The organism is Fictibacillus barbaricus (assembly GCF_031457135.1).
Classification (GTDB): domain Bacteria; phylum Bacillota; class Bacilli; order Bacillales; family Fictibacillaceae; genus Fictibacillus; species Fictibacillus barbaricus_A.
Map to the genome: position 1 here is coordinate 173,015 of NZ_JAVDWA010000005.1, position 57,671 is coordinate 230,685.

Genomic DNA, 57,671 nt, shown 5'->3' on the forward strand with positions numbered 1-57,671 from the left:
TAAAGCATTAGCTGATAGACAGCTGATGCTTTTTTTGTGTTTTTATCCTAGACCATTCATTTCTATTTAATAAAAATCATAAGTTAATACAATGTATACAGCATTTCTCTTTATTTGATTTTGTTGAAAGGAGTTGAATCCATGAGTAATCAAAATAATGACCACTATTATAGAAATATCCCGCAGCCAATCAGGCATGATGGGGCAGGCGCGACAGATTTAGGACCGCGTGACATTATGAGAGACATGGAGAATCCTGATATGCTTGTCCCCCCTGTAACCGATGCAGGAACGATTCCTAATTTAAGGTTCTCCTATTCAGATACACACATGCAGTTAAATCATGGCGGCTGGTCGAGAGAAATTACAGTAAGAGAGCTCCCCATCGCTACAACATTAGCAGGAGTAAATATGCGTCTTACCCCAGGAGGTGTCCGTGAACTGCACTGGCATCAGGAAGCGGAATGGGCGTACATGATCTTAGGACGCGCACGCGTTACTTCCGTCGATCAGAACGGACGTAATTTTATTGCCGACGTTAGTGCCGGAGATTTATGGTACTTCCCACCAGGCATCCCCCATTCTATTCAAGGGCTTGAAGAAGGCTGCGAGTTTCTTCTAGTCTTTGATGATGGCAACTTTTCTGATTTAAATACGTTTTCGATTTCCGATTGGTTTGCCCATACACCAAAAGATATTTTAGCAGCCAATTTTGGAATTCCTAAGCAGGCATTTGCCGATATTCCGGATAAGCAGCGATACATTTTTCAGGCTAATGTCCCTGGACCAATCGATACACAGATCGTTCAGGATCCCTATGGAACAGTTCCCTTAAGCTTTACACACCGGTTATTGGCACAGAAACCAATTGTCACCCCTGGTGGAACAGTTAGAATTGTGGATTCATCTAACTTCCCCGTTTCAAAGAACATAGCTGCTGCCCTCGTTGAAATAAAACCGGGCGGCATGCGGGAAATGCATTGGCATCCAAATAACGATGAGTGGCAATACTATCTGACCGGAACAGGAAGGATGACCGCATTCGCAGGCAATAGAACCGCAAGAACCTTTAACGTACGTGCTGGCGATGTCGGATATGTCCCTTTTGCTTTTGGCCATTACGTCCAGAACACTGGTAATCAAAGTTTATGGTTTTTGGAAATGTTTAAAAGTGACCGGTTTGCCGATGTATCATTGAATCAATGGATGGCCCTTACTCCAAAAGAACTCGTACAGGAAAACCTGAATGCCAGCCCTGAACTCATGAATTCTTTGCGTAAAGAGAAGTGGCCAGTTGTGAAATATTAAATGCTCAATTAGTGGCTCAATAAAGACATTTTGATAGGACCCTTTTTCACAGGAGGGTTCTTTTTTGCATCTAATTTTCTTATGTTCTTCACACACCTCAAAAACATGTCCAGTAATAATCGTTACATTTACTTTTTATCAACAGTAGTTTTTGAATCTTTTTCCGTTTTTCGAATGTTTCATGTGGAACAATTTCTTTTTTACTATTTTATGGATGTTGAAATAAGATACAATAAATTGATAATTATGTAAAAATTTTATGTATAATTTTATCTATCCCAACATTTTTTTGGAGTCGATACTATGGATAACCACTTACCCAATCATGTTCTGCATGCAAAAAGCAAACAATTTTATTGGCATGGTGACGGACAGCTTTCAATAAAAACATTCTCAAACGGCAAAGCGCACTACAAAACAAATAAAGGGTTTTACGCATGAAGGCACTTATACGATATCAATCGATGAAACTAGTGAAGTGGAATCATTTTGCCTCTTCTTTAAAAAGAGCTTTGCTGAAGAAGTACTGCGGACACAGAATAGTTCGCCTGACAATCTGCTATCTGATCCTTATAAAGACATTCCTTCAATTGGTTTTTATGAAAAGACTTATGATAAAAATGTCAAACTAACCTCTCTTCTTCAAACATTTAAGCAAAACTTGGATTCACTAAAAGAAGAGCCGCTATGGCTTGAGGAACAATTTCATAAGGTGATGCAAGAGATACTTATCGAACATCAAAATACGATAAAAGAAGTAGAATCACTTCATGCATTGCGTGCTTCTACACGAGAAGAAATCTATAAACGAATCAGTACAGCACACGACTACATAAGGGCTTTTTATAATCAGGTGATTACGCTGGATGATATAGCAAAGATCGCTTGTCTATCCCCTAATCACTTATTGAGAAACTACAATAAGATCTATGGAAGAACACCCTACCAACACATATCGGAACTCAGAATCATTAAAGCAAAAGAGTTATTGTCAGAATCCTCACTGAACATGACGGGCATTACATTTGAACTTGGCTTTAGCAATCCAGTTTCTTTCAGTAAAATGTTTAAACAGCATACCGGCATATCCCCTCTTCAATTCAGAAAAAAAGTGATTTTAGATAAGAAATAAATCTTAACATCTCTTACACTAAAAATATAAAAAGGGAGGATTCAAACATGAAATCAATCATTCAAAATGTTGGACAAATCGGAATACCTGTAAAAGACTTAAATCGTGGAATAAAATTTTATAAAGAAACATTAAATCTGCCTCTACTATTCAACACTGACAATTTAGCTTTCTTTGATTGTAATGGCATTCGCCTGTTATTAAGCCTTCCTGAAACAGAAGAGTTTGCAAACGCCAGTTCAGTTCTTTATTTTCAAGTAGAAGACATACACTCCTCCTACAAAAATTTAAAAGAAAAAGATGTACGCTTCATCGACGAGCCGCACATCGTAGGGAAAATGGGGCAAACAGAAGTATGGATGGCTTTTTACAAAGACACAGAAGATAATACTCATGCACTAATGAGTGAAATGACCGTCAACTAAAACAAAGCCCCTTGGCAGGTAATTGCCAGGGGGTTTAAATCTATAACCAGTCCCCTATTCAGTACATAAGTAGAAAATATCCAAGTTTTGCTATACACTTTATTTAACAATAAAAGTAACGGTGTGGTGATTTGCGTTGTTTAAAATATTATTGATTGAAGATGATACGACCTTATTTAATGAGATTAAAGAACGCTTGTCTCATTGGTCTTATAACGTTTATGGTATTTCAGATTTCAGCAGGGTTATGAATGAATTCACATCCATTAAACCCGATCTAGTGATTATTGATATCCAACTTCCCAAATTTGATGGGTTTCATTGGTGCCGATCGATACGTGGACACTCCAATGTTCCCATTATCTTTTTATCTTCACGTGATCACCCTAGTGATATGGTAATGTCCATGCAATTAGGAGCAGATGATTTTGTACAGAAGCCCTTTCATTTTGATGTATTAATCGCCAAGATTCATGCCATCCTCAGGAGGGTGTATAACTACAATACGGAAGCGGTTCATTTAAAAACTTGGTGCGGTGCAACGATCGATTACGAAAAGAACATAGTTGCGAATGAAAGAGGCTCTATCGAACTAACGAAAAATGAAGTATTCATCTTAAAGCTTTTAGTCGAACAAAAAAATAGGATTGTTTCACGTGATGATCTGATCAGCCGTTTATGGGACGATAAACGATTTATTAGTGACAATACTTTGACCGTTAATGTGAATCGGCTGAGAAAACGATTAGAAGAAATCGAATTGGGACGTTTTATTGAAACAAAGGTGGGGCAAGGCTACATAGCAGTCGAAGAGGTTCCCGTATGATTTTTCGCTATCTTGTGGAAAGAAGGAGCTGGATTGCGTTATTTCTTATCCAACAGCTCATCTTGGCGCTTATAGCCTATCTCGATCCCGCAATCCCTCTAACGTCTATTGGATATATTATTTTTATTTCCGTTATTGTGTTTATTGTATTTCTTCATTTTCGGTATCAAAAAGAAAGCTCTTTCTACAATCAGCTCGAAGAATGGGAAAAAGACTTTGATACCTCTCGTCTAACAATTCCAAGTTCGCCTTTTGAAAGGATTGTTGAAAATAGTATCATCGAGCAAACTGAACACCTAAAACGAACCTCTTTCCATAACCGAGTAGAATTAGAACAGGAGAAAGATGAGTTGCTTGCGTGGATCCATGAGGTGAAAACACCATTAACTGCTATGCATCTCATGATTCAGCGTATGGATAACCATCCGCTAAAGCCCGGACTTACATATGAATGGCTACGGATCCACTTGCTATTGGATCAGCAGCTCCATCAAAAACGCATCCCCTCTATAGAGAACGATTTATTTATGGAAACTACCGATTTAGAAACCTTGCTCTTTTCAGAATTAAAAACGCTGCAATCCTGGTGTATTCAAAAGGGAATAGGCTTTGATCTTGATTTGCAAGCTGCTCAAGTTCTCAGCGATGCTAAGTGGCTGGCATTCATTATCCGCCAGATCCTCACGAATGCCGTTAAATACAGTAAAGATACCGATATCCTTATAAAAAGCTATCAGCAAGACGAAAGTGCCGTTCTGGAGATTGAAGATTACGGACGCGGGATTGATTCTCGAGATCTTACTCGTATATTTGATAAAGGATTTACATCAACCACGGAGCATCACGATCAAGCATCGACCGGTATGGGACTGTACTTAGCAAAGAAAGCATCAGACTCGTTACATATACGTATCAATGTCAAATCTACACTTGGAAGAGGTACTGCTTTTACTCTTGTATTTCCTGCAAAGAATGAATTTGACCAAATAACAGGCATGTGACAAAAGTGTCACATGCCTTCTCTTTTTGTTCGGCCAATGGAAGGAAGAAAGATAGATTCCTTTCTATAATGAAAATATCAGAAAGGAGTTAGACAGATGAAAATTTTACAAGCCACCAAATTATACAAGAGTTACGGAAATAAATTAAACAAACAACAAGTATTAAAAGGAATTGACTTATCGATTGATAAAGGAGAGTTTGTGAGTATTATGGGTGCGTCAGGATCTGGAAAGACGACGCTGCTCAACGTACTTTCTTCAATCGACCGTGTCAGTGAAGGGACGATCCACATTAACCAGATAGAAATGACCGCTATGAAAGAAAAACAGCTTGCGGAGTTTCGCAAAAACCATCTAGGGTTTATTTTTCAAGATTATAATCTGTTAGATACCTTAACAGTGAAAGAGAATATTCTGCTTCCTCTATCCATAACAAAAACACCCAAAAAAGAAGCTGAGAGCAGATTTGAAGATGTCGCAAAAGAGCTTGGAATCTATGAAGCAAAAGATAAGTATCCAAATGAAATCTCTGGAGGCCAGAAACAAAGAACTTCTGCAGCAAGGGCATTCATTCATGAGCCAAGTATTATTTTCGCTGATGAACCGACAGGGGCACTGGATTCGAAATCAGCATCCGATCTCCTAAATAAATTGAGTACGCTAAACGAAAATAGAAAATCTACCATCCTCATGGTTACGCATGATTCAGTCGCTGCAAGTTATTGCAGCCGTGTCGTTTTTATTAAAGATGGCAGTATCTATACCCAGCTGACGAAAGGAGATCAGGATCGTCAAAGTTTCTTCAAAGATATCATGAAAACACAAGGTGTATTAGGCGGTGTTCCTCATGAATATTAATCTGCTCATCCTTCGTAACATTAAGAAAAATCTAAAGAACTATTACCTTTATGTATTTGCTTTAGTCTTTAGCGCAGCCCTTTACTTTGCATTTGTTACTCTACAATATGATCCCTCTATGGACTCCATAGAAGGTTCTATAAAAGGAGAAGCAGCTATCCGTGCCGCATCCATCTTGCTAGTGGTAATTGTCTCTATTTTTCTTTTGTACGCCAACACCCTTTTTATTAAAAAACGGTCAAAGGAAATCGGTTTATTTCAACTAATCGGTATAACAAAAAATCAAATTTTCCGGATGCTGTCAGTAGAAAATTTGATCATATACTTTGGCTCACTTGGCATCGGTATATTTGCTGGTTTTTCATTTTCAAAAATGATTATCATGGCTTTATTTAAAACAACTGGTGTAGATGCTATCGCTTCCTTACATTTCTCGCCGCAAGCACTGGTGCAGACGCTGATCATTTTTACAATCATCTATCTATTCATCATGGTTGTGAATTACATCTATATAAAGAAGCACAGTATCATCAATCTTTTTCGCGTGATTTCTTCTACCGAAGGAAAAATAAAGAAGCTGTCCATGGTGGAAATGATGATGGGAATCTTAGGGATCCTCCTTATCGCCACAGGCTACTATATATCATCTAAGTTGTTCGGCGGTGACTTTACAACCATGGCCGAGTTGTTTACAGCAATGATCGTTATTTTAGCTTCCGTCATTATCGGCACTTATTTATTTTATAAAGGTTCCGTCAGCTATCTACTCAATCTGCTTCGAAAACAACGAGACGGTTACCTATCTATTAAAGAAGTGATGTCGCTGGCATCTGTTATGTTTCGAATGAAATCCAATGCATTGCTGCTAACGATTATCACAACAGTTTCTGCACTTTCTATCGCGTTGTTAACCTTAACGTATATTTCTTTTTATTCTGCAGAAAAAACGGCAAAAGATCATATTCCGCACCATTTTTCTGTAATCGATAGAGAATCTGCTAATACGTTTGAAAGCGCATTAGATAAAAATGAAATTGATTATGCAGAAAAGACGATAGAAGTCATACAAGCCAGTGTAAATGCTGAACAGATTGTTGATCGCTCACTAAAAGAATTAGCGATTAATCCAAAAGCAATGTCGCTTCCTCTAATAAGCGATAAATCGATTGATTGGGCAGATCCCTCATCAAAAGAAGTGATATTTACAGGATATAACGATCTTTTGCAAAAATTCATGCCGTTAAAAGACTCTGGAACAGTTCAATTAAAAGGAAAACAAGAGGTCATCTCACAAAGATTTAAAGGTTTATGGCAAAAACACCCTGTATCCTGGTATTTTACAGGTGGCGGAGTGCCGGTCGCAGTAGTAGATGATTCGGTGTTTACCCGAATTAAAGAGGACTTAAATCCTAAAGTACAAAAAGAATCTACCCTATACATCGGAATTGATATTAAAAACGATAAAGAACTTGAAAAAGCTAACTTTCTTTTTAAATCAACGGGTACTTATAAAAAGTTATACAATGAGTCTCGGTTGGAGATCAGTACTACTCAAAAGAAGAACATGGGATTAATGATGTTTATCGTTGGCTTCTTAGGATTAACCTTCCTAATTACTTCAGGGTGCATACTCTATTTTAAACAAATGGATGAAGGCGAAAGCGAAAAACCGAATTATACCATTCTGCGTAAATTAGGTTATACACAAAATGACCTTTTAAAAGGAATTCAATATAAGCAGCTGTTTAATTTCGGTATTCCTTTGTTCATCGGTTTGCTTCATGGCTATTTTGCCGTCCAATCCGGGTGGTTCTTATTTGGTACAGAAGTTTGGACACCAACGATTATCGTCATGGTGATCTACACTGTCCTCTACTCCATTTTTGGAATGTTATCTATCCTATATTATAAGAATGTTATTAGAGAAGCACTATAAATAACAAAAAATACTCCGGCAGATTATAAGCTGCCGGAGTATTTTTGTGTGATGATTATCGATTATTGAGCCGTATAACCGCCATCGATTACGATTGCTTGTCCTGTTACACTCTTCGCTTTATCGCTTGATAAGAACATTGCGTAATCTGCAATCTCACTTACGTCCAATAAACGTTTTTGTGGAACTAATGGGTAAATCACTTCTTCAAGTACGCTTTCTAAAGAAACGTTTCTAGTTTTCGCTAGGTCTTCCATTTGACCGCGAACAAGCGGTGTATCTACGTATCCTGGGCAAAGTGCATTCACAGTTACACCTTCAGCAGCTGATTCTAATGCTGCTACTTTTGTAAGACCGATCACACCGTGTTTGGCGCTATTGTATGCCGCTTTACCAGCAAAACCGATTAAACCGTTGATGGAAGAAACATTGATGATACGTCCGAAAGCTTGCTTCTTCATGATTGGAAGTACATGCTTTGTTGCAATGAAAGGAGCAGTAAGCATGATTTTGATCATCAATTCAAATTTCGCTGTAGGAAATTCTTCGATTGGAGATACATGCTGAAGACCAGCATTGTTGATTAAAACGTCAATACGGCCGTATTTTTCATGTGCTGTCTCAATCATATTTTTGATATCTTCTTCACTCGTTACATCTGCTTTAAGTCCAATTGCTTCAAAGCCTAGTGTTCTAAGTCCTTCAGCTGCTTTTTCAACGCCTTCAGCATTTAAATCTGTAAGAACAACTTTGCTGCCGTTTTCAGCAAACGTTTTTCCGATTTCAAACCCAATACCACTTGCAGAACCTGTAATAACCACTACTTTATTTTCAACCATTTCAAAACACTCCTTCTGTTTTTAGATAATCCCTATACTAGCCATAATAATTCCAACAATGACTGCAATTGTCGGAATAACAAGACCAACCATAAATACATCCTTGTAACAGTCCTTGTGAGTGACTTTCGTTACTGCAAGGAGAGTCAACAATGCTCCATTGTGCGGAAGTATAGATGCACCTGAAGCGACAGAAGCCATACGGTGGAAGGCTTCTGGACTAATGCCAGTTGATTGTGCTAGATCATAATACGTGCCGCCAAGGGCTTGTAAAGCTATACCCATTCCGCCAGAAGCCGAACCAGTAATCATCGCTAAAATCTGAACAACCAATGACTCTGAAATGAGCGGGTTGCTAGAAATGCCAAGCAGCATATCTGTAATATGACCAAACTCTGGAACACTTGTAACTACAGCACCGAATCCAACTGCGGCACTCGTATTAATAATGGCCATAACAGAGCCTTTAGTTCCTTCATTAATGGATCCAATAAACTTCTTATATTGTTTCGCGTTAATGATTAAAATAGCCAAAATACCAGCTAGCAGCGACGGTATTGGTGCAATTTTAAAGAAATTCAGCAAAATAACGACGATCAATAGCGGAGCAAGAGAAAGAATCCAGTTCGGTAATTTCTCGTCATCCTTTTTACTAACTTCCTCAGCTTCTTCAACTTCTTTAAAATGATGACCCGCAGCTGACATTTTCTTCTCTCTAAACGAAAGCCAGAAATAACCGCCAACCGCCATTACCAAAGTAGCTGCGATTCCAATAAAAGAACCAGCCATCGGTGTGGTTTTGAACGTATTCATGGGAATCAGGTTTTGAATCTGAGGTGTCCCAGGTACGGCTGTCATCGTAAAAGTAAATGCCCCTAACACGATTGTCGGAGCAATCAAATTCCTTGAGATGTCCGCTTTCTTAAACAAAGCTACTGCGATCGGATAGATGGCAAAAACAACGACGAACAAGCTAACACCGCCATATGTTAAAACAGCTGATGCGACTAATACGCCTAAGATTGCACGCTTTTCTCCGATAAACCTCGTGATTTGAAACGCGACTGATTTAGCAGCACCCGTATCCTCCATGAGCTTTCCGAAGACCGCTCCAAGTAAGAAGATAGGGAACCATTGCTTTGCAAAATTCACGAAACCGGTCATATACGTATTTGTATATGCGTCCATGAGATCAAGTCCGCTTAATAACGCAACTATACCAGCAACGATCGGTGCCACCCAAATGATAGACCATCCCAAGTAAGCAAAGAACATAAGAAGTGCTAGACCTATCAAAATACTAACCAATGATGTATCCTCCCTTAAAAAGACGAAGAGTCCGCTTACAACTTTCGTTTTTTCACAAATTCGAAATATATTAACGATAAAAATAGTTTCTTTTTACGAAAAGAAATTTTACTCTTATGTTTTAAATAAGTAAAATGAATTAAAACTATATGTAGTATGCAATAAAGTTATAGGATAAGATGGGAGCTTTTTTATAATGGATATACGTCAACTAACCTATTTTAACGAGGTTGCGAAACACAAAAGTTTTACGAAAGCGTCGAACATGCTTCATTTATCTCAACCGACTCTAAGCAAGATGGTGAAAGGCTTAGAAGATGAATTAGATATAGAACTCATCGACCGTTCTGCAAGGCAGATCGAATTGACTGAAGCAGGCGAGATCGTATACGAACAAGGAAAAATGATCCTAGAGTCATTGGATAACTTGTCTGCCAATTTGTATGACCTCATGAATCTTAAAAAAGGGAAAATCAAGATTGGTATACCGCCATTGATCGGTTTCTTATTTTTCCCCAGGATTATTAAAGAATTTAAGAAGCTGTACCCTAATATCCAGCTGCATCTCATAGAACACGGGGCAAATAAAGTGGAACAAGAAGTAAGTGACGGATTGCTGGATCTTGGAGTGGTTGTTCTGCCGATGGATGAAGGAGAATATGATATTGTTTCTTTTATTTCAGAACAGCTCATGCTCTTTGTCCATGCTGCTCACCCTTTAGCGGAAAACGAAAAAGTGGAAATGAAGGATTTACAAGAAGAGTCCTTTATTCTTTTTAGCGAAGGATACGCACTGCATGATCGAATCATACAAGAGTGTGCGAATGCAGGATTCAATCCTCAGATTGCTTATGAAAGCTCACAATGGGATTTTATTAGTGAAATGATTGCAGAGAATCTAGGCGTCTCCATTTTTCCTGAATCCATTGCAAAAAGAGTAGATAAAACCATCATTAAAGCCATACCGATTGAAAATCCAACCCTTCCATACAAACTTGGAATCATTAAAAAGAAGGTCAAATACGTAACCTATGCTACTCGAGAATTTATAAGAATGCTCCCGCAATTTTCAGAGTGATTAAATATAACTAAAATGCATAGTTTGAATAAAATATATGTATTTTACGCATAATAAAACCTGCGTTATAGTGGTTCCTAAGACGAAATTATTTCATAGGAGGCACTATAATGGAGAAGAATCGATACAAAAACGGATTAGATAAATTGATGGAATACACATTAACGGATAACAATGACATCTCAACACATTTGAAGATTTCAGAGGACCTTGAAGATATCGCGCCAGATGTTGCAAAGTATATTATTGAGTTCGCATACGGCGAAATTTATTCTCGAGAAGGCTTGTCCAATAAACAGCGTGCGTTAGTTACAATCTCTTCCCTAGTCACACAAGGCACAGAGCCGCAGCTGGAACTGCACATCAATACTGGGCTTACAGCAGGTCTTACAAAAGAAGAAATCGTTGAAAGCATCACTCACTTAATTCCTTACACAGGCTTTCCGCGTGTATTGAATGCCTTAACAGTAGCAAAGAAAGTGTTTGCGATGAGAAAAGAAGAAGAAGAGGTTAAAAATCATTAAAAAAGAAAGAAGTCGTTTTGTATGAGATGGCTTCTTTTTGATTTGAGAATCCATCATTTCGTCCTCAATCTTGCACTTATAGTATGAAAAAAATTATTAAATAGCTGTTTTCGTAAACTTCGCTGCTATTGAGAGGCTGATTTCCGCTTCAGGTTGTTCAGTTTTCGTGGTCTGTGCAGTAATTTTGCAGGATTTTCGCACCTTATGAGCAATTAATGGAATTCTATGAGGAGAAAGTGAAAGTCTATGAGAAAAAAACGATTTCTATGAGCAAAAACCAGATTTCTATGAGCGAAAAGCACCAATTCTATGAGCACTCGTGTAATAAAATAAAAAAACATATACCGTAAAAGCCAAATCCATCACGATAAGCTAAAATTAGTCTCCTTTAACCAACCATGAACTCTTACCAACCTTCTTATTTGGACATATGATATAATTTTTTAAAAATCTTCGAAGTGTACGGTGATATGTATGGTTTATTTATGTTTACTCGTTGTTCTTTTAGCTTGTCTTACTTGGTTTATTCATTCTCATAAAATATATATTAAGACATCAACAATGGCTGCCGTCATGTCTTTAGGGATTATTGTACAAGGTGTTTTATTTAACTACTTTGGAAACCCGTTTTCTCAAGGTTTTTTTGGCAAATTTCTTAGTATTATTAACCTGTCTTTATGGCTTGCTTTTGTTATATCTGTTTTTATGGCCAGCTTTGGCGGAAAATTTAAAGAGATCCATTATTCCAATCAGATCAATCGTTTTGCAATAGGTACATGGGTTGCAGGCACTTCAATATGTGGCATCTTATTACATGCAGAATTTAATCAATTGGTTTTCATCCCAAGACTTCTAACTGTGATGAATGTTGTGTTGTGGATCATTTACATTGGCATTAGTTTAAAAACATTAATTGAAATTATCCGCACAAAACGATTTAAAAATGTACATGGGATTCTTCTTTTAACTACGGTAAGCACACAATCGATTGTGCTTTTAACGAACGCGGTTTTTAAAGGACTTCCATCAATAATGAACATGACATTTCTAATCGTTGGCTTCTGTTTTTATATAATTTGCGCTTTCTTTATTTTATTTAGATATGTTATGAGTTCTTGGTCCATCGAAAAGGATTGGAACAACACAAACTGTATTTTACATGGTGCCTTATCCATCTCAGGGATTGCATGTATAAAAACAAGTCTTGTGAATGCCGATATGATTACTTTCATATGGGTATCAGCCATAATGATTTTCTTACTCATCGAGTCCGTAGAAATTTTTCGAATGATTAAACGCATCAAACATTACGGATTTCAAAAAGGAATATGGACTTATGATGTGACTCAATGGGGCAGAATTTTTACTTTTGCCATGTTTTATACGTTTACTTTTACAATTAAACAAAATCTTGAACTGCTCGTTTTTATTAAAGAAGAGATTATTCACATTGGGATTTGGATTGTGTTATCCCTTCTGATCATTGAAATCGTTCTCTGTTCGAACTTCATCATTAAAACGTATCTGACATCTCAAAAAGAAATGCATAAAGAAAATGAAGTAACCTTCCCATAATAGTTGGGGAGGTTACTGTTTTTTAAGGCAAGGTACTAATTTGAGGATTACCTAGCTCCAGCTTTTCTATATAAACTCACTTAAAATGTTACTTCAAACGAACAAAAAAAAGACTCAAAGCGATAATTTCACTTTTGAGTCGTTTGTTTTGGCTTATTTTAGTTAAATTATTCTTCAATCGGTACCATTACATCAAAATATTCTTCTTCCCCGTATTTTTGGCGCATTTTTTCTTTATACTCTTCAAAAGTTATTTTCTTTATACTCTTCAAAAGTTAAATGATAGTTTTCTGAAGGATTTCCAAAGAGAATCGTAAAAACACCTTCTTCAAAAGAAACAAAATAACTTTTATCTTGATCAACATTTTCCGCTAAAAGGAGTTTTTTATTATTTTCAATATCCTCAGAACTGATTTTCTTATTAAACAGCAGCATTCTCCGCGTACCGTCTTTTTTTACCATAGAAATAACACCATATCCTTTATGTTCTACTTCTTCAAAATAGTCTTTCTTATTAGCAGAATCATATTTACACGTCTTAGAATAGTGATAACCGCAGCGTCTGCAGCAAATATATTCTTCATCCGTTTTGTAGTAAAAATCTGAAATAGCAGAACGTCCACAATTGGCACATTTTACAGCAGAATAAGTAGAAGCCATTCACATATCTCCTTTTTAACACCTTATTATTTTTAAAAATTGGATTTTAGGTTTTAGAATGAAAACAAAGAGGAAAAATTGGCAGCACAAAATAAGAGGTTTAAAACACTCGTTTTAGTGAAAAGGATTTGAAGTTAAACAGAATATAAATGAGATTTGATGTGTTCAGCTGAATCGGTTTAGAGAAGAAATTACCGCGGGTTTCTATGGTTATAAAACGTGGTTATGATAGAGACATGTCTTCATTTATTTTATCTTATTTCAAAATATTGTCAATGTTTCGAAATGATTTACCATCAAAAAGTGGAGGTGTTTACTTTGAGAATTGCACTTATCGGATTGGGTGATATCGCACAAAAAGCATATCTGCCAATTCTTTCAGAAAAAGAAGGCATTGAATTGGTGCTTTGTACGCGAAATAAAGAAACACTAAACCAAGTATCCTCTAAGTATAGAATTAAGGAAAAGGTTCAGACAGTAGACGAATTGATCTACAAGAATATTGATGCCGCATTCATAAGTACTGCGACAGAAGCCCATTTTGAAATAGCGGAGAAATTGCTTAACAGCGATATTCATGTATACATAGACAAACCGATCTCCCTAGATTTCCATGAAACTGAAAGAATTGAGCAGCTCTCAAAAGAGACGGGTAAAATCGCAATGGTTGGTTTCAACAGGAGGTTTATTCCTCGCGTAAAGGAACTGAAGGCGAACGGGAAAGCCAGCATGATTCTCATGCAAAAAAACAGATTTGCCTCACCCGATTATATTAGAAGATTTGTAGTAGAGGATTTCATACATGTTGTCGATACCCTTAGGTTTTTAATGGATACCCCTGTTAGGGATGTAAAAGTTGAGTACACCAGAAACGATGAAATGCTGGATAACCTCGTTATTCAATTAATCGGAGACGGATGTATTGCCCTAGGTGTCATGAACAGAAATGGCGGCGTCACAGAAGAAATCATTGAATACCACACAGGTCACAATAAGTTTGTTGTGAACAGTCTTGTTGAAACAACTCACTATCATAATAAAGAAACGAGTATCTCTAAATTTGGAGATTGGGAGCATACGCTATACAAAAGAGGCTTTTATCAAATTATCGATCATTTTATGGATTGTGTTGAAAATAACACGATGCCTGATCCATCCATACATGACTCATTGATAACTCATGAAATTTGCGAGAAAATTGTTAGATCCATAGATGCATCTGTTTAAAATAGTAAAGAAGCCAGCATATTTAGTTTACTCTGGCTCCTTTTTACTTTTGTGATTTATATGACACCAGCCTCTTTCCAAGCTCTTAGTTCGTCTTCAGAAGCTTCTAGCAGTTCTCTTAAAACCGATTCGGTATGCTCTCCCTTATCGGGTGGAGGCGGCACTGTTTCTAGCCCTAATGCGCTGTGTACCCGCATCTGGCCATTTGCAAAAACCGTTTCCTTTTCCACAAAATACGGATGCCGGGCTAGTTCACCGGTTTCAAGAACAGGAGCCAGGCAGCAGTCTGTTTCCATGCTAAACTTACTCCACTCCTCCAGGCTTCTGCTTTGGAAGAGTGAGGTAATTTCTTTGTAGACAGGATTCTTTTCAGCTGTACTTGAAAACTGAGATGAAATCCAGTCCGGCCTGCCTGCACTATGGCAAAAATTACGCCAGAACTTTGGTTCCAATGCACCTAAACTGATATAACGCTTGTCGCTTGTTCCATAGATTGCGTATGAGACAATGCTTCCATTTAAAACTTCTATTCCATTTTTATGTCCTGTTTCTTTTTCAACTAAAACATGATTGACCATAAAGGTGGCCATGACTTCTGTTATTGAAATAGAATGATAGCTTCCCTTTCCTTTTAATGCTCGTGATACTAGTCCTGACAAAATACGTTCATTAGCGGCTATACCGCCAATGAAGTCAGCAAACGTATTAGAAGGATGAATTGGACGACCGGTATTGTCTTTGAGCTGAGCGAGCGCCCCGCTTAGCGCCATATAATTAATGTCATGACTTCCAAGATCCGTCATCCTGCCGTCCTGACCGTAGCCTGATATGGAACAATAAATGATTTCTGGGTTTACCTCAGCTATTGCCTCATAACCCAACCCTAGCTTACCCATTACACCTGGCCGGAAGCTTTCAATGAGAACATCCGCTTTTTGTGCTAGACGAAGAGCAATCTCTCTCCCAGACTCCTGCTTCAAGTTTAATGTAAGACTCCTTTTACCACGATTATTGGCTTGAAAGACGATTCCTTTCCCCTCTTTTTTCGGACCTGCCGAACGGGATGGATCACCCGCTGGAGGTTCTACCTTGATGACTTCTGCTCCCATCTCCGCAAGTCTGAGTGTGGCAAAGGGACCAGGTAAGTAGTTACTGAAATCTAAAACCAAAACTCCTTCCAATAGCTTGTTTTGAACCGGTTCCGTTTTTTGCTTTATCATTCTTTTCATTTCCCCGTGCCTGGAATCGATAAATCCTCCAGCTGTTTACGGAGTATGAATTTTTGGATCTTCCCGCTCGCATTCCTTGGAAGTGCCTCACAGAAAATGTATTTGCGCGGTCGTTTATAATTAGCGATTTGATCACTGTTTTTGCACCACTCATCTAGCTCTTCTTCTGTAATGGAAGCATCCTTTTTCACAACAAAAGCTGTCACCGTTTCACCCCAACGGTCATCCGGCTGCCCGACCACTGCTGCATCGAGCACCCTGATATGCGCATGGAGAATATCCTCAACCTCACGGGGATATATATTTTCACCGCCGGAAATGATCATATCATCCACCCGGTCCTTCACCCATAGGTACCCATCTTCGTCCAGATAGCCAATATCTCCTGAATGGTACCAACCTTTGTATAATGTCTTTTCTGTTATCTCTTTTCTTTGGAAGTATCCGGACATCATACAAGGTCCTTTAACGATAATTTCACCCGTTTCTCCTGCAGGCATGACATCGTCAGGTTCTGATGGGCCGTTTTCATTTGGACGTACAATACGGACTTCGTGGTTCAGGCAAGCCTGTCCGGCAGATCCTGCTTTTGTCAGCTGGTCTTTTTCCCCCAGAAAAGTGATGGCTGGTCCCATCTCGGTCATCCCGTAAGCTTGAACGAGTGAAATACCCAATTGATCGTGGCACGCACGAACAAGAGAAGGAGCCATTGGAGCCGCTCCATACAAACCAAGTTTTAAACTTCCAATATCGAATTGCTTCAAATCTTCCTGCAAAAGCATATTCCACATTGTCGGAGCAGCGAAAAGCTTCGTAATTCTTTCTTTTTCAATCAAGCTGAGTACCTTTTTCGGTTCAAACTGGTGGAGAACAACATTGCTTGCTCCAGCATGAATTCTTGGCAAAAAGGCACAATGAAGCTCAGCACAGTGAAACATCGGTGCTGTCACAAGCCCGATATCATAGGAATCAAGCTTGGTGGCACCAATAACGATTAAACTTTGTTCCACGATCTCACGGTGAGAATGAAGCACACCTTTTGGTCTACCAGTCGTCCCGCTCGTATACATGATGGCATATAAGTCATTTTCATCAACAGATACTTCAGGTGATGCGTCTGAGGCGCCCGCTACCTTTTGCTGATAGCTCGAGGCATAGTCAGGAGCATCCTCATCAATATACCAAAATGAAGTTCTGGAAAATCGATCCTTAAGTGCCGCAACCACAGGCTCAAGTGCTTTTTCATAGAGAACAACCTCTGGATCGGCATCCTGCAGGATAAATCCTACCTCTTCTGACATCAGCCGGAAATTAATAGGATTGAAAACAGCTCCGATTTTCGTACAGGCAAAGAATGCCGTTGCAAGTTCTTCTGTATTGAATAAAAAGGTGGATACACGGTCTCCTTTCGTTACTCCTTCGGCTAAGAGCGCGTTGGCGAACTTATTGACCTGCACGCTCCATTCTTTGTATGACAAACGAAGGTTCTTCCTGACATCATAGATTGCCTCTTTGTTAGGATATTTCTGTACGGTCAAATCAAAAATCCTGCCAATCGTTGTCCCCATCAAAATCCCTCCTATAATGATAGATTCCTATATTGATTAATCGAGCCGCTCGATGATCGTGGCATTCGCCATCCCATGACCCTCGCACATCGTCTGCAAGCCGTATCTGCCTCCTGTTCGTTCGAGTTCATGCATGAGAGTGACCATTAAACGGGCACCGCTTCCTCCGAGCGGATGACCGAGCGCTATCGCTCCGCCATTCGGATTTAATTTTTTCGGATCGGCTCCTGTTTCCTTTAGCCAGGCAAGTGCAACGGATGCAAACGCCTCATTCACTTCAAAAATATCAATGTCATCGAGAGAAAGACCTGATTTTTCGAGTGCTTTTTGTGTCGCCGGAATTGGTCCTGTAAGCATAAGCGTAGGGTCGGACCCAACGACAACCCGGGTATGAACTTTGAAACGCGGCTTTAGTCCGAGTTCCTCCGCCTTTTCCCGGCTCATCAAAAGGATTGCTGAAGCCCCATCACTGATCTGGCTTGCGTTTCCAGCATGGATCACACCGTCTTCTGTAAAAGCAGGTTTCAGACTTCCGAGCGCCTCAAGCGACGTTTCCGCACGAGGACCCGAATCCGTATCAAACACGCTTCCATCTGTAAGCTCTACAGGGACAATTTCATGCTTAAAATAACCTTCTTTTTGAGCACGCAATGCTTTTTCATGACTTTCAAGCGAAAAGCGGTCCAGATCGTCTCTCGTAAAACCGAATTTTTCCGCAATCCGCTCTGCTGACAACCCTTGGTGAATGATTTCATAACGTTCTTTTAATGCAGGGTTGAAGCCTGCTCCTTGGTAATTGGAGCCCATTGGTACCCGTGACATACTCTCAACGCCGCCTGCTATCACAACGTCCATATCGCCGGACAAAATGGCTTGTGCTGCGAAATGAACCGCCTGCTGACTCGATCCGCATTGACGGTCAATCGTCGTCCCGGGAACCTCGATGGGCAGGCCGGCAATTAACGCAGATACTCTAGCAATATCCCCCGCCTGTTCGCCCGACTGCGTAACACAGCCTAGAATGACGTCCTCGACCAATTGAGGATCAATTCCTGTCCGCTCAATCAGTTTTTTTAGCACGATTGCCGCCAAATCATCTGGCCTAGTATCCTTTAACGCACCGTTTTTTCTGCCTGTAGCTGTTCTGATCCCATCAACGATTACTGCTTCCCTCATCTATCTGTTCCTCCTGTTCCGTCTGCTACAACCCTAAATTTTTTGCAATAATAACCTTCATGATTTCGTTTGTCCCGGCATATATGCTCGCTACCGGAATGTCCCTGTACCTTCTCGCAATCTCGTATTCTTCCATATAGCCATAGCCCCCGTGCAGCTGCATGCACTCGCCTGCGATCCGTTTCGCCATATCTGTCAGCTTCCATTTCGCCATCGAAACCTTTGTTACAATATTTTCACCCGCTATATGGTCAGTGATAAGTGAATCTAGAAATACTCTGCCCATTTCGATTTCTGTAGCCATCTCTGCCATCTTGAACTGTGTGTTCTGAAATTGGCTTACCGGACGGCCGAACGCTTCCCTGCTCTTTACATAATCGAGCGTAATTCTAAACATTTCCTCTGCTGCCGCTTGTGCCGCAATCGCTACAACAAGCCTTTCCTGCTGCAGTTTTTCCATCAGATAGAGAAAGCCCTTTCCTTCTTCCCCAAGCAGGTTATTCTTATGAACCTTGCAATCTTCAAAAATAAGCTCTGCTGTATCCTGACAATGAAGTCCTACCTTGTCGAGCTTCCTTCCTCTTGAAAAACCGGGAGTATCCCGCTCGACGACTAGCAAACTCACACCTTTATGCTTAGGCTGAGCATTTAGATCGGTTTTGCAAGCAACAATGACAAGATCTGAAAGGATGCCGTTTGTTATAAATGTTTTCTGTCCATTTACTACATAATAATCACCCTCAAGCTTTGCCGTTGTCTTAATGCTGGCAAGATCCGAGCCTGTACCTGGTTCTGTCATCGCGATTGCAGTAATTAATTCTCCTGTTACACAGCGAGGAAGCCAGCGCTCTTTTTGCTCCTCCGTTCCATAAGCCGAGATATACGGTACAACAATATCGCTATGCAGTCCGACTCCAACTAGGCCAGAGCCAACGCGTTCAAGCTCTTCATTTATGACTGCTGAAAAACCCCAATCTACTGCACTTCCACCGTATTTTTCATCGAGATCCGGGCAAAGAAAGCCTTGGCTGCCCATCTTTTTCCAAAAAGAACGCGGAATCATCCGGTCTTTTTCCCATTGCTCGTAAAAAGGATAGGCTTCTTTTTCTAAAAATTTTCTTAATGCTTTCCGGAACATCTCATGCTCTTCATTCAAAAAAGAACGCTTCATATTCCGTCACCTCTTTCCATCGTTGTTGTTTGCGTGCTTTATTTTCCATTCACAAGTTCATTCATTTTTTGACGAAGCTGGTATTTTAAAATTTTTCCCGAAGCATTTCTCGGAAGCTGCTTCTCAATGAAAATACGTCGCGGCACTTTATAGCCTGCAAGCTTTTGGCGGCAGAAGCTGATCAGCTCCTCTTCCTCTATTTGAGCGTCTTCCTTTAAAACGATTACGGCTGAAACTGCCTCTCCCCATACTTCATCCGGCAAACCGATGATTGCCGCATCAAGAATAGCAGGATGCTCGTAAAGAATGACTTCCACCTCTGCTGAATAGACGTTCTCGCCTCCAGAGATGATCATGTCTTTTTTTCGGTCCACAAGCGTGATATACCCTTCCTCGTCAACCGTTGCCAAATCACCTGTATATAGCCAGCCAGATTTTAAAGCAGCCTTCGTCTCTTCAGGCTTTTTATAATATTCCTTCATAATCGTTTCACCCCGGAGGATAAACTCTCCAACTGCACCCGGGCTGATGTTTTCACCATTTTCATAAACGACTCTCGCCTCGGTGAGAAACCCTGCTTTCCCGCTTTTGCCAAGGTGATGCTTGTGCCCCTCAGGATCGAGATATATCCCGCCAGGACCTGCTTCAGTCAAACCGCACAGATTGAAAAACTGATCGGTTTTGAAGGCTGCCATGCTCTTACGGACAAGCTCCGGCGGCATCGGTGCTGCTCCATAACCACATCGCCTGATCGACGACAAATCAAAATCTGTGACATTCGGAACCTGCAGCATGAAATTGTACATCGCAGGAACCGCGAACAAGTGAGTGATTTTGTGTTCCTGTATGGCTTCGAGCGCTTTTACCGGATGAAAATCTCGATGGATGTAATGGCTGCCCCCAAGGATAACGCCTGCAATCATGAACAAGTTCAGCTGTGCCGAGTGAAATAAAGGAGCAAGGTGAAGAAACCGCTCATCCTTTTTCAGCTCCATATTCACAAGCATCGTCAGGCTGACTTTGAAAACACGGTCATGGTCAAATAACGCCCCTTTCGGCCTTCCCGTCGTTCCAGATGTATACAGGATCTCCAGGTCATCCTCTCCGGAGATTTCAATATCTGGTTCATCTTCAATCGAGGAAAGGACGGATTCATAGGAAAGGTTATCTTCTAATACAGCGCTTTTGGTGATTATGATGTTTTGGACGTTCGTTCGATCCTTTGCTTTCGTGACAGTCTCTTCAAATTCGCTGTCGCTTATGACAAGGACCGTATTAGACTGTCTGAAAATATAGTGAACTTCATCTGCAGTAAGCCTGAAATTTACGGGAACTACAACTGCTCCGATCTTTGCTGCAGCAAAAAAGGAAATCATGAAGTAATCGGAATTCTTCATAAAAATCGCTATCTTTTCTCCTTTTTGGATGCCAAGACTGACCAATCCATGAGCAAGCCGGTTGACGGACCGGTTGAATTCTTCATAATTATATGTTCGCCCTTCACATTCCATTGCAAATCTCTCAGGAAAATTACGTGCGTTTTGCGCCAGGAACCCACCAATATGCATTTGTCTTCCCCCTCACCAAAATTCGTTCATCTATATTTAATGCAATTTTTATGCCAACCTGCCAAATAAATGATGAGTGGTCTGCATAGAAATTTTTTTTGAACGTGGTTGATTTCCGTTTCAGGTTGCTCGCTTTCCGCGGGGCAGGGCGGTGAGCCACATTCGGACGTTTCACTCTTAAATGTCTCACCTGCCCGCCTGTCCCGCAGGACAAGGAAGGCTTCGATAGCTTATCATCGCACGAAGAAAATGTGAATTTCATTTTCGAGGAGTCTCGTACCTTCCATTCCAATCAACTTTCAATGAAGTATTTAGCAACCATCTATTAGAGAAATCTTATGATGGATTTGTTTTTTTGCCCGACAGCCAAACAAAAAAGTGTCCCGAATTTGGACACTTTTAAACACATTTAATGAAGCTGGTATTTTTTAATTTTCTCATATAACCCCGAACGGCTGATTCCTAACAATCGTGCCGCCTTCGCTTTGTTTCCCTTCATATCTAAAAGTGCTTTTTTAATTGTTTCCAGTTCCGCATTTTCCACGAGTGAAATGGACAAGTCCGTCTTTTTCTCAGGCAGCGTCTTCAGCATGTAATCCGGAAGATCCTCCAGCTGAATTTTCCCATGCTCGGCAAATGTCATCGCCCGTTCAAGTATATTTTTTAGCTCACGGACATTTCCAGGCCAATTGAACCGCAAAAGAGCTTCTTTCGAGGCAATATCCAAACCGGTTATGGTCGTACCAAGCATCTTGTTCAGTTCCTCCATCAGCTTCTGGATTAGGAAAGGAATATCCTCCCTTCTTTCTCTAAGAGGGGGAACTTGCAGCGAGATCACGTTCAATCGGTAATACAAATCCTCTCTGAATGAACCATCATTCACCATTTCCTCTAAAGGGCGGTTTGTCGCAGCGATAATCCTTACATCAACATGAATCTTCTTTGTCCCGCCAACCCGGTAAAATTCCCGCTCCTGCAGAACTCTTAGAAGCTTTGCCTGAAGCGATACAGACATATCGCCGATTTCATCTAAAAATAGTGTGCCTCCATTTGCGAGGTCAAATTTTCCGATTTTCCCCTTTTGCCTTGCTCCGGTAAACGCACCTTCCTCATAGCCAAAAAACTCCGATTCCAAAAGGTCCTCTGGTATAGCTGCGCAATTGACGATCACAAATTTACCTTTCGATCTGGCACTGCTATTGTGTATCGCATGAGCAAAAAGCTCCTTGCCGGTACCGCTTTCTCCTCTGATCAGCACCGTTGAACGTCCTTTTGCCGCCTTAGCCGCACTCAGTTTAAGCCTCTCCATATACGGATGAATGCTCCAAATATCGTCCCAAATAAACCTAGCAGACTCAGCCTGATTGTACTGCTGATGATAGTAGCTCGCCTTATTTTCGGCACGCTGCAGTCTTTTAAACAATTCATTCACTTCGTTCAGCTGTCTGAACATCACTTTTCCGATGGCTCCAATAACCTGACCGCCTTCCATAATCGGAATGCGGTGGACAATATATTTAATACCGTTAATCTCCATCATATCGCTGACCTCAGCAGATTGCGTTTTATAAACCTTACAAAGATGAAGCTCAGGTAAAACAGTGCGAACAGACCGATGTAACAGTTCAGATTCCTGGAAGTTGAACAAATCCAAAAACGGAGGGCTGACCATTTGAATCCGTTGGTGTTCATCCGTCATAATAATACCGTCATACGCATATTCCAGCGTCGTCTCAAGCGTTTTCTTCAGTGCTTTCACCGTTTGCAGCTCGGCAGCCATCATTTCTATTTCAGACGTATCCCTAAAAAGAATGATGCACCCCTTTTTCAGTTCGCTGCTTTGAAAGGATGAAACCGTTGCTACGGTTTTCATTGATTTTGTTTCACATGGAACAATGGAATCCTTACCTGAGAAAAGGGCTTGCAAGGCAGGGAAAACAGCATCTGCTTCTTGACCTATAAAGTCTTCTTCAGCCATTCCCGTCATGTCAGACAGCTTAGGGTTCATGAAGAAAATATTTCTTTCTTCATCCGTAAGCATGACTCCTAAATTCGAATGCGCCAATATCGTCTCCAGCTGATTTTTCAGTGAGCTTAAAGAACCGAGAAGCGACATGACCATATCAGTTTTCGTCAAAATCCCAGCCACTGTGCCGTCTTTATGTATGACTACGCCTGTCCCTACATTGCTGTGTTTTACTCTCGCCTCGATCTCATCGGCAGGTGTATGAATATCAATCGTTTCAACATGACGCTTTATATATGATTTAATAGGGCCAGATAATGGACATCCTTCCTTTAACATCCGATACAGACAGCTTCTTGTAAAAACACCGACTGGCTCTCTTTTTTCATTCATCACAGGCAGAAGGTTCCACTTTTTTTGGTACATCAGCTCGATCGCTTCCAATAAACTCAGTTCTTCTGTGACCACAAAGTCAATTTCCGTCATGATGTCTCTAAGTTCCACGTCACCCACCTCCATATCACTGCTTCTATTTTACCAAACTTCTCGTTATTTTTAGAATATTCTAACTAAAAGGAGTGGAATATTTGTTAAATGAACAACAATCCATGGCATTTAGGCTAGATAGATACTCCCGAGTTAAAAAAACGACAAACCCATTCCTCTTCTTCACATAAAAAAAGGCATGACTCCTCAATTTAGGATCATGCCTTACATCATTATTATCTTGGCTGCATTCTTATGGCTCCATCAAGCCTGATTGTCTCACCGTTCAGCATCGGGTTCTCCACGATACTTTGTACGAGCTGCGCATATTCTTCAGGAAATCCAAGCCTTGATGGAAAAGGAACCATTTTTCCAAGGGAGACCCTTGCTTCTTCAGGCAGCATTTCAAACATCGGGGTATGGAACAGCCCCGGTGCAATGGTCATCACCCGAACACCGAACCTGGCAAATTCTCGAGCCAAAGGCAGTGTCAACCCTACTACTCCGCCTTTTGAAGCACTGTACGCAGCTTGGCCGATCTGCCCCTCGAATGCCGCGACAGATGCCGTATTAATGATAACTCCTCTTTCGCCATTTTCATTTTCCTCGTTTTGCATCATACTTTCTGCTGCCAGACGGCATACATTAAAGGTCCCGATCAAATTTACGGAAATGACTTTAGAAAAAAGGTCCAGGCTATGCGTTCCTTTCCTTCCAAGTACTTTTTCAGCAATGCCGATTCCCGCACAGTTTGCCACGACATTCACTGAACCCATCTTTTTTACAGCCGCAGAAACAGCGGCCACTACATCCTCTTCACTCGTTACATCGGTTTTAACAAAGGAAACGAATGAACCCAGCTCATTAATGAGTTTATGTGCACGATCCTCTGCTAAGTCTAGAATTACAGCCTGCCCGCCATTTTCAACAATTCTCCTGACCGTTGCCTCACCTAATCCAGAAGCTCCTCCAGTAACCATCGCCTTACACGCTTGAATATTCATCTTAATCCCTCCCGCCAAAGAGAGATGCAAGTTTTATGCCAATAAAGAAAACTTGGCTGACGACGTGAAGTCTTTTTCGTCAGCCTTAGTTGCGCTTATACTTTACACATAAACTTGTTACTACGTTGGTTATCCTCTTGCTAACAAGTTATACTTTCTTAAAGTGTGAAAAAGACAGGGGTGTTCCCTGTCTGAATGTCTAGCGTGTGTACATTTTATTCAAATGCTGACCAAAAAATGAACATGTTTTTCACTGCCGGTACCAACCGTCTATTTCCCAAATCGCTTTCGATAGCCGCACTTCCTGCACAGTTCCTCAACTGCTTCTCTTCGGGAAAACCCATCCACGAGATTTTTCGCGCGATCGCCTTCAATAATATCGGAAAAATGATTCTCATTGATGTTCCCTAAGTTGATAATCCCTTCCCCATCTAAACAGCAAGGGATAACGGTACCATTAGCCAAAATACCAGCTTGATTTCGAAGGCCGTAACAGAAGCCTTTTCCATCATCCTCTTCCTCATGCAGCGCCGGCCACTTAAATTCATAATCTTGATTAATGAAGATACGGTCAGCCAGTTTAATCCCGCTTCCCGGCGTGAGCTTTTCCTCTATTTTATAATCCATATTAAATTCATTCTCAATAATTTCAAGCAGTTGACGGTTGCGCTGTTTCTCCAGGTTCGTTGCATTGTCTTGCGTAAGGTTCCATAATCTTAAAGAAACAATCAATTGAGACGCACTCGTTGCTTCTTGAATAAAAGACAGGATCGTTCTCACGTATTCTTCTTTATCTGTCATACTCGGACCCACATGGCCATCAAAACTATGAAGGGAAAAATTCATTTGTCTGAGTGCAGGCTTATTTAATAGCTTGTGCCAATTTTTTTTAATAAGGGTTCCATTCGTTGTGATATTTACTTTGAACCCTTTTTCATGGGCTAAATCTAATAACTGATCGATTTTAGGGTGAAGCAGCGGCTCTCCTTTTACATGCAAATAGATGAAATCTGTAAAAGGCTTGATCTGGTCTAAACGCTTAGAAAAATCCTCTACAGAAATGAACTGTTTCACCCGCTCGGTTGGCGGACAAAAATGACAGGCAAGATTACAGATGCTCGTGATCTCTATATAAAACTTCTTAAATTTTTTCAAACTGAACTCCTCATTTCGAAAACTACTTCGTGTTCTTTTCCTATTGAAGCATAATTAATAAAAAATAGAAACGTGTTATGAGGAATTTAAGCAGTGGAACGTTGGGAAAACAAGGATTTTCCTATTAAAAATGATTTATGGTATGATAATGAAATTGTCTTTATATTTTCCTGCATCTAGAAAAGAGGTACTTATGCACGACACTGAATTAACGAAGCGCCATTGGCTGCTTATTTTAACCCTTACTTTATTAACATTTGTACTCGGGACAAGCGAGTTTGTAATCGTTGGAATCTTAACGGACATTTCCTCGAGTCTTCATATCACAAATGCAAAAGCAGGTACGCTCGTTTCTGCCTTTGCGATTACATTTGCCATTGCTACACCCATTGTGATGTCAGCAACGAGCCATTTTTCAAAACGAAAATGGATGTTGTTTTTAATTGGATTGTTCATCATTTTAAATGCGCTGTGCATTATTTCATCTAGCTATATCATACTTCTTGTGCTGCGAATGATAACAGCGATTGTTACAGGAGTGCTCATTTCACTGGCGATGATCGTTGGCAGTGAGACGATGCCTGCAGCAAAACGCGGACTTGCCATTTCATTTGTATTCGGCGGGTTTACGATGGCAAACGTGATTGGCGTGCCGATCGGAACATTTATCGCCGAACAGCATAGCTGGAACGCAACCTTCGTGTTAACTACCGTATTTGGTGTCATCGCGTTTTTGGCATCATTCTTTCAATTGCCTGAGATGAAGAATCAAAGTCGAAGTTCAATGCGTGACCAATTTTCTTTGCTGACGCACCCGCGGATTTTAATGGCTTTCTTCATCCCGTCTCTCGGATTTGGAGCGACATACGCTGTTTTCACGTATCTTGTTCCGATTTTAAAAAGTATGGATGCACCAAGCCGCTGGATTAGCTTAATCCTTTTTGGCTATGGGTTTATCTCTATTTTCAGCAACATTCTTGCCGGAAAAATTGCCAGTCACAACCCGATCGGCAGACTTCGATTTGTTTTTCTCGTACAAGCCTTTGTTTTGACCGGCTTATATTGGACAACAAATGATTTTATTTTGGGACTCGTTAATATGGGATTGATGTCATTGATGGCCATCATGCTGACAACGTCAACCCAGCTTTACCTGATTGACCTTGCAGGCATTTATCAGCCAGAAGCGAAAGGACTCGCCGCTTCACTCATGCCAGTGGCAAGCAATGTCGGTATCGCCTTCGGTTCAGCTTTAGGCGGACTCGTTTACCACCAAGGAAACTTAATGAATGTAACGTGGGTCGGCGGATTGGTTGCGATTGGAGCATGTCTCTTAACAGCAATGAGTCACCATTTAGATAAAAAACATATGAAAACAGCATAAATACAAAAAGAACTCCTTCATTCATAGGAGTTCTTTTCTTATGCAAATTACATGCATTGTATTTAGACGCACGTACGGTAACTGGCGCAAATATTACATACCATTTGTATCGGGCTTTTTACTAAACGCAAAGCAAGGATTAGATGGTGTTTATCAATGCCAGAACGATAAACAACATCCCTTTCATCTCAGACTTTGCGGAAAACGAAACACATGAAACGGATCGTACTTCTCGTTCACTCGGTTCAATCTCCGTGCATTGCCTCCAAAATACTCGTGCTCATAGTTTTTCAGATGGCTGATTGGAAAATTCACATACGAGCCTTCTGTAATGCTCTTGATGTATTCAAAGCGCTCGCGAACCCACTCCCTGTTTTCCTCCACAAATGCATCTTCTGTCCATACAGACTGAACACCCATAATATATCTGGCGTCCCTGTAGTAGAAAGCCGTTTCCTCTGGACCGACATTGCTGATAACCCCTCCAAGTGCATAGAAAGAAACAGCCGAATAAACGGAACCATCTGCTGGCTGCTCCACCACTTCTGCCATATTTTCAAGCTCACTAAGTGAATAGCTCCTATAGACAAACCTGCCTGTTGACTTGAATTTTTCAGATGGAGGATACGACGCTTCCACTTTCTTCACCGCTTCAAGAAAGGACGATTCTTCTAACGTCACACGGAACCCTTCCACCTGTGCAAAAGGCTGTAGGATCTTCCGCGCTTCATCTTGTGAGCCATAAAAGAATCCAGTCGCGTAAATACCTAGACCCTCACCTTCCGCATTGTAAAAGCTCGCAACCAAAGTCATACGTTTATCCAAATTGGGCTGCCAATGTTGCCATATATTCATCACATGTGCCTGCTTTGCCTTCGTTGTACCGACATAATAGAACCTGACAATGGTGACAGAACGGTTTGTTGGTTTAGGCAATTGAAAAGTCATGCTCACTACAACGCCAAAGTTACCACCGCCAGCACCGCGGCACGCCCAGAAAAGATCAGAGTTACAGTATTTGTTTGCCATAATGAGCCTTCCCTCGTAATCTACCAGTTCCAACTCAAGCAAGCTGTCACACCCCAATCCGTAAAGACGGCTGGAGAATCCCCAGCCTCCACCGAGTGTAAAACCTGTTACACCAACGGTCGGGCACGTTCCCCCTGGAAAAACAAACCCATGTGAACCGACAAAATCATACACTTCCGTATTCTTTGCTCCCGCTCCGATCGTTAGGATGTTCCGTTTCTTGTCCAATTTCAACGCATTCAATCGACTCACATCAATGACCAATACACAATCACCAGTAGAATATCCTTCATAATGATGTCCGCCAGATCTGATGCGGATGCTGACACAACGCTTACGTGCCCAGCGAATCGCGTTCACCACATCCTGCTTTCTTTCACAATACACGATCACGAGCGGAAACTTATTAATGGCACGATTCCATTCCTGGCGAGCTTCTTCATAAACAGGATCTATCGGTGTCACCACTTCACCCGTCAGTCCATTAAAATACAATGAATCCATCTTAACCTCGGCCACCTTATAAATACTAAACAGTAGTTTTTATACTATTGTATTTTCAGTGTGGGGAATGGTGCGGGTATTAGGGATTGCTAGTTATATAGAATTTGAAAAATTATAAAATGATCAATAGCCCAAGACTGACGATCCACAACATAGGAACTAAGCCGACAATGAGCGCAGTTCGGCTGTTATGCTTAACTATACGCCATGCGAAGATTGAACAAAGAATTACCGCTATTGGATATAAACTTATAAGGATAACAAATGCACTGTTCCAAAGGGCTATACCGTTGTCAAAACTCATAAACGATAATCCCCAAACGGCAAGCCAGGGAATGATACAAAGCAAATAAAGAATTTGGCTTATTATTAAAAACACCTTCATACAACATTCACTCCTTTTCGCTAGCAATACTCAGCCAAAATTTATGGTTTACCAATTTTCAATTTTCCATAAATTTTCATTTATTAATACTATACAAAAAAACATTCATTAATTCTCCCATAGTTATGCCACTTGGAAATAAGGAAGCCCAGGGGACGGTTTTACTGCTCTCTCTAAAGAAAATGAAGATTTTTCTTATAATTACTTTGAAGATGTGATGGCCACATATTATTTACATAATTTTGAATCGTTCTCTCCTACCTCTAATAATAAGTGATAAAATATAGCCAACAGACTTACCAAAGAGGTGACAACTTGATCATTTACGAAGCGACAAAAACGGAATTTATATCTGATGTTACGAACGAGCTCCTCGTAGAACGTCTTTATGAGTCATATCAAAAGAAAATAGGTAGGACTACTAAAAGTGAAATTAATTCGTGGGAAAATTCACTGCACCGTATGTCTAATGTAATGCAAGATAGAGAAATTCCTGATGATACATCAGTCGCAATCGAATTTAAGATTCCGAATACACCGAAACGTGTAGATTTTTTAATAGCAGGCCACGACGGCATTCAGGATCATGTTGTAATTGTGGAATTGAAACAGTGGTCAGAGGTTGAGAAGGTAACGTCTAAGGATGCAGTTGTGTCTACCTATCTTGGGGGAAGTAAGCGAACCGTTACACACCCTTCTTATCAGGCATGGTCATATGCAGCTTTGATTCAAGATTTTAATCAAAATGTACAGGATCAGCATATTGTGTTAAATCCATGTGCCTATCTACATAATTACCGTAAGTCTGAAAACGACCCATTGATGGACTCTCACTACTCAGATCATCTAGCTAAAGCACCTGTATTTGCAAAAGGTGAAATTCAGAAATTGAGAGATTTTATAAAAAAATACGTGCGCTATGGCGACCGTAACCAATTGATTTATCAGATTGAGCACGGGAAAATTCGGCCTTCTAAGTCCTTACAAGATTCACTTGCTAGTCTGCTAAAGGGTAATCAGGAGTTCGTGCTGATTGATGAACAGAAAGTGTTTTATGAAGATGCCTATCATTTAGCACTAAAGAGTATTAAAAATAATCAGAAGAGCGTAATGGTAATTGAGGGTGGACCCGGAACTGGAAAATCTGTGATGGCTGTGAACCTTCTTGTGAATCTTATTAATCAGGGTTTAACGGCACTATATGTATCAAAAAACTCTGCCCCGCGTAATGTTTATGCTTCTAAACTGAAAGGGACGATTAAGAAAACACAGATTGATAATCTCTTTAAAGGATCTGGCAGCTTTTATGAATCTGAAAAAAATGAATTTGATGTGCTCATCATTGATGAAGCACACCGCTTAAATGAAAAGTCAGGACTATTCAGTAATTTAGGCGAAAATCAAATAAAAGAAGTGATCCATTCATCTAAATTTACGATTTTCTTTATTGATGAAAATCAAAAGGTCACATTAAAAGACATCGGAAGCATTGACTTAATTAAAAAGTATGCCGAAGAGTTAGATGCGGAACTGATTCAGGGGAAACTCGTTTCACAATTTCGCTGTGACGGTTCTGATGCTTATATTGCCTGGCTGGATGACGTTCTTGAAATCAGGGAAACTGCAAACGCAAACGACCGCGGCGTGGATTATGACTTCAGGGTATTTGATGACCCGAATGATATGCTGAAGGAAATTGAAGAGTTAAATAAGAAAAACAAAAAATCTCGTATGCTCGCAGGGTACTGCTGGGAATGGCCGAAAAATGGCAGGACAAATACCTTCCATAAAGACATCGATATACCCGAGCATAATTTTAACATCAGCTGGAACCTCTCAGACAGCATTTGGGCTATCGAACAGGACTCTGTCTCTGAAGCTGGCTGCATTCATACATCTCAAGGACTTGAATTTGATTACGTCGGTGTTATCATTGGACCTGACCTTAGTTTTAAGGATGACCAGGTGATTACAGACTATACGAAACGTGTTAAAACCGATCAATCTCTTAAAGGGCTTAAAAAAATGGCAAAAGAAAATCCGGCAAAAGCACATGCTCTGGCGGACCAAATTATAAGGAATACATATCGAACGCTTATGACTAGAGGGCAAAAGGGCTGCTTTATCTTCTGTACAGATCCAGAATTAAATGAGTATTTCAGAGAGCGATTGAACAAATCTGTTGTTTATGAGGACTTGTCACCTAATCAGGCAGTGGTTGCTGCGGAGGATCGAAGCAAGTATTAAAAGAAGGCTTCGAGATTCTTATTTTAGAAAATAACAACAATACAAAGGGTGAGCAACATGAATGAAATTAAGCAACTAATAAAATCAATCAATGAATTTCGCGATGCAAGAGGATGGGGACAACATCATAACCCAAAAGACCTTGCCATTTCTCTTTCTATTGAAGCTGCTGAACTCCTGGAAGACTTCCAATGGAAAAGCAGTGAAGAAGCTGTGGAACAAAACATTGAAAATATCAAAGACGAAATCGCCGATGTATTTATTTACGGATTGATGCTCTGCAGTGAATTAGATTTGGATGTAGAGACCATCATTAAAGATAAGATTAAAAAGAATGGATTGAAGTATCCTGTTTCTGTAAATCTTGCAAAAAAAGGTAAATAAAATGCTTTTGTTTCTGATAAAAATAGAAGCACGAGAACCGTCCCGTGCTTCTATTCCTCATTTTCGTGAAGAATGTGATGATGAAATGAAATTGGGAATAGTACTTGTAATCATAAATCTTCCAACACTCGTAAATACTGCGGGTGTGTAATGTACCTCAACATGAATTTAGTTTTTGTTAGTTACAATTTGCTCATATTGTAGGCTAACAAAATTTTTAACTAAGTTTATTGCTTCATTAGTTTTTAACAACTCAAGAGGAACAAAAGCCTCATGCTTCTTTAATTTAAAACTTCTCAACTCACTAATATCAAAATTTAACAATTTTTGAATTTCCTTTTGAATCTCTTTACCTTTCGTAGAATCAGGTTTACCTGGGTCAACGTGTAAAATTAAACACTCGTATCTTTTATCCCCATACAACGTAGCAAATTTACTAGTTTTACCCCATAATGACAGAGGCTTGTACCCTATAGATAAGCTCTTTGGAGCAATAGTACACTTCATTGGACCTAATGAATTTAAAAACTTGTGTAACTCACCAAATATTAATAATTCATTCATGATGATCTTCTCCAGATATATTTTATAATTCAATTTTAAATAAGTTAAACTTCATATTAATCTATAATATTTTAGTTGGTTGACTTTACTTATGATACGGTTCCCCCCGATTAATCCTAAACGCCCGATAAATCTGCTCCACCAACACTAACTTCATCAGCTGATGAGGATACGTAATTTTGCCAAAAGAAATCTTTTCGTTTGCTCTCTTCATTACAGCTTCACTTAATCCCAACGATCCTCCAATAACAAAGGCGACTTTGCTTTTTCCGTATGTAGCCAGTTTGTCTAAGTTATCCGCTAAGTCTTCAGATGATATTGCTTTTCCTTCAATCGCCATTGCAATGACATGAACATCTTGTCCGATTTTGGCTAAAATGCGCTCTCCCTCTGCATCCTTCACCATATTCATCTCTGAATCACTCAACGTTTCGGGTGCTTTTTCATCGGGGACTTCAATCACATCCACTTTTGCATATGGACCAAGTCTTTTTAAATATTCGTCAATTCCTTGTTTTAAGTATTTTTCTTTTAGCTTCCCTACAGAAACAATCGATATATTCACTTGTTGAAAACTCCTTCTTCGACAAAGTTATGCACAAAAGTTATCCACATATACACATTTACGTCTAGATATTGTAGGCGTTCATATGTTCGATACTTTATATGTACCATCCTTCTCGCAATATTCACAAGTTGTTGATAACCCGTCTTCGTCTGTTAATAACTCGACAATTGGCGCCGTTTCGTACTCGTCAACAATCACGTCAATCGCAAGCTCTGCGTGCTCTTTGCAGCAAATGATCACCATTTTACAAATCTCCTTACTTATCCACAATTCTCTCCCTAACACTATCTGAAACTGCCACTTCTGTAAACAAATTATCAACAAAAAAGTTGTCCACATGTTGAATACGAAAAAAACCCTACTTGTTACATATATTACCCTCAAACGACATAATTCGCATATTAATTACAAAAATGAGACAGGAGGCACATCCCCCCCCTGTCTCATTTCTGTAATTAAGCTTGTTTTCCTAATTCAACCGATGCGGTTTTCTTTTTGCCGTCACGGTAGAATGTAATTTCCACTTTTTCACCGATCTTTGTTTTCGTGTATAGGAACTTGCGAAGTGCGATCGGGTCTTTAATCTTTTCTCCATTCATCTCTGTGATAACATCCATTTCCTTCATTCCCGCTCTAGCTGCTGGTGATGTTGGAGTTACTTCCATTACCACAATTCCCTCTTTTACACTGCTCGGAAGTTTTAGTGTTTGCTGTCTGTGATACGTATTCACTTGAGTGAGAGGAATGATATTAACACCTAAGAAAGGTCTGCGTACTTCACCGTATCTTTCAAGGTCTTCAATAATTGGAACTGCTACATCAGAAGGTATCGCAAATCCAATGCCTTCTACTTCTTGCTGAGCAATTTTTGAAGAGTTGATTCCGATTACTTGTCCCGCAATATTAATAAGTGCTCCGCCGCTATTTCCTGGATTGATCGCAGCATCTGTTTGAATAACCTCTGCTTGCCAATCTGGATTGCCATCCTGATCGATATCAACCGGAATGGAACGGTCTGCGCTTGAAACGATCCCTTCTGTTACAGATCCCGGGAAGTTTCCTAACGGATTCCCAATCGCAATCGCAGGTTCTCCGCGTTTAAGATCTCCGGATTTACCAAACTGTGCAACGTCTTTCACTTTACTTCCATCAATTTCAACAACAGCTAAATCCATTAGGGGATCTGTTCCGCGAAGTGTTCCTTTAAGTTTTGTACCATCGCTTAAAGTGATTTCAAGCTGACTCGCTTTTTCAACAACATGATTGTTCGTTACTACATAAGCTTTGTTGCCAGCTTTTTTATAGATCACACCAGATCCAGATCCTGCAGGCTGCTGGCTCCAAAAGTCTGTCTGCTGAATGTTTACGACCTCTACAACAGCATCTGAAGCTTTATCAACGGCACCTGTAACATCTGTAGCGAGATCGACATCAATGTTTTTTTCAATCGGTTTATTCTCCGGACCTAAGCCGCTCTCTTCCCCAGTGGAAGGGTATAGGTTACTAGGCAGCCAGCCTGCAGCACCTAATGCAGGTATTGCAAATAATACAAGCAAACCGCCCAGAATCGCTCCTAGCAAAGCTGGTAGAAACTTTCCGCCACGGTTTCCTTTTGGTTTAGATGAAGATTCATAATCATCATCATAATATCCCATCTTACTCATCACCGTTCCTTTCAACAATCAAGTATACGAACTATTCATAACCCATTATAAGGATTACACCCTAATTTTATGGACATTTTGGGTTATTTTTCATAATTTCCCACACTTCTTGTTATTTCCTGAAACGGTTTAATTTAAACGGACAAGTTATTAAAATGAGATCGTTCTTAAGATCGTAGCTTTTGAATGTATTATCCCTCTCATCATGAATAAGTTGATTGGAGTGCAAGGTGCGAGACTCCTCGAAAATGAAATTCACATTTTCTTCGTGCGATATATCGCTGCCGTAGCCTTCCTTGTCCTGCGGGACAGGCGGGCAGGTGAGACACTTAAAAGTGAAACGTACGAATGTGGCTCACCGTCTGCCCCGCGGAAAGCGAGCAACCTGGAACGGAAATCAACTACTTTCAAAAGCAACAATGAATACGAAGAGCCTTAAACAACGACTAATTTCGTCGGCTGGATCGCATCCGTATCATGAAGGATGACTTGATCTTTCGTCGAGATTCCGTGTGTTTGCAGCGTTTGCTCTACAGCAAGACGTGCGATATCCTTCATGTTGTTATCCTTACTCAAATGAGCGAGATAAATATTCTTAGTTTCATCGCCGATGACATCTGCTAATGCATGTCCGCAATCTTCATTTGAAATGTGGCCATGATCCCCTAGAATACGCCTTTTGATATTCCAAGGATATCGTCCCATCATAAGCATATTAATATCATGATTTGACTCAATAACAAGAGAATGGCTGTCACGGATAATGCCTTTCATCCGATCACTCACATAGCCGGTATCTGTCATAAGGGCAAGCTTTCGGCCGTTGTGATGAAAGACGTAGAACATCGGCTCTGCTGCATCATGCGAAACTCCAAATGATTCGACTTCCAGATCGTTGAATGTTTTAACCGTCTCCATCTGAAATTCAAACTTTTGTTCTGTTGCTACTTCACCGATCAAACCGTTCATCGCATTCCACGTGTTACGGTTTGCATAAATAGGGAGCTTAAACTTCCGCGCTAAGACCCCTAAACCTTTTATGTGATCACTATGTTCGTGCGTCACCAAGATCCCGTCAATGTCGCCAATTTCTCCCACAGACGCTTTTTCAAAAAGAATCTGCATTTGTTTGGCGCTTAATCCTGCATCGACGAGCAGGCGTGTTTTTTCTGTTTCTACATAAATGGCATTTCCCGTACTGCCACTAGCGAGAACACTGAATTTTAAACTCATAACTGCATGTTCCTTTCTAATCTTGCTTCCCGGATAAAACTTGAATGGAACTGTCTGTTGCATTAACTAAGTATTGGCCGTCTTCCGTTTCGATCAGCCAGGTCGGAGCATATACTTGGGAATCACCAACTAGAACGAGACTAAAATAACCTAGCTTAATGGCTTGTACATGGTCACCGCTTGTTATATGGGCAGTATCCAAAAGTCTTCCCAAGGCTTTTTTAGGCGTGATGATCTCTTGAAACCCGCCCTGTGTGTAGATAATTAAATAGGTTTGCGTATATTTCGTTAAGTTTCCTTTATCATCAAGGACAAATTTCACCATACCGCTTGGTGCTTCATAATCGGATAGTGCTTTATTTTGATCTTCAAAGTTCTGCGTATCAAAAAAGATTTGCTTGTTCAAATACGTTTGGTTGAACCATACGATATTTTTTTCTTTATCCCATTTATAAAACGTATATTCCTTGCCGCGATTCACGTTTTCTTCTAAAAATTTCGTTAGGGAAGCAATCAGATCTTTTGAATCTTTTTTGGGAAGGTCCATCGGTTTCGATAACGTGTAGTTCAAAGTAATATCGGTACTGGTTTCTTTATTCAGCTTTATTTCTTTTGACTTTGAAGCTGCTTTTTCTTCTGGCGTAAACTTATAACGCTGTGCACTGATTAACGTCTGCTTTGAATTGTATTTTGGCAGCTTATCTTCATATTTGATCTTGTTGTCTGCCAGTATTTCTTCCAATGGCTGTTCAGATAAACGAGCGATATTATTAATATCATTTTTTTGGTAGAGCTGATAGCCGAGAAAAAGATTTAAGACGAGAAATGTAAGGATAAAGATGCTTTTTGTTTTCTTCCAATCCAATTAATACCCTTCCTCTCTATCATCTTTAAATAAGGGCAACCAGCCTTTATTTACATAATTTATGAACCATCGGGGTTCGAGTTTGTAAATATGAGGTTGAGCTTGTCTTTCCATCGTAAAGCCGATCCGGATGTCCTGAATATAATTATCGTTATACTCTTTATCTATTAATTCTTGTTTAACTTTTTCACCAGATTCGATCGTCACTTTTTCTTGTAATGCATCATCAGGATACGAATTATTTTCTAAATCGAGTTGAATCATTGATCGTTCGTATGTTTTCAGCTCTGTATCATCCCATTCCAGATTCATCTGCATCTCTTTGTCTAATACAGGCAGATTGTTCACAAAAAGCCAAAAGCCCGCAGAATTCTGGGATAGATTAGATAAGATATAAGGGTTTCCCCAGCCAGCATGTGTATTAATGTAATCAATTGATTGAAAAAGAGGAGAACTATTGGTCGCATTATTTAAGTTGTAATCTGCAAAGTTGGTGTAGGTGAATCGATTTTCTAATTGATTGATCACCAATGCCGAAGTGCTGTCCGTAAAAGTAGTTTCATTGGAATCTGAAGCACTTTTAACGGCTAACGGATCCTTAAATAATACTTTCTTATATTTTTCATACGTATCGTCTGTTACGGCATTTGAAATATACGTATACCTCGTAAGTTCTTGCGGCTGTTTTGGAAAATAGAATCTATGCTTTAAATCCTGTTTATCATCCGGGTCTTCAATATCATAATACATATAAGGAACAAATTTGCGGTCCTTAATCGCTCCATTTATATCTTTTACCATGCTGCTCAAACTGATAGTAGAGTTGATCTTTTGCTTTTTCCTAGGGTTATAGGATACCAGATACCCCTCAACATTTTCAGAACCCTGATAGAGAAATAAACGGTCTACATTTTGCGGTTTGCTCGCACTTATTTCAGCATCAAAAGAAAAGACTTCTTTATAGATTTCCTGAGGCATGCCAAATGGATATATGATCTCAATATACTCATTATTCTTCATATCTTTTGACGAAAAGTTTCTAGGGTCAAACGGTGTCGCTGCTCTTACACCAGGATCAAAAGAAAATTTAGCATTTTTGATTTGTTCATGAAATTTACTTAACATATCGTTTGCTTCAATTCCATAAAGCCTATCACCTTTATGATAGATGATCTGCGTAGGGTAGACGACATCTGAAAGTTCCATTTGGTCTTCGGCATCTACTTCTTGTTTTTTTAGTGTACGTGCATCCTGCAGTCCTGGATAACTGGGTTTAAATGTCCAAAGACTCCAGGTTAATACGAGACTTAGAATGATTAATACAGTAAGACCGACTGATTTAATCAGTTCATGGTTCTCTCTAAAATAAGTGATTATCTTTCTTGCGTGTGTAATCCATTTTAACCAATTCATAGCTGTGCTCCCCTGCCCTTTTGCAAAGGAAGAGTAAAATGAATGGTTGTTCCTTGTCCCCATTCACTTTCTGCCCAAATATCTCCACCATGTGCTAGGACGATTTCCTTCGCAATTGCCAATCCAAGTCCTGTTCCGCCAATATCTCTAGAACGTGCCTTATCAACACGGAAGAAGCGGTCAAATATTTTGGAAACGTTGTTCTTTGGTATACCGACACCTTGATCTGAGATGCTGATTTTTACTTTTCTGCCTTTAACAGCTGCTAAGAACGTGATTTTTCCGCCCTCAGGTGAATATTTCATCGCGTTCGAAATAATATTATCCAAAACCTGGGTCATCTTATCCGTATCGATTTGAACCCGGATCACACTGTCTGGCAGTGAACGTGACAGCTCGATATTTTCTTTCTCAAGCATGTCAAATCGATCGATAATATCATTAAAAAATGAAATAAAATCGACCTCTCGGAAATTAAAGCGGTAATCTTTGCTGTCCATCTTTGATAGCTGCAGCAGATCCGTAACTAGCCTGATCATCCGCTCTGTTTCATTCTGTGTAACTTCCAAAAAGCGGGGTGCGATATTTTCATCCTGCCACGCGCCTTCTGCAAGAGCTTCTAAGTAGCTTCTCATCGTTGTTAATGGTGTTCTTAATTCATGTGAAACGTTAAAAACAAATTCACGGCGCTCATTGTCAATCTGCTCTTGTTCCGTTACATCATGCAATACACAAATAAGACCATTGATTGGTCCATCATCTTTTTGTATCGTTGAAAAGTTTGCTCTCACAACATAATGCATATCATCTGTGCTGAAATCGAGCAGCATCGATTCATACTCGTTATAAAGCTCTTCCCATGTGTAGTCTGTATTCAACCGAAGCAATTCTAACAGTGGCGTTCCAAGCGCATTCTGACGTGAAATATTCAGCATCTCTTCCGCTCTGTCATTCATCAGTATGATTGCCCCATCCCGATCAGTTGCAATTACACCGTCCGTCATATACGTGAGGACTGAGCGAAGCTTTCTTCTTTCACTTTCTGTAATCGCAGTCGCTTCCTGCAGCTTTTTCGTCAGGTTGTTAAACGTCATCGCCAGCTGTCCGATTTCATCATCGCCGTAAAGCTGAACCTTACGAGAGAAATCTCCACGTGCCATAACAAGTGCCTGTTTTCTCATATCTGCCATCGGTCTTGTAATGGTTCGTGCTAAAAAGACCCCGAGCAGACCTGTAATGATAAGTGCGATTACGGTTCCCGTGACTAAAATATTATTAATGCGCTGAATCTGCTTAAAGATTCCTTCGATAGACGCTTCTAAATAAATGGCCCCGAGGATCTCCTGATTGTTATCGTTGATGATTGGTTTTGCAAGAACCATGACCCGCTCTCCTTCTGGAGCAAGCATGATCTCATCATCTGTCGTTCCTTCTAGAGCCAATTTAATTTTAGGGTTAAAACTAATCTGTCCTTTAAGTTTAGACTTGTTGCTGGCAAGGACCATTCCTTCTTTATCCAAAACCTGAATCTCTTTTTCCTGAAATTCCTCGTTAATTAATGCTTGAATTTCATCATTAAGAGTTGATTTAGTGTCGTCGGTTTTCTCTTTGTAGGCTTTTTTGTCTTTCATTTTTTGCTCAACATTGAACTCTAGTAAATTCACTCTATCGTACAGTGATTTTGTAAAGTTCTGCCGCAGGTCACTTTCCAAGTTATTAATAAAATAAACACTGATGACCTGCATCGCAATTAAGATGAGCAAAACATAAATCAATACAAACTTCACATGTATTGATTTAAAAAAATTGACTTTATCCATGATGTTTACTCCTGGTCAGGATTTCTTAAATAGTACCCTACTCCGCGTCTAGTAATGATCCATAACGGATGACTAGGGTTATCTTCCACTTTTTCACGAAGGCGTCTTACCGTTACATCGACCGTTCTTACATCACCAAAATAGTCATATCCCCAAACGGTCTGCAGCAGATGCTCACGAGTCATCACTTGTCCGATGTGTTTCGCCAAATAGTGGAGTAATTCAAATTCGCGGTGTGTCAGCTCGATCGTCTCTCCGCGTTTTGTTACGATATACGCATCTGGATGGATGGTTAAAGAACCAATTGTAATTTCATTGTTCTCATCCACTTCACGCTCAGACTCCTGCTGATGACGGCGCAGATTCGCTTTTACACGCGCAATTAATTCACGCGTACTGAAAGGCTTCGTCACATAATCGTCTGCACCTAACTCTAAGCCAAGTACTTTATCGATCTCTGAATCTTTTGCTGTCAGCATAATAATCGGCATATCATACTTTTTGCGGATTTCACGGCATACTTCCATGCCATCTTTTAAAGGAAGCATGATATCGAGCAAGATCATGTCAGGCTTCTCTTTTTCAACTTTATCCAGCGCATTGATTCCATCGTACGCACAAAGAACGGTGAAACCCTCTTTTTCTAGGTTGAACTGCAGAATATCAGCAATTGGTTTTTCGTCATCTACAACGAGTATTTTCTTATCCATTGAAACGCTCCTTTTTTCGGAAACTCTATTTTCATGTATAGCAGGATTAATTTTGAAATTTTGTAGTAGAAATTAGTATCTCTTTTATTTTATCACAGTTGAATCTTTCTCCATAATACCAGCAATCCCTCTATTAGCGTATAAAAAACCTTCCGGGAACAGTTCCCAGAAGGCTGTATACTGCAGCATCCTATAAATAGCTTTCAGGATTTACTAAAGCACCATTTTTATATACTTCAAAGTGAAGGTGAACACCTGTCACATCACCTGTTGCTCCCATTACACCAATGTTAGAACCTTTTTGTACGACATCTCCAACAGAAACAGAAAGGGAGCTCATATGTGAATAAGTCGTTCTCATGCCATTATTATGATCGATAATGACTCGATTTCCGTAATCCCCATCCCATCCGGCAAACACAACCTTACCGTTGTCAGCTGCACGAATGGATTTGCTGGAAGGACGAGCTATATCAATTCCCTTATGCTGTCTGCCCCAACGCATACCTTGATGGCTGGAAATATAGCCTCCAACAGCTGGCCAAGAGAATTTCCCTGTGCCTTTAGAAGGAATGACCTTCGTTCCCACCTTAACGATCTCTGTAACTGGAGCTTTTACTTGTTCTTGCTTCCATACATCCGTCTTCACGATTTTCCCTGCGGCTTTTCTAGTTGTGGACGTTACATCCAGCAGACCGTTCTGACCTTTTTGAACCGTTTTGGTCTCGCCTTTTTCCATCGTGCTGTCATCTTGCTTTTCAATCGTATAAGGGACGTCGCGCTGTGTTCGCGATGCTTCATATACGAGTACTTCTGTGAATGGTTCTTTTTCCTGAACCAGTACTTCATTTCCTTCACGAATGACAGAAGTTAAGATGAGTTTAGGGTTTAATGTGAAAAATTGCTCCATCGTCATATGGTAGTTTTGAGCGATTGTTTCCAGCGTTTCACCCTTTTGGATGATGTGTTCTTTTTTTCTTAATCTTCCCTCTTTCAGACGGCTGATTGCTTCATCTACTGAAACGAGATCTTTAACTGATGTCTGGGCTTTTTTAACAAATACAGGATTTGAAAAGTCTACATCTATTACCTTACTTTCACCAGGCTGCAAATTAGGGATTTCTATTTTTTTATTTTCTGCTTTAGCTTTTTCTATTAAATCAATGTCCTCTTTTGAAGCATGTTCAAGTTTCATTTTTAAAAGAACATCTTCGGCCTCTTGTTCACTCGAAACATAAGCAACCGTTTGTCCGCCAGTTACAATACTGTAAGCGTCTAATGAAACAGATAAAGTCTTTGCCAATCCTTCTCTGGCTGCTTCATTATCAAACTCTGGTCTGAACATTTTTTCAGGCTTCAGCTCGATGGACTGATTAATGGTATAAGAAAAGTCACCATTTTTAGCTTTTGCGTCCTGCATGATCGTTTCAATGGCATCATCTACGACACTACGTTCACGAACTGTTCCTATTTTTTCTCCATCTACATAAACATGATATACCGTTTTTATTAACTCGTTATCATCATGGTGTGCGTATGTTACCGTTATTTTCATTGTAAGTGTTAATAGAGCTACAACTGCAGCCATCAATAATGGCATCATTATTTTTTTAAATCTTTCAGTGGTCATTCGATTGTTCACTTGTCTCTTTCCCCCTAAAGATCCTCTGCTCCGACTCAACTATGTCTATTGTCCTATGACAATTTCCTCCGTATTTATCCTTTTGTATCCTATCACACTCATTTTGCATTTGTCAGAAATTCTCGGTTTTTGTAATGTAACTGTAAACAAAGCCTTTTAGCAGATATAAAACAAAAAAGAGCAGATCCCCAAATCGGAAATCTGCCCTTTTATTTGTATAGGATGCTATTCTTTTAACATGATTCTTTCTTTTATATCTTCTTTTTGGACATAGACGACGATTAAACTAATCGGTATGAGAATAAGAGTCTCCAGCCAGCGCTTTTCAAAAAGCCAATAAAAGAAAGGTGCTAATGCAAAGGCGAACAATCCCGCAACAGTAAGGCTTCGTTTGATCGAATAAAACAAAAGAAATGCCGCCGCAACTAAAACAGCAGAAAGCCAATGAAAAACAAGCAGTCCTCCAATAAATGAGGCAACACCTTTTCCGCCCTGAAATTTAAGGAAAATAGGATAAAGATGCCCAATGATCACCGCCAAAAATCCGAGTAATTGAATGTATTGCGGATAATCGAGATGGTTAGCCGCCCAAACAACCATTCCCGCTTTTACGAGGTCTCCAGCCAGTGTAAGAAGAAAACCTGCTGGGCCAAGAACTCTGCCTGCATTGCGTGCTCCAATATTGCCGCTTCCTTCGTTGCGTAAATCGACCCCTTTTAGCGCTTTTGCTACGAGAAAGCCAGTCATTAATCCCCCTGCCAGATAACTCAATAAAAGATACAGACCCCACTGTAACTCTTCCATCTTTATGATCATCTACCTTCCTAATCCCTATCTACTTACACTATTCGAAGATTCATGCCGCGAACCCTTTGTACACTGAAAAAAAGTCCCTGCAATGAAATATATTCAGGTTGTACACGCTTTTATGATTATGATTTTGATAAAACGAAACTTGGCTGCCGCCAAGGTCATTGTTTATATGTAGTAAATCTATTAAGGCGGCTGTCGCGGTGCTTAGCATTTTAAGCAATTCTACATATTTGAACCCTAATTCATTATCTTTGATTTCATAAAAAAACTTGGTTTAATCAAGTTTTTATCTTTTTACCTTATTTTTGTATTGTTATTGATAAAATTTATAGGATTCTTTCACGGAATATAAAAAAATGCATGCCTCTAAAGGCATGCAAGATTGTGTGTTAGGATTTTAAAAGTAAAATGGTGGCTCGAGACGGAATCGAACCGCCGACACGAGGATTTTCAGTCCTCTGCTCTACCGACTGAGCTATCGAGCCAAAAAATTTTTGGTTTTATCTAATTACTGTGTCTCTTCCTCTACACGGAATATCTTTAAGTGTATCCGTCGAGACAACTCGCAGCTTACACGTGCTGTAACGCTCGTAGCTACCGAGCCAAGAAATCATATCTTGGTAAATTAAAACCACCATAAAAGAAAAAATGGCGGACCCGACCGGGGTCGAACCGGCGATCTCCTGCGTGACAGGCAGGCATGTTAACCACTACACCACGAGTCCAGTGTAAAAATATTTATTTTAAAAAAATGGTGACCCGTACGGGATTCGAACCCGTGTTACCGCCGTGAAAGGGCGGTGTCTTAACCGCTTGACCAACGGGCCACTTTTAAAAAAAAGTGGTGAGCCATGAAGGATTCGAACCTTCGACCCTCTGATTAAAAGTCAGATGCTCTACCAACTGAGCTAATGGCTCTTGCTAAAAACATTGTCGTTTTTTCACGACAAGTGTTACTTTACCATGAGATGAAAGCTTTGGCAATACGTTTTTGTTTTATTTTTTTCAAAAATTATTAATTTGGATACTTTCGACTTGTAAACAAACTTCAATTTATCGAAATCTGGTTATTTCAAACATTATTTATTTCGTTTATCGATGTTTTTGGTTCACTTATTGAAAGATTCTCATCCGATATCGAAACTTTACTCCGATTTATCGCCACTTTCCAACCAAAGATCGACGACTCTCCATAAATAAGGAAAGCTGACTCATCTGAGTCAGCTCCTTATTAATAATTAAGCAAATACGCCTCTTACCATGTTTGTTTGGTTACGGTCTGGACCAACTGAGAAGATGGAAAGCGGAATGCCTGTTACTTGGGAAATACGCTCTACATAGTGACGTGCGTTTTCCGGAAGTTCACTCAAGTCTTTCACGCCTGTAATATCTTCTGTCCAGCCTGGCATTTCTTCAAAAACTGGCTCACATTGTGCCAATACTTTAAGGCTCGCTGGAAACTCTTTAATCAACTCACCTTGATATTTATAAGCCACACAAATTTTCAATGTTTCAATGCCTGTAAGAACATCGATCGAGTTTAAGGATAGATCGGTAATCCCGGAAACACGGCGAGCGTGACCGACTACAACAGCGTCGAACCAGCCTACACGGCGAGGTCGTCCTGTTGTTGTACCGTATTCACGGCCAACTTCACGGATTTGGTTGCCGATTTCGTCATGAAGTTCTGTTGGGAAAGGACCATCACCAACACGTGTCGTATACGCTTTAGACACACCAACAACGTGATTGATTTTCGATGGACCTACACCAGAACCAATCGTTACTCCTCCAGCGATCGGGTTGGAAGAAGTTACGAAAGGATATGTTCCTTGGTCGATGTCGAGCATTACACCTTGTGCACCTTCAAAAAGGACACGGCGTCCATCATCAAGAGCATCGTTTAATACGACAGAAGTATCAACTACGTACTTTTTAATCTGTTGTCCATATTCATAGTACTCATCTAGAATTTCTTCTTTTGTAAAGCCTTCTGATTCGTAAATACGCTCAAAAAGACGGTTCTTTTCAGCTAAGTTGCGCTCCAGCTTTTCTTCAAATACTTCACGGTCTAACAAATCAGCGATACGAATACCGATACGGGCCGCTTTATCCATGTAAGCAGGTCCGATCCCTTTTTTCGTCGTACCGATTTTGTTGGCACCCTTGCTTTCTTCTTCTAAAATATCTTGACGAAGATGATAAGGAAGAATCACGTGAGCACGGTTTGAAATACGCAGGTTGTCTGTGCTTACATTATGTCCGTGAAGATAGGCAAGCTCTTCAAGAACAGCTTTCGGATCAACTACCATTCCGTTTCCGATTACACAAATTTTATCTTTGTAAAAGATTCCTGATGGAATTAAGTGAAGTTTATATTTTGTACCTTCAAAAACAATCGTATGTCCAGCGTTATTTCCGCCTTGATATCTAGCTACTACTTCAGCTCTTTCAGAGAGATAATCAGTAATTTTACCTTTTCCTTCGTCTCCCCATTGTGTTCCTACAACTACTACAGATGACATGGTCGCACCTCCATGAAATTAGCGATTGACGAGTTCATCGTCTAATCTTGAAAACCAAGCTTAGTTTAGCAAGTTCCAAGCCGAAAGTCAACGAAAAACACGAACATTACAACTATATTAATTATTTTTGTTCGTGAAAACTTTTACAGGGTATTTACAAATGAATAGTCAGAAGATCCGTTTTTCTATCGTATCCTGTAGTATTCACCTTGTTTAGGAGGTATCATTCTTTTGTTTATTCAAAAACTGATGGTTGCCTATATGGACGATGCGGCAAACCATATTTATTATTTAGATAAAAATGAACAAGTTATTTTACTGGATGCGATTGAATCGGGCGGGTTACCGAATCTGGAGTTTTTAGATACAGATGAACCTGACCGTTTCATTGAGGTTCCTAAAGTGATGAGTGTTGAGACATTCAGCTGGATGGTTGAGTTCGAAAGCCAAAATCAAAATCATGAATTGTTGCTTGCTCTTAATAAAAACAATCCTTTTGAAGTGTTTACCGATACAATCGATCAATTAGATCTAACCGAAAAATGGCATGCGTTTCAGCAAGATAAAGTTCGACAGCGTATCGAGAATTGGCTAACCGAATTTAATATTCATGAACTAGAAAAGCAGCTGGACTAATCTCCAGCTGCTTTTTCTACGCTCCTGGCGGTATGGCCGCTTCATCATGGCGCCTATCCAGGTTTACAAATTTGTTATATTCTTTTACGAATGCAAGCTCAACCGTACCAGTCGGACCATTACGCTGCTTAGCAATAATGATTTCGATAATGTTCTTCGCTTCCGTTTCTTTATCATAATAATCATCACGATAAAGGAAGGCCACGATATCAGCATCCTGCTCGATAGAACCTGATTCACGAATATCGGACATCATCGGTCGTTTATCTTGACGGGATTCAACACCACGCGAAAGCTGAGATAAGGCGATAACCGGTACTTCCAGCTCACGAGCGAGGGCTTTAAGTGAACGGGAGATCTCAGATACCTCCTGCTGGCGGTTTTCGCCAGACTTTCCGCTTCCCATAATAAGCTGCAAGTAATCGATTAAAATCATGCCAAGCCCTTTTTCCTGCTTCAGACGTCTGCATTTTGCACGAATATCATTGATACGGATACCCGGTGTATCATCAATGTAAATACCCGCAGCAGATAGACTTCCCATCGCCATCGTAAGCTTCTGCCAGTCTTCAGCCTGCAAAGACCCCGTACGAAGACGCTGTGCATCCAGGTTGCCTTCCGCACAAAGCATACGCATGACGAGCTGTTCTGCTCCCATCTCGAGACTGAATATCGCAACATTTTCATCTGTCTTCGTCGCAACGTTCTGGGCAATGTTTAAGGCAAATGCCGTTTTACCTACTGAAGGACGTGCTGCAACGATAATCAGATCATTTCTTTGGAAACCGGCTGTCATACGGTCTAGATCATTAAATCCTGTTGGAATACCCGTGATGTCGCCTTTTCGGTTATGAAGAGCTTCGATGTTGTCGTAGGCATGTACGAGAACATCCTTGATCGCCGTAAAAGCACTTGTGTTTTTACGGTTAGAAACCTCCAAAATAGATTTTTCCGCTTCATTTAAGATCGCTTCAACTTCTTCTTCCCGAGCATAGCTGTTTGCCGTAATATCCGTAGCTGTCCGGATCAGGCGGCGCAGCAGTGATTTTTCTTCCACAATCTTGCTGTAGTATTCGACGTTTGCAGCCGTTGGCGAGCTGTCTGCCAATTCCGTTAAAAAGGATAAACCTCCGACCTCATCCAGCTGATTTTTATCCTGAAGCTCAGACGTTACCGTAATCAGATCGACCGGTTCACCCTTTGCATTCAGCTCTAGCATGACGCGATAAATTCTTTGGTGAGTCGCTCTATAAAAATCTTCTGGCAGTAAAATTTCTGAGGCGGTGATCAGCGCTTCTGCCTCTAAAAAGATAGAACCTAAAACCGCTTGTTCCGCTTCAATATTTTGCGGCGGAATGCGGTCTGCAAATAAATCACTCATCTAATGGTCCTCCTCTCTATTGTAATTTACTTAAATAGACGTTGAAAAAACCGGGAGAACCCGGCTTTTTATTCTTCCGTGACGTGTACTTTTACCGTTCCCGTTACTTGGGAATGAAGCTTCACGGGTACGTTTGTGTAGCCAAGAGCTTTTATCGGATCGGCAAGTTCGATTTTTCGCTTATCGATTTTAATTCCTTGTTCTTTAAGGCCGTCAGCGATTTGCTTGCTTGTAACGGATCCAAAAACACGTCCGCCTTCACCGGTTTTCGTCTTGATTGTAATGGTCATTTCGGCCAATTTATTTTTTAAGGCTTCAGCTTCTTCGAGTTGTTCCTGCTGTTTCTTTTCTTCGCTTTTTTGCTGGCCTTTAAGAGTAGCCATTGCAGAAGAAGTTGCTTCAGACGCTAAGTTTTTTGGAAAAAGAAAATTACGTGCATAACCTTCAGAAACGTTTTTCACTTCACCTTTTTTACCTTTTCCTTTTACATCTTGAAGAAAGATTACTTTCATTCTTCTTCTCCCCCTTCTATATACTCGTCAATGATCTGTTTTAATCGCCGTTCAGCTTCATCAATATTGCTGTTCTCGATCTGACAGGCAGCATTTGTAAGGTGACCTCCGCCTTCAAGACTTTCCATGATCATTTGAACATTGATATCCCCTAGTGAACGGGCACTGATACTTACTTTGCCGTCTATCCGGTTTGAGATAACAAATGATGCCGAGACACCATTCATGGATAATAAAATGTCAGCTGCCTGAGCGATGACCACTTGGTTATAAGCATCTTCAGGAGCACTTTTCGTAATGACAATTCCTTTTTTATAGATCTGAGCACTTTCAATCAGCTTTGAACGCCTTGTGTACGTGTTCAAATCTTCTTTTAAAAACTTTTGAACGAGTATGGTATCTGCTCCATGCGCCCTTAAGTAAGAGGCAGCATCAAACGTACGTGAACCGGTTCTCAGTGTAAAGCTCTTCGTATCTACAATAATTCCCGCCAGCAGTGCTGTCGCTTCAAGCATACGCATTTTCAAACGCTTAGGCTGGTATTCAAGAAGCTCTGTGACAAGTTCAGCTGTTGAGGAGGCATAAGGCTCCATATAAACGAGTACTGGATCTTTAATAAACTCTTCCCCGCGTCGATGGTGGTCAATCACGACGACATGATCCAATTTTGTTAATAGCTTCTCTTCTATAACCATAGAAGGTTTATGCGTATCGACGACAACTAGCAATGTGTCTCTTGAGGCGATTTCGAGTGCCTCTTCTGGCGTAATGAAATACTTCCAGACAGACTCTGTTTCTTTGATCTCATCCATCAGACGCTGAACGCCGATGTCAATATCAGCCTGATCTAAAACAACATAGCCTTCTTTCCCATTCACCTGGGCCACTTTTAAAATTCCGATAGCAGAACCGATCGCATCCATATCCGGATTTTTATGACCCATGATCATCACTTTGTCGCTATCTGACACGAGTTCACTGAGTGCATGTGAAATAACCCTAGCACGTACACGAGTACGCTTCTCAACCGGGTTGGTTTTACCGCCATAAAAACGGACTTTTCCGCTCGTCTGTTTGATCGCCACTTGGTCTCCGCCTCGTCCCAGCGCCAAGTCAAGGCTGGATTGTGAAAGCTGGCCAAGCTCAGGAAGTGAAGATGTTCCTGCAGCTACACCAATACTCAGCGTCAGCGAAATATTTTGCTTAGCGGTAGACTCTCTTACTTCATCTAAGACACTGAATTTATTTTTCTCAAGCTCATTTAAGATGCGCTGATTAAACACCGCGAGAAACCGCTCTGAAGAGGTTCTTTTGAGAAAGATGCCATGCTGGTTTGCCCATTCGTTCAGTACAGATGTTACTTTTGAGTTGATCACTGAACGGAATTGATCATCAAGGCCTTGTGTCACTTCTTCATAGTTGTCGAGAAAGATGACAGCCATCACTGTTTGCTCTTCATCATAGAGACGCTCTAAATCCAGCTGTTCCGTCACATCGAAAAAGTAGAGAAGGCGTTCATCTTTTTTAAAATTAACTTGAAATTTATGTGCATTGATTTTAATGATTTCTTCCTTCGCATCACTTTTGATATGAGGAATCAATTCTTCTGAAACATGGTTTAGCGAATGCCCGATAAAGGATTCTTCTTCAATAAGCGCCCCCATATAAGGATTGGCCCATTCAATTTTAAAATCCTCATCATACAAAATAATTCCGATCGGCATTTCCATCAACGCTTCTTCGCCCACTTTTTTCAATCGATGAGAAAGCGTAGATATATAGTCACCGAGTTCTTCCTGAAAACTTGCTTCAGCCTTCATGGAAAAATAAGAAATAACCCCTAAAATGACAAACCCTGCTACTCCCAAGACCCACTGAAAATACGTAAGGATGCTTACGAGTATGACAGAAATGACAAATAAGGCGATGACGGGATAACCATGCCACCGTTTTAACAAAAACTTTGGCATACTTTCAGCTCCTACTGTTTTGGTTTCATCCGTTGCTTTATATTAAACCCTAAGTCAATTATACCTAAGAATTTCACGACTTCCAGAGGAATCGGCAGGAAAGAATTTAACAGAAAAAGGAGAATTACTAATAATATGATTCTTTTTCTCTTCCATTTCTTTATCCAGGCATAATAAAAAATCAGTGTAAAACCTTGAATAATCAGTACAAACGATAATAGCATATACAGATTAATCGTCACAATATATAATGCAGTGCCTTTTTCAGGCGTACTAAATGTTAATATGATTGCTACAATATAATACCATAAAAATGATTTTGGCAGATTCCATTCCCGAAATGGAGGGAATGATGGAACATCATACCGAAGTCTTTTCATCAGCATCTTAGCTGCTAGATGAGTGAGAAAAGCGATAACGACTGCCCCACCGATAATATACGTCGGAAGCATCATCGGTATGAGTTCGGCCTGAGCTTTTAACTGTTCCATTTGTGCCGGATTTTGTCCGCTTGCTTTATAAAACTTTTCTGCAGTATCTATGGCACTTTGAAACTGTTTTTTTAATTCAGAAACAAAGTTGATACCCATTATCACTTTGGCGATAACAACCGTAAGCAGCATATTCACAATGCCGGATAAACTTGCTCCAAGCAAAACAGCAAAAGCAGACTTTTTCCTTCTATAAAGCTCACCCATTATTAATCCAGTCATACCAGAGAAAAGGGTGGAGATAATACCGTTTAATCCCGCAAATGCCAGGGAAACACCAAACGTTACTGCCCACAAGAGCAATCCTGCTTTCAGATTATGCCGATAGATATAAATAATAAACGGCAGCGGGAGAACAAAAAATGATAGCAAGCTAAAAAACGGTAGGTACATACTGATTAAAAAAAGAAGCGTATAGATGCCCGCAACTACAGCACCTTCCACCAATACTTTTGTATTGCGCATGATTCACCTCATCACAAGTCTTCATATGTTCTCATTGTAGTAACATAGCCGCCTGAATTCAACTTTAAACGCTATTTCTAGCATAGACGGACTTAATTAGATGTAAACAAGCCGGATCAAAACAACAGATAAGATCTATCCAGCTAACACCGTATGAGCAATAGAGAGTTGTCGAATTTTTGTACCTTTTTGTCAATTCGGGATTATATATAGAAAACTTGTTGAATTATATCAAAAACCCGGTGGATTATGAAAAGAACTCGGTGAATTATGAGCAAAACCCGTGAATTACCAAAATATAAGGTTCAAACGTTACACGATTTCCTCCCAGATCTCTATGAAGTGCCAAAAACTAAGATTGTTTATCACCAAAAGAACCAGAAAGCGTAAAGGAATGCCTTTTGGAGTTGAATCTTTGCACGTATCCTATCGACTTAACAATCGTGCTTACAAGTTATACTTTCTGATTGTACAAAAAAAGAAGCAGCGAGAAAATCCCGCTGCTTCTTTTTAACCGATCTTATTCAGATACATATGGTAACAATGCCATGAAACGTGCACGTTTAACCGCACGAGTTAATTGACGTTGATATTTAGCAGATGTACCAGTTACACGACGAGGAAGAATCTTACCGCGTTCAGAAACGAAACGCTTTAAAAGATCAGTGTCCTTGTAGTCGATGTAAGTGATTTTGTTTACAGTGAAGAAACAAACCTTACGACGCTTTTGGCGTCCACCACGACGTCCAGCCATAGATGGTCCCCTCCTTTAATTTTTTTTTGTTTTTTATATATACCGATTCATTGTTTACTTAAGTTGTTTAAAATGGCAGATCGTCATCAGAAATGTCAATCGGTGTGCCATCATTTGCAAACGGGTCATCGTTGAAGTTATTGCGTTTTGGATTCTGCTGTTGCTGCTGTCCTCCAAATCCGTTGTCACTTTCATAGCTGCGGTTCTGATTTTGCTGGCCAAATCCGCGGTCATTTGATGGTCCACCAAAGTTGTTTCCGCCTTGATACTGCTGGCCTCCAGCATTAGCATTTTTCGGTTCTAGGAACTGAACGCTTTCTGCCATTACTTCAGTAACATACACTCTTTGACCCTGATTGTTCTCGTAAGAACGTGTTTGCATACGTCCATCCACTCCGGCAAGTGAACCTTTTTTAAGGAAATTTGCCACATTTTCAGCGGGCTTTCGCCATACGACACAGTTAATGAAATCTGCTTCGCGCTCACCTTGCTGATTCGAAAAAGGACGATTGACTGCAAGTGTGAAATTAGCTACTGCCACACCGTTTGGAGTGTACTTTAATTCTGGGTCTTTCGTTAAACGTCCCACCAGTACTACACGATTTAGCATTCAGAACCACTCCTTAAAGGATTAATTTCTTTCGTCTACGATTGTCATGAAACGAAGAACATCTTCGTTGATTTTCATAAGACGGTCGAATTCATTAATCGCTTCGTTTGGAGCGTTAACATCCAATAGCGTGTAATATCCATCGCGGAAGTCATTGATTTCGTAAGCTAAACGCTTCTTACCCATTTCCTTTTCGTTCGCGATCTCCGCACCGTTATCAGTTAGGATGCTTTTCGCACGCTCTTTTGTTGCTTTAAGAGCTTCCTCTTCAATATTCGGACGGACGATGTACATGATTTCGTACTTTTTCATTCCGTTCACCTCCTTTTGGTCTAAGCGGCCCAAAACCTTTGTTTTAGGCAAGGAGAAAATCATCAAATACAATAATTGTTGACAATTAACTCACAATAAAGAATTATATCAAAACACTCTGTATAAAACAAGCTAACTTTAAAAATAAGCATAAAAAAGAGGAAAAGCTGCCGCTTTTCCTCCGTTTTTCTCTTTTTTTACTTTGATTTTGTTCTTGACGCTTGTTGTTTTTGAATCGGTTTAGTAAAGATCCTTCATTGACTAGTTGATTGGAGCAAAAGGTGCGAGACTCCTGCGGGATTAGCGGGACAGGTGAGACTACTGAATGCGCATGGCGCAGAGGAGGCTCACCGCACGCCCCGCGGAAAGCGAGCATCCTGGAGCGGAGATCAACCTCTCACAGTCGTTTTTATTAAACGTTAAAGCGGAAATGTACAACATCTCCATCTTTCATCTCGTATTCTTTACCTTCAAGACGTACTTTACCTTTTTCTTTTGCGGCAGCCATATTTCCAGCAGCCATAAGATCATCGTACGCTACGATTTCTGCACGAATGAATCCTCTTTCGAAGTCTGTATGAATGATACCCGCACATGCAGGAGCTTTCATGCCTTTACGGAATGTCCATGCACGAACTTCCTGAACACCAGCTGTAAAATAAGTAGCTAAGCCAAGTAATGAATAAGAAGCACGGATTAATTTATCAAGTCCCGCTTCTTCAATTCCTAGCTCATTTAAGAACGCTAACTTTTCTTCTCCATCAAGCTCTGCGATCTCTTCTTCAACTTTTGCACAAATTACGATGACTTCAGCATTTTCACGCGCTGCGTATTCTTTAACAGCTTCAACATGTTCGTTTGTGCCTTCTAACAGTTCTTCTTCGCTCACGTTTGCTACATAAAGAATCGGCTTCATTGTAAGCAAATGCATACCATGAACGATTTTCTTTTCTTCTGTTTCCAGTTCAACACTGCGTGCTGGAAGCTCTTGCATTAAAGCTTCTTTAATTTTCGTAAGAACAGCAAATTCCGCTATCGCTTCTTTATCTTTTGATTTCGCAAGTTTTTCTACACGTACGATTCTTTTATCAACAGATTCGATATCAGCAAAAATAAGCTCCAGGTTGATGACTTCAATGTCATCGATCGGATTTACTTTTCCGTGAACATGTGTAATGTTCTCGTCGTCAAAACAGCGAACTACTTGTAAAATGGCATCCGTTTGGCGAATGTGAGACAAAAATTTATTACCTAGTCCTTCACCTTTGCTTGCGCCTTTTACGATTCCAGCAATGTCTGTAAATTCAAAAGTAGTAGGAACAACCTTTTTCGGCTGCACGAGCTCTGTCAGTTTTTGAAGACGATGATCAGGTACTTCTACAATCCCTACGTTCGGGTCGATTGTACAAAAAGGATAGTTTGCAGATTCTGCACCTGCTTGAGTAATTGCGTTAAATAGTGTTGATTTACCAACGTTCGGCAAACCGACAATTCCAGTTGTAAGAGCCATCTTTACTTCACTCCTCTAGTTTATATAAAGCTTGGGCTGGCCAAGACTTAAGATCTGAAAAAAATATCCTTCCCAATTATAGGTTTTATCCCTATAAAAAACAAGAAGAACCGGGTTCGTTCTACCGGTCCTTTTACTGAAGGCATTTTATATCCGCTTTGCAGTCAAAAAAATGGATTTCCTTGTCCGATATCAGTTTCCCTGCAAAGAATCAGTGCATTTACATTCCGGCCAAACTTTCTCTAAAGCCCGAGGTCAAAAAAGCTAAGGTTTTCATTGTTTCACGTGAAACATCCTGACTTACGCCTCCCCGTTTGAAACCAGCACCTTTTTCATTTTTTTTGAAAACTCTGCTCGCGTCAGCATCACACTATGCTGACAGCCCATGCATTTTATCCGGATATCTGCACCCATCCGGATGATCTTCCATCGATTAGTGCCGCATGGATGCTGCTTTTTCATTTCTACTTCATCATTTAAATGGAATTCCTTTTGCTGCATGGTGAGCCCTCCGTTATCATTTTTCTTTTGGTGGTTTATCCTTTTGATACGTTACCATCTTAGGGTACGGAATATCGATACCCGCTTTATCCAGTTCAAGTTTTAAAATTTTCCTAAGTTCCCTGGCAATCTTAAAATGTGTCATTGGGAGTACTTCAGCTGCAACGCGAATGACAATTTCTGAGGCACCCGCTCCGAGCATTTGAACACCAAGAACTTCTGGATCCTTCACCATTTCAGGGAAATTCGGCTTCACTTTCGCAACGACATCTTGAATAATGTTCTGTGCTTTATCGATATCTTCTTCATACGCGATACTCACATCTACGACTGCCATGCTGTTATGAATGGAGAAATTCGTAACTTCTGTGATAGACGAATTCGGCAGAATATGTAATTCTCCTGTCCAGCTCTTGATTTTAGTTGTACGCAGACCGATTTCTTCAACCGTTCCTTCAAAACTTGTAATCCTGACATAATCACCTACCGAAAATTGATTTTCAAAAATGATAAAAAATCCAGTAATGATATCTTTAACAAGGTTTTGTGCCCCGAACCCGATCGCTAAACCGACTACCCCAGCTCCGGCAAGAATGGACGTAACGTTCATGAACTCATCTAGAATCGTTAATAATGCGACAAAATAAATCACATATGAAGCAACATTGTTGAGAAGTTTATATAACGTATTTTCACGGCGTTCACTTAACCGTAAAGGTGATCGAAGTCTTACTTTGAAAATTCTAGTGATCGCCGCTTTGATTACGTACTTGAAAATGATAGCGAGCAGAATAATGCTAACTATTTTTATCCCTTTTCCAGCAATTGCGGTCCACCATTCCTTATTAGAAAAAAGCTGAAATGCTTGTTCGGCCGTTTGTGTAGGTTCCAATAGTTCCTCCATCCTCTCTTTTGTTATGAAATTATTTAATCAGCTTTTACATAGAAATTCAATGCTGTACATAAAACCAGTATGAAAAATTTATTCGGTTAATTGCTCTGCCTTAACGGGTATAGTGTCTTAATAAAAGTCTCTGATTATTCTATTCTACCATGTATAGGAAAACTAATTCCTCCGTATACTATGTAGTACCACTATAAAGGAGAGGATGTTATGTTCCTCAAACGGAAGCTTGGATTAGGAAAATCTGTTCAATATAAAATGCACCATGAAGAAAAGGAAGCTTCACTTCAAATTACTGAGCATATATTGTCCATGCTTCCGGAAACCATCCGCCAGCCAATTGTTATTGTCTGCATCGGTACCGATCGATCCACAGGTGATGCTCTAGGACCGCTTGTCGGGGCAAAACTTCAGAACAAAGATACTTTCCCGTTTTTTGTTTATGGTACGCTGGACGACCCTGTTCACGCTGTTAATTTGGAAGAGAAGCTGAAATGGATTAACACGGAACATCCTGGAGCTTTTATTATTGGAATTGACGCCTGTCTAGGCAGACTCAATCATGTAGGGATGGTTTCAATCGGTGATGGCCCTGTAAAGCCGGGTGCAGGTGTGAACAAGCAGCTTCCGCCAGTGGGTGACATGCATATTACCGGAATCGTGAACGTGAGTGGATTTATGGAATATTTTGTCCTGCAGAACACGCGTCTCAGCATTGTGATGAAAATGGCTGACTTGATTGCCGACTCTCTTCATATGGCTTGCCTGCGAAAGAAAATACAGCAAAAAAACATGCTGCATAAAACAGAATCTCGTCCCGCTGATATCTATAAAATACAATAACAAAACAACCGCTCTTATCCCAAAGATAACAGCGGCTGTTTTTATTTAAAGGCTTTTTTAAATCGGTTTTGTAACAGCAACTCGTTGAAAAAGAAGTTGATTGGATCGGAAAAACGAACATCCTAAAACGGAGGTCACTGCTTTCAAGTTAAAGGGTTTTATCTAAGATTTTGGAGAAGTTCTTCATTGATCGGGTTAATTGGAGCGGGAGGGCGAGACTCCTCGAAAATGAAAAACACATTTTCTTCGTGCGATGTGTAGCTGCCGCAGCATTCCTTGTCCTGTGGGATCAGCGGGACAGGTGAGACTCCTCATGGCGCGCAGCGCAGAGGTGGCTCACCGCACGCCCCACGGAAAGCGAGCCACTGCAGGAGAAATTAACTTCATTCAAAAACAACAAGTTTTACGAATACAGCTTTTAAAACAACCCTTGTGAAAAAGCAACAATGCTTCCCCACTTTTCTACGATAAAAACAAGAATCGTCGTGATCAATAGTCCCGGAAGCAGGTTTGCGACACGTATAGTCGTTACACCCAGCAAGTTCAAACCGATTGCTACAATCATGATTCCGCCCGTACCCGTAATTTCTACAATCAGCGCATCCATTAGCTCCTGAGAAACAAAACGGTCGATTTGTGTCGCCAATAAAGCGATGGCACCTTGATACAAAACGACAGGAATCGCTGAAAACATAACTCCGATGCCAAGCGCCGAAGTAAAAAGAATCGCACAAAAACCATCGATCAGCGCTTTTGTATAAAGGACATCATGCTGATGCCGCAAGCCGCTGTCCAATGCTCCTACAATAGACATCGCTCCAACTACAAACACAAGTGTTGCCGTTACAAAACCTGTAGCTACAGATCCCTGATTTTGTTTGCCCACTTTTGTTTCAAGCCATTTCCCTATCTGGTTAAGCTTCCCCTCTAAATCCCACCACTCGCCAAGTGCTCCGCCGATAGCAAGGCTGGCAATGACGATGAGGAATTGCTCACTTTTCAATCCCATACC

Annotated in this window: 52 protein-coding genes, 4 tRNA genes and 1 pseudogene (2 of these 57 running past the window's edge); 18 read left to right on the forward strand and 39 right to left on the reverse strand. The window is 40.3% G+C overall.

Annotated elements, in window-relative coordinates; all coding sequences use genetic code 11:
• The 8 genes and pseudogenes from J2X07_RS14785 to J2X07_RS14820 all read left to right on the forward strand — a co-directional run.
• On the forward strand, positions 1 to 11 hold the final stretch of the coding sequence (locus J2X07_RS14785) for a DUF817 domain-containing protein (RefSeq protein ID WP_310260286.1). It extends 781 nt beyond the left edge of the window; 11 of the gene's 792 nt are visible here — the last part of the coding sequence; its start codon lies beyond the left edge, outside the window; the stop codon is at positions 9 to 11.
• Positions 12 to 141: 130 nt separating this feature from the next.
• Positions 142 to 1,308 (forward strand): oxalate decarboxylase family bicupin, encoded by a 1,167-nt coding sequence (locus J2X07_RS14790; RefSeq protein WP_310260289.1) that lies wholly within the window; start codon positions 142 to 144, stop codon positions 1,306 to 1,308.
• A 303-nt stretch (positions 1,309 to 1,611) separates the two neighbouring features.
• Positions 1,612 to 2,440, forward strand: a pseudogene (locus J2X07_RS14795) (helix-turn-helix domain-containing protein).
• A 47-nt stretch (positions 2,441 to 2,487) separates the two neighbouring features.
• Positions 2,488 to 2,865 (forward strand): VOC family protein, encoded by a 378-nt coding sequence (locus J2X07_RS14800; protein ID WP_310260292.1) that lies wholly within the window; start codon positions 2,488 to 2,490, stop codon positions 2,863 to 2,865.
• Positions 2,866 to 3,001: 136 nt separating this feature from the next.
• A complete protein-coding gene (locus J2X07_RS14805; protein WP_310260296.1) occupies positions 3,002 to 3,691 on the forward strand; it encodes a response regulator transcription factor in 690 nt (229 codons plus the stop codon).
• Positions 3,688 to 4,692: a sensor histidine kinase gene (locus J2X07_RS14810; RefSeq protein ID WP_310260300.1), complete on the forward strand. Its 1,005-nt coding sequence runs from the start codon at positions 3,688 to 3,690 to the stop codon at positions 4,690 to 4,692. Before J2X07_RS14805 ends, J2X07_RS14810 begins: the two co-directional genes overlap by 4 nt.
• Before the next feature lie 96 nt (positions 4,693 to 4,788).
• Complete coding sequence (locus tag J2X07_RS14815) at positions 4,789 to 5,550, forward strand: ABC transporter ATP-binding protein (RefSeq protein ID WP_310260302.1); 762 nt, start codon at positions 4,789 to 4,791, stop codon at positions 5,548 to 5,550.
• Entirely contained in the window at positions 5,540 to 7,486 is a 1,947-nt protein-coding gene (locus J2X07_RS14820) for an ABC transporter permease (protein WP_310260305.1), read from the forward strand. The genes J2X07_RS14815 and J2X07_RS14820 overlap by 11 nt, the downstream gene beginning before the upstream one ends.
• 62 nt (positions 7,487 to 7,548) lie before the next feature.
• Here J2X07_RS14820 and J2X07_RS14825 read toward each other — a convergent pair whose 3' ends face one another.
• Positions 7,549 to 8,325: a 3-hydroxybutyrate dehydrogenase gene (locus J2X07_RS14825; protein WP_310260308.1), complete on the reverse strand. Its 777-nt coding sequence runs from the start codon at positions 8,323 to 8,325 to the stop codon at positions 7,549 to 7,551.
• A 21-nt stretch (positions 8,326 to 8,346) separates the two neighbouring features.
• Entirely contained in the window at positions 8,347 to 9,633 is a 1,287-nt protein-coding gene (locus J2X07_RS14830) for a GntP family permease (RefSeq protein WP_310260311.1), read from the reverse strand.
• 196 nt (positions 9,634 to 9,829) lie between these two features.
• Here J2X07_RS14830 and J2X07_RS14835 point away from each other — a divergent pair, with 196 nt between their 5' ends.
• The 3 genes from J2X07_RS14835 (at position 9,830) to J2X07_RS14845 (ending at position 12,810) form a co-directional block, all read left to right on the forward strand.
• Positions 9,830 to 10,711 carry a LysR family transcriptional regulator gene (locus tag J2X07_RS14835; protein WP_310260314.1) on the forward strand — a complete coding sequence of 294 codons (882 nt, stop codon included), beginning with the start codon at positions 9,830 to 9,832 and terminating at the stop codon, positions 10,709 to 10,711.
• Positions 10,712 to 10,821: 110 nt separating this feature from the next.
• A complete protein-coding gene (locus tag J2X07_RS14840) occupies positions 10,822 to 11,235 on the forward strand; it encodes a carboxymuconolactone decarboxylase family protein (RefSeq protein WP_310260317.1) in 414 nt (137 codons plus the stop codon).
• 474 nt (positions 11,236 to 11,709) lie between these two features.
• Positions 11,710 to 12,810, forward strand: a complete 1,101-nt coding sequence (locus J2X07_RS14845; RefSeq protein ID WP_310260319.1) for a hypothetical protein — start codon at positions 11,710 to 11,712, stop codon at positions 12,808 to 12,810.
• 243 nt (positions 12,811 to 13,053) lie between these two features.
• Here the strand turns inward: J2X07_RS14845 and J2X07_RS14850 are convergent, their stop codons facing one another.
• On the reverse strand, positions 13,054 to 13,470 hold the full coding sequence (locus J2X07_RS14850) for a hypothetical protein (protein WP_310260322.1): 417 nt from the start codon (positions 13,468 to 13,470) through the stop codon (positions 13,054 to 13,056).
• Between the two features lie 318 nt (positions 13,471 to 13,788).
• On the opposite strand from J2X07_RS14850, the gene J2X07_RS14855 reads away from it, so the two are divergent.
• The gene (locus J2X07_RS14855) at positions 13,789 to 14,697 is read left to right on the forward strand and encodes a Gfo/Idh/MocA family protein (RefSeq protein WP_310260325.1); all 909 of its coding nucleotides are present in this window, start codon (positions 13,789 to 13,791) and stop codon (positions 14,695 to 14,697) included.
• Positions 14,698 to 14,753: 56 nt separating this feature from the next.
• On the opposite strand, the gene J2X07_RS14860 is transcribed toward J2X07_RS14855, so the two are convergent.
• The 8 genes from J2X07_RS14860 to J2X07_RS14895 all read right to left on the reverse strand — a co-directional run bounded on the left by J2X07_RS14860 (position 14,754) and on the right by J2X07_RS14895 (position 26,020).
• On the reverse strand, positions 14,754 to 15,917 hold the full coding sequence (locus tag J2X07_RS14860) for a CaiB/BaiF CoA transferase family protein (RefSeq protein WP_310260328.1): 1,164 nt from the start codon (positions 15,915 to 15,917) through the stop codon (positions 14,754 to 14,756).
• Between the two features lie 5 nt (positions 15,918 to 15,922).
• Positions 15,923 to 17,494 (reverse strand): fatty acid--CoA ligase, encoded by a 1,572-nt coding sequence (locus tag J2X07_RS14865; protein WP_310260331.1) that lies wholly within the window; start codon positions 17,492 to 17,494, stop codon positions 15,923 to 15,925.
• A gap of 36 nt (positions 17,495 to 17,530) precedes the next feature.
• The gene (locus J2X07_RS14870; protein ID WP_310260334.1) at positions 17,531 to 18,670 is read right to left on the reverse strand and encodes a thiolase family protein; all 1,140 of its coding nucleotides are present in this window, start codon (positions 18,668 to 18,670) and stop codon (positions 17,531 to 17,533) included.
• A 25-nt stretch (positions 18,671 to 18,695) separates the two neighbouring features.
• Positions 18,696 to 19,841: an acyl-CoA dehydrogenase family protein gene (locus J2X07_RS14875; RefSeq protein ID WP_310260337.1), complete on the reverse strand. Its 1,146-nt coding sequence runs from the start codon at positions 19,839 to 19,841 to the stop codon at positions 18,696 to 18,698.
• A gap of 38 nt (positions 19,842 to 19,879) precedes the next feature.
• The gene (locus J2X07_RS14880; protein ID WP_310260340.1) at positions 19,880 to 21,409 is read right to left on the reverse strand and encodes a long-chain-fatty-acid--CoA ligase; all 1,530 of its coding nucleotides are present in this window, start codon (positions 21,407 to 21,409) and stop codon (positions 19,880 to 19,882) included.
• Between the two features lie 409 nt (positions 21,410 to 21,818).
• Complete coding sequence (locus J2X07_RS14885) at positions 21,819 to 23,879, reverse strand: sigma 54-interacting transcriptional regulator (RefSeq protein WP_310260342.1); 2,061 nt, start codon at positions 23,877 to 23,879, stop codon at positions 21,819 to 21,821.
• A gap of 218 nt (positions 23,880 to 24,097) precedes the next feature.
• Entirely contained in the window at positions 24,098 to 24,865 is a 768-nt protein-coding gene (locus tag J2X07_RS14890) for a 3-hydroxyacyl-CoA dehydrogenase (protein ID WP_310260345.1), read from the reverse strand.
• Between the two features lie 270 nt (positions 24,866 to 25,135).
• A complete protein-coding gene (locus tag J2X07_RS14895) occupies positions 25,136 to 26,020 on the reverse strand; it encodes a radical SAM/SPASM domain-containing protein (RefSeq protein ID WP_310260347.1) in 885 nt (294 codons plus the stop codon).
• Between the two features lie 193 nt (positions 26,021 to 26,213).
• Between J2X07_RS14895 and J2X07_RS14900 the strand changes: the two genes are divergently transcribed.
• A complete protein-coding gene (locus J2X07_RS14900) occupies positions 26,214 to 27,404 on the forward strand; it encodes an MFS transporter (RefSeq protein WP_310260350.1) in 1,191 nt (396 codons plus the stop codon).
• 183 nt (positions 27,405 to 27,587) lie between these two features.
• Here J2X07_RS14900 and J2X07_RS14905 read toward each other — a convergent pair whose 3' ends face one another.
• Positions 27,588 to 28,937, reverse strand: a complete 1,350-nt coding sequence (locus tag J2X07_RS14905) for an FAD-binding oxidoreductase (protein WP_310260353.1) — start codon at positions 28,935 to 28,937, stop codon at positions 27,588 to 27,590.
• A gap of 700 nt (positions 28,938 to 29,637) precedes the next feature.
• On the opposite strand from J2X07_RS14905, the gene J2X07_RS14910 reads away from it, so the two are divergent.
• From J2X07_RS14910 to J2X07_RS14920, 3 genes are read left to right on the forward strand one after another with little or no spacing between them, the layout of a single operon-like run.
• On the forward strand, positions 29,638 to 31,569 hold the full coding sequence (locus tag J2X07_RS14910; protein ID WP_310260356.1) for a DUF2075 domain-containing protein: 1,932 nt from the start codon (positions 29,638 to 29,640) through the stop codon (positions 31,567 to 31,569).
• 57 nt (positions 31,570 to 31,626) lie between these two features.
• Complete coding sequence (locus tag J2X07_RS14915) at positions 31,627 to 31,953, forward strand: nucleotide pyrophosphohydrolase (RefSeq protein WP_310260359.1); 327 nt, start codon at positions 31,627 to 31,629, stop codon at positions 31,951 to 31,953.
• Between the two features lies 1 nt (position 31,954).
• Entirely contained in the window at positions 31,955 to 32,104 is a 150-nt protein-coding gene (locus J2X07_RS14920; RefSeq protein WP_310260362.1) for a hypothetical protein, read from the forward strand.
• 17 nt (positions 32,105 to 32,121) lie between these two features.
• Here J2X07_RS14920 and J2X07_RS14925 read toward each other — a convergent pair whose 3' ends face one another.
• The 16 genes from J2X07_RS14925 to J2X07_RS15000 form a co-directional block, all read right to left on the reverse strand.
• Positions 32,122 to 32,517, reverse strand: a complete 396-nt coding sequence (locus J2X07_RS14925; RefSeq protein WP_310260365.1) for a hypothetical protein — start codon at positions 32,515 to 32,517, stop codon at positions 32,122 to 32,124.
• Between the two features lie 85 nt (positions 32,518 to 32,602).
• Positions 32,603 to 33,082, reverse strand: coding sequence for a 23S rRNA (pseudouridine(1915)-N(3))-methyltransferase RlmH (gene rlmH, locus J2X07_RS14930; protein ID WP_310260366.1), 480 nt, complete (start codon positions 33,080 to 33,082; stop codon positions 32,603 to 32,605).
• Between the two features lie 81 nt (positions 33,083 to 33,163).
• Positions 33,164 to 33,328 (reverse strand): CxxH/CxxC protein, encoded by a 165-nt coding sequence (locus J2X07_RS14935; protein WP_396194341.1) that lies wholly within the window; start codon positions 33,326 to 33,328, stop codon positions 33,164 to 33,166.
• 212 nt (positions 33,329 to 33,540) lie between these two features.
• A complete protein-coding gene (locus tag J2X07_RS14940) occupies positions 33,541 to 34,740 on the reverse strand; it encodes a S1C family serine protease (RefSeq protein ID WP_310260369.1) in 1,200 nt (399 codons plus the stop codon).
• Positions 34,741 to 35,184: 444 nt separating this feature from the next.
• Positions 35,185 to 35,982 (reverse strand): MBL fold metallo-hydrolase, encoded by a 798-nt coding sequence (locus J2X07_RS14945; protein ID WP_310260372.1) that lies wholly within the window; start codon positions 35,980 to 35,982, stop codon positions 35,185 to 35,187.
• Positions 35,983 to 35,998: 16 nt separating this feature from the next.
• Positions 35,999 to 36,847 carry a two-component system regulatory protein YycI gene (locus J2X07_RS14950; RefSeq protein ID WP_310260376.1) on the reverse strand — a complete coding sequence of 283 codons (849 nt, stop codon included), beginning with the start codon at positions 36,845 to 36,847 and terminating at the stop codon, positions 35,999 to 36,001.
• Positions 36,848 to 38,260 (reverse strand): YycH family regulatory protein, encoded by a 1,413-nt coding sequence (locus J2X07_RS14955; protein WP_310260379.1) that lies wholly within the window; start codon positions 38,258 to 38,260, stop codon positions 36,848 to 36,850. It abuts the gene before it with no gap.
• Positions 38,257 to 40,080 carry a cell wall metabolism sensor histidine kinase WalK gene (walK, locus tag J2X07_RS14960; RefSeq protein ID WP_310260382.1) on the reverse strand — a complete coding sequence of 608 codons (1,824 nt, stop codon included), beginning with the start codon at positions 40,078 to 40,080 and terminating at the stop codon, positions 38,257 to 38,259. Before walK ends, J2X07_RS14955 begins: the two co-directional genes overlap by 4 nt.
• Positions 40,081 to 40,085: 5 nt before the next feature.
• Positions 40,086 to 40,790 (reverse strand): response regulator YycF, encoded by a 705-nt coding sequence (gene yycF, locus J2X07_RS14965; RefSeq protein ID WP_310260385.1) that lies wholly within the window; start codon positions 40,788 to 40,790, stop codon positions 40,086 to 40,088.
• A 190-nt stretch (positions 40,791 to 40,980) separates the two neighbouring features.
• On the reverse strand, positions 40,981 to 42,432 hold the full coding sequence (locus tag J2X07_RS14970; RefSeq protein WP_310260387.1) for a LysM peptidoglycan-binding domain-containing M23 family metallopeptidase: 1,452 nt from the start codon (positions 42,430 to 42,432) through the stop codon (positions 40,981 to 40,983).
• 225 nt (positions 42,433 to 42,657) lie between these two features.
• On the reverse strand, positions 42,658 to 43,248 hold the full coding sequence (locus J2X07_RS14975) for a glycerol-3-phosphate acyltransferase (protein ID WP_310260390.1): 591 nt from the start codon (positions 43,246 to 43,248) through the stop codon (positions 42,658 to 42,660).
• Between the two features lie 406 nt (positions 43,249 to 43,654).
• Positions 43,655 to 43,730 (reverse strand) — tRNA-Phe (locus J2X07_RS14980).
• 164 nt (positions 43,731 to 43,894) lie between these two features.
• A tRNA-Asp gene (locus J2X07_RS14985) sits at positions 43,895 to 43,970 on the reverse strand.
• A gap of 27 nt (positions 43,971 to 43,997) precedes the next feature.
• Positions 43,998 to 44,072, reverse strand: a tRNA-Glu gene (locus tag J2X07_RS14990).
• A 15-nt stretch (positions 44,073 to 44,087) separates the two neighbouring features.
• Positions 44,088 to 44,163, reverse strand: a tRNA-Lys gene (locus tag J2X07_RS14995).
• A gap of 320 nt (positions 44,164 to 44,483) precedes the next feature.
• Entirely contained in the window at positions 44,484 to 45,770 is a 1,287-nt protein-coding gene (locus J2X07_RS15000; protein WP_310260392.1) for an adenylosuccinate synthase, read from the reverse strand.
• Positions 45,771 to 46,001: 231 nt separating this feature from the next.
• Here J2X07_RS15000 and J2X07_RS15005 point away from each other — a divergent pair, with 231 nt between their 5' ends.
• Positions 46,002 to 46,406, forward strand: a complete 405-nt coding sequence (locus J2X07_RS15005) for a UPF0158 family protein (protein WP_310260394.1) — start codon at positions 46,002 to 46,004, stop codon at positions 46,404 to 46,406.
• Positions 46,407 to 46,422: 16 nt separating this feature from the next.
• Here the strand turns inward: J2X07_RS15005 and dnaB are convergent, their stop codons facing one another.
• From dnaB to J2X07_RS15055, 10 genes are all read right to left on the reverse strand, one after another.
• Positions 46,423 to 47,787, reverse strand: coding sequence for a replicative DNA helicase (gene dnaB, locus J2X07_RS15010; RefSeq protein WP_310260397.1), 1,365 nt, complete (start codon positions 47,785 to 47,787; stop codon positions 46,423 to 46,425).
• Positions 47,788 to 47,855: 68 nt separating this feature from the next.
• On the reverse strand, positions 47,856 to 48,299 hold the full coding sequence (gene rplI / locus J2X07_RS15015) for a 50S ribosomal protein L9 (RefSeq protein WP_310260399.1): 444 nt from the start codon (positions 48,297 to 48,299) through the stop codon (positions 47,856 to 47,858).
• Entirely contained in the window at positions 48,296 to 50,269 is a 1,974-nt protein-coding gene (locus tag J2X07_RS15020) for a DHH family phosphoesterase (RefSeq protein WP_310260401.1), read from the reverse strand. Before J2X07_RS15020 ends, rplI begins: the two co-directional genes overlap by 4 nt.
• An 11-nt stretch (positions 50,270 to 50,280) precedes the next feature.
• Entirely contained in the window at positions 50,281 to 51,225 is a 945-nt protein-coding gene (locus tag J2X07_RS15025; RefSeq protein ID WP_310260403.1) for a YybS family protein, read from the reverse strand.
• A gap of 520 nt (positions 51,226 to 51,745) precedes the next feature.
• Complete coding sequence (rpsR, locus tag J2X07_RS15030) at positions 51,746 to 51,979, reverse strand: 30S ribosomal protein S18 (protein ID WP_310260406.1); 234 nt, start codon at positions 51,977 to 51,979, stop codon at positions 51,746 to 51,748.
• Positions 51,980 to 52,046: 67 nt separating this feature from the next.
• Positions 52,047 to 52,589 carry a single-stranded DNA-binding protein gene (gene ssb, locus J2X07_RS15035; RefSeq protein ID WP_310260409.1) on the reverse strand — a complete coding sequence of 181 codons (543 nt, stop codon included), beginning with the start codon at positions 52,587 to 52,589 and terminating at the stop codon, positions 52,047 to 52,049.
• A gap of 21 nt (positions 52,590 to 52,610) precedes the next feature.
• A complete protein-coding gene (rpsF, locus tag J2X07_RS15040; protein ID WP_310260412.1) occupies positions 52,611 to 52,901 on the reverse strand; it encodes a 30S ribosomal protein S6 in 291 nt (96 codons plus the stop codon).
• A gap of 412 nt (positions 52,902 to 53,313) precedes the next feature.
• Complete coding sequence (gene ychF / locus J2X07_RS15045; protein ID WP_310260416.1) at positions 53,314 to 54,411, reverse strand: redox-regulated ATPase YchF; 1,098 nt, start codon at positions 54,409 to 54,411, stop codon at positions 53,314 to 53,316.
• Between the two features lie 300 nt (positions 54,412 to 54,711).
• Positions 54,712 to 54,912, reverse strand: a complete 201-nt coding sequence (locus J2X07_RS15050) for a DUF951 domain-containing protein (protein ID WP_310260418.1) — start codon at positions 54,910 to 54,912, stop codon at positions 54,712 to 54,714.
• Positions 54,913 to 54,928: 16 nt separating this feature from the next.
• A complete protein-coding gene (locus tag J2X07_RS15055) occupies positions 54,929 to 55,816 on the reverse strand; it encodes a mechanosensitive ion channel family protein (protein WP_310260420.1) in 888 nt (295 codons plus the stop codon).
• A 210-nt stretch (positions 55,817 to 56,026) separates the two neighbouring features.
• Between J2X07_RS15055 and yyaC the strand changes: the two genes are divergently transcribed.
• A complete protein-coding gene (gene yyaC / locus J2X07_RS15060; RefSeq protein ID WP_310260422.1) occupies positions 56,027 to 56,659 on the forward strand; it encodes a spore protease YyaC in 633 nt (210 codons plus the stop codon).
• Positions 56,660 to 57,077: 418 nt separating this feature from the next.
• On the opposite strand, the gene J2X07_RS15065 is transcribed toward yyaC, so the two are convergent.
• Positions 57,078 to 57,671, reverse strand: the 3' portion of a protein-coding gene (locus J2X07_RS15065; protein WP_310260426.1) for a DUF554 domain-containing protein. The gene runs 141 nt beyond the window's last position; 594 of the gene's 735 nt are visible here — the last part of the coding sequence; its start codon lies off the right edge, out of view; its stop codon occupies positions 57,078 to 57,080.

Coding starts and splice junctions, on each gene's coding strand:
- J2X07_RS14790 (WP_310260289.1), top strand. CDS start 142: ATGAGTAATCAAAATAATGACCACTATTATAGAAATATCCCGCAGCCA.
- J2X07_RS14800 (WP_310260292.1), top strand. CDS start 2,488: ATGAAATCAATCATTCAAAATGTTGGACAAATCGGAATACCTGTAAAA.
- J2X07_RS14810 (WP_310260300.1), top strand. CDS start 3,688: ATGATTTTTCGCTATCTTGTGGAAAGAAGGAGCTGGATTGCGTTATTT.
- J2X07_RS14815 (WP_310260302.1), top strand. CDS start 4,789: ATGAAAATTTTACAAGCCACCAAATTATACAAGAGTTACGGAAATAAA.
- J2X07_RS14820 (WP_310260305.1), top strand. CDS start 5,540: ATGAATATTAATCTGCTCATCCTTCGTAACATTAAGAAAAATCTAAAG.
- J2X07_RS14825 (WP_310260308.1), bottom strand. CDS start 8,325: ATGGTTGAAAATAAAGTAGTGGTTATTACAGGTTCTGCAAGTGGTATT.
- J2X07_RS14835 (WP_310260314.1), top strand. CDS start 9,830: ATGGATATACGTCAACTAACCTATTTTAACGAGGTTGCGAAACACAAA.
- J2X07_RS14840 (WP_310260317.1), top strand. CDS start 10,822: ATGGAGAAGAATCGATACAAAAACGGATTAGATAAATTGATGGAATAC.
- J2X07_RS14845 (WP_310260319.1), top strand. CDS start 11,710: ATGGTTTATTTATGTTTACTCGTTGTTCTTTTAGCTTGTCTTACTTGG.
- J2X07_RS14850 (WP_310260322.1), bottom strand. CDS start 13,470: ATGGCTTCTACTTATTCTGCTGTAAAATGTGCCAATTGTGGACGTTCT.
- J2X07_RS14860 (WP_310260328.1), bottom strand. CDS start 15,917: ATGATAAAGCAAAAAACGGAACCGGTTCAAAACAAGCTATTGGAAGGA.
- J2X07_RS14865 (WP_310260331.1), bottom strand. CDS start 17,494: ATGGGGACAACGATTGGCAGGATTTTTGATTTGACCGTACAGAAATAT.
- J2X07_RS14870 (WP_310260334.1), bottom strand. CDS start 18,670: ATGAGGGAAGCAGTAATCGTTGATGGGATCAGAACAGCTACAGGCAGA.
- J2X07_RS14875 (WP_310260337.1), bottom strand. CDS start 19,841: ATGAAGCGTTCTTTTTTGAATGAAGAGCATGAGATGTTCCGGAAAGCA.
- J2X07_RS14880 (WP_310260340.1), bottom strand. CDS start 21,409: ATGCATATTGGTGGGTTCCTGGCGCAAAACGCACGTAATTTTCCTGAG.
- J2X07_RS14890 (WP_310260345.1), bottom strand. CDS start 24,865: ATGAATATTCAAGCGTGTAAGGCGATGGTTACTGGAGGAGCTTCTGGA.
- J2X07_RS14900 (WP_310260350.1), top strand. CDS start 26,214: ATGCACGACACTGAATTAACGAAGCGCCATTGGCTGCTTATTTTAACC.
- J2X07_RS14905 (WP_310260353.1), bottom strand. CDS start 28,937: ATGGATTCATTGTATTTTAATGGACTGACGGGTGAAGTGGTGACACCG.
- J2X07_RS14915 (WP_310260359.1), top strand. CDS start 31,627: ATGAATGAAATTAAGCAACTAATAAAATCAATCAATGAATTTCGCGAT.
- J2X07_RS14920 (WP_310260362.1), top strand. CDS start 31,955: ATGCTTTTGTTTCTGATAAAAATAGAAGCACGAGAACCGTCCCGTGCT.
- J2X07_RS14925 (WP_310260365.1), bottom strand. CDS start 32,517: ATGAATGAATTATTAATATTTGGTGAGTTACACAAGTTTTTAAATTCA.
- J2X07_RS14935 (WP_396194341.1), bottom strand. CDS start 33,328: ATGGTGATCATTTGCTGCAAAGAGCACGCAGAGCTTGCGATTGACGTG.
- J2X07_RS14940 (WP_310260369.1), bottom strand. CDS start 34,740: ATGGGATATTATGATGATGATTATGAATCTTCATCTAAACCAAAAGGA.
- J2X07_RS14945 (WP_310260372.1), bottom strand. CDS start 35,982: ATGAGTTTAAAATTCAGTGTTCTCGCTAGTGGCAGTACGGGAAATGCC.
- J2X07_RS14955 (WP_310260379.1), bottom strand. CDS start 38,260: ATGAATTGGTTAAAATGGATTACACACGCAAGAAAGATAATCACTTAT.
- walK (WP_310260382.1), bottom strand. CDS start 40,080: ATGGATAAAGTCAATTTTTTTAAATCAATACATGTGAAGTTTGTATTG.
- yycF (WP_310260385.1), bottom strand. CDS start 40,790: ATGGATAAGAAAATACTCGTTGTAGATGACGAAAAACCAATTGCTGAT.
- J2X07_RS14975 (WP_310260390.1), bottom strand. CDS start 43,248: ATGATCATAAAGATGGAAGAGTTACAGTGGGGTCTGTATCTTTTATTG.
- J2X07_RS15000 (WP_310260392.1), bottom strand. CDS start 45,770: ATGTCATCTGTAGTAGTTGTAGGAACACAATGGGGAGACGAAGGAAAA.
- dnaB (WP_310260397.1), bottom strand. CDS start 47,787: ATGAGTGATTTATTTGCAGACCGCATTCCGCCGCAAAATATTGAAGCG.
- rplI (WP_310260399.1), bottom strand. CDS start 48,299: ATGAAAGTAATCTTTCTTCAAGATGTAAAAGGAAAAGGTAAAAAAGGT.
- J2X07_RS15020 (WP_310260401.1), bottom strand. CDS start 50,269: ATGCCAAAGTTTTTGTTAAAACGGTGGCATGGTTATCCCGTCATCGCC.
- J2X07_RS15025 (WP_310260403.1), bottom strand. CDS start 51,225: ATGCGCAATACAAAAGTATTGGTGGAAGGTGCTGTAGTTGCGGGCATC.
- rpsR (WP_310260406.1), bottom strand. CDS start 51,979: ATGGCTGGACGTCGTGGTGGACGCCAAAAGCGTCGTAAGGTTTGTTTC.
- ssb (WP_310260409.1), bottom strand. CDS start 52,589: ATGCTAAATCGTGTAGTACTGGTGGGACGTTTAACGAAAGACCCAGAA.
- rpsF (WP_310260412.1), bottom strand. CDS start 52,901: ATGAAAAAGTACGAAATCATGTACATCGTCCGTCCGAATATTGAAGAG.
- ychF (WP_310260416.1), bottom strand. CDS start 54,411: ATGGCTCTTACAACTGGAATTGTCGGTTTGCCGAACGTTGGTAAATCA.
- J2X07_RS15050 (WP_310260418.1), bottom strand. CDS start 54,912: ATGCAGCAAAAGGAATTCCATTTAAATGATGAAGTAGAAATGAAAAAG.
- J2X07_RS15055 (WP_310260420.1), bottom strand. CDS start 55,816: ATGGAGGAACTATTGGAACCTACACAAACGGCCGAACAAGCATTTCAG.
- yyaC (WP_310260422.1), top strand. CDS start 56,027: ATGTTCCTCAAACGGAAGCTTGGATTAGGAAAATCTGTTCAATATAAA.